We start from the raw sequence: 52,696 nt of genomic DNA on the forward strand, positions 1-52,696 counted from the left end.
TTCGGCTGTAGCGGAAAACCGGCACCCGGCGTAACGATCTGGCCCTGATCATCCAGTGTGAACTGACCGTTGCGGGTATAGGCCAATGAGCCATCCGGCATCAGGATTTCAAAAAAGCCCCGCCCCTGAATGGACATATCCAGCGCATTATCCGTGGTTAGCAGGTTCCCCTGTGAGAACTCTTTCTGGGTCGCCACCACTTTTGAACCGGCCCCCAACATCAGACCGGAAGGTAATTCCGTATCGGCCGAAGAGCGTCCACCTGGCTGGTTAATATTCTGGTACAGCAAATCTTCAAAGATTGCGCGCCCCTTCTTAAACCCCACCGTACTGGCGTTAGCCAGGTTGTTCGAAATGGTCGCGACGTCGGTCTGAGCCGCGTCCAAACCGGTTTTACTGATCCATAATGCTGGGTGCATAGTGTCTTCCCCCTCGCAGAGCTGGCCGCTTACGCCGCCAATTTATTAAATAATGCGCAGCAACATATTGCCGCGGGCATCCAGTTCATCGGCCTTTTTCATCATCTTGACCTGCAACTCATAGTGGCGCTGGGACTCGATCATGCCGACCAGTTCTTCTACCGGATTAACGTTACTGTTTTCCAGCATGCCGCGTTTTACCCGCACAAAGGCGTCGGCAGCCGCTGGATTATTATCTTTGGTACGGAACAGGCCGTCTGTGCCCCGCTCCATCTCACGCACATCCGGGTTCACCAGTTTGAGACGATCGACCTCTTCAAATACAAAGACGGGCGCACCCAACTGACGCACGCTGATCGTGCCGTCATCGGCGATATTGATATTATCCAGTGGAATGGGCAGCTGAATTGGCCCGCCATCACCCAGCACCATATTGCCGTCCTGATCGGTTAACACACCGTTGGCGTCCAAATGCAGATTGCCAGCGCGTGTGTAGGCTTCGTTGCCATTTTTATCCTGCACTGACAACCAACCGTCGCCCTGAATTGCAATATCTAAATCGCGGCTGGTTTGCATCATGGCACCCGACTGATAGTTATTGCTGGGCGATTCCGTCATGGCGAAAACCCGGGTCGGTAAACCTTCACCAAAAGCAGGCATTGCCCGAGCCTGCGCTAACTGGGCACGAAAGCCAGTGGTTTGCGCGTTGGCCAGGTTGTTGGCTCTGATGCCGGTGGCTAACAAATCTTGCTTGGCACCGGAACTGGCGATGTATAACAACTTATCCATGACAGCTATTTGACGTTATGATGATTAGCTAAATGAGTTGCAAAAACAGTGCCACCAAATTGAGAACAACGCCCAGAAAACAAAAAGGCGCACTAAGTGCGCCTTTTTTAACCAATTTTATCCTTATCGGATATTCAGTACCGTCTGATTGAGCTGGTTATTTACTTCCAATGCACGGGAATTTGCCTGGAAGTTACGCTGCGCGATAATCATGTCGATCAGCTCTGAGGTCAGGTTAACGTTGGCCTGTTCCAGTGCGGATGAGTTGATGTCACCATATGTCCCCGTGGTCGCTTCACCGGCCAGTGCTTCACCAGACAGAATACTCTCTTTCCAGCTGGTACCGCTTTGCTGATCCAGACCCTGCTCATTGGCAAAACGCGCCAGCGCAATACGAGAAATCGGCTCAGATGTACCGTTCGAGTACGTTGCACGCACTAACCCATCCGGGCCGATATCCACCCCGGTCAAACGTCCTACCGGCAAACCGTCCTGCTCCAGTGAGGTTACCTCAAACGAGGAGGCAAACTGGGTTGGCTCATCTGCCGTAGCCAACGCGGTATTTAAATTGAAATCGATAGTAATAGTTTGGGTTGGATCCGAGCCATTGCCCAGAATACCTGCGCCTAATGCATGAGTGACCAACTTGCTGTCCAGTTGCGCAGCACCATCCGGTGATTGAATACCAATAAAGTCACCGCCGCTGCTAAACAGCATACGTGCACCGGTCACCGCGTTGCCAGTATTCGTTCCGCCGAAGTTTCCAGAAGCGATAACATCCGCGTCAGTCACAGCAGTGTCACTACCATCGGTTGAGCGGGCCAGATTCACTAAGTTACCGTCGATGCCGGTAAACATGAGCCACTCATTTGACGTTGGATTATTGGCGTCTTTGATGAAATAAAATGTTTGAATATGGCTGTCACCCAATGAGTCATAAACCGTCACTGAGGTCGCATTGTTATAGGTCAGTGGATCACCTGGATCGAAATCCAGCGGATCTAATGCCTGGTCACCAGCGGGCAAGTTCATTTTAATATCAACTTCTGAGGTTGGCGTCGGTGAGCCAGACGAATCTGGGATACGCACTGGCACTGTGGTACTCAATGCCACAGACGACGACGTACCATCGTTGTTGACTGGGAAGCCCAACAGGTTGTCGCCATTGGAATTCACCACAAAGTTATCCGCATCTAACTTAAATTGTCCGGCACGGGTATAGGAATATTCACGACTGCTGACTTCCGGCACGGTAATAAAGAAACCGTTACCCGTGATGGCCAAATCCAGCGCGTTGTTAGTAAATTGCAGGCTACCCTGACTGAATTGTTGCGCCACTTCCTGAGTCAGTACACCGTCACCGACTTTGGTTTTACCTCCCGCCAGCAACGATGCGGCGTATACGTCACCGAATTCCGCACGGCTTTCTTTGAAACCAACGGTATTAACGTTGGCGATATTATTTGCCGTGGTATCTAGGTCTTTTTGCGCGGCGTTAACGCCACTTAATGCAATGTTAAAAGACATCGTTCACTCTCTCCCGTTTAACCGCCAATCTCGATGACATCACTCAGTTTCACACTGGAGTTGCCATACAGATTTAAAACTACGCCCTGACTGCTAGATGCCAGGCTGACACTGCTAACCTGATGATAAATCGCAGTAGGTATTTCAATACCCTCGCCGCCGGCGTTGCCGCTGGCACGGATGCGATAATTGCCGGGCGGCATTAAATTGCCGCTTTGGTCTTTACCATCCCAGTTAAATTCAATATTGCCTTGTTGCTGATCACCCAAATTGATGACCCGCACAACCTGGCCAATGCTATTCTCAATTGACACTTTCATGTCTTTGACGGGTTCACCACTAATAACCATGGCTGTCATCGTACCGTCCTGCTGAAGTGTGCCATCACTGCCTTGCAGTAAGACACGCTGGCCAATAAGACTTGACGCCTGTAATGCCTGATTAGAGGTCATATTGGTGGCAAACTCGTCGAACTTGCTGTTAAGTTGCGACAAACTATCGGCCATTGTGAACGACGTCATCTGCGCAATCATTTGATCGTTATCCACTGGCTTAGTGGGATCCTGATTTGACAACTGTTCGGTCAGCAGTGAGAAGAAGTCTTCCTGAGTCAGTTGGCCATTCTGATTGCCGGTTGGCACTTTTTCTTCCTGCCAATACAAATCGCTACTCAGGCCGCTGGTATTAATTGACGTCATGATTTACCCCTTATTGTCCCTGGCCCAGCGTCAGCACCCGACGCAAAATTCGTTTGGTGGTATCCGCCATCTGAATATTGGTTTCATAGGCTTTTGAGGCGGACATCATATCGGCCATTTGCTCTACCACATTGACGTTTGGCTTATAGATATAGCCATCCTTATCTGCCATGGGATGAGTCGGATTAAATTCCACCTGCAGCGGCTTGTCGCTCTCAACAATACCCAAGACTTTAACGCCCACGCCGTCGCTGCGGTCACGTTGCGCTTCATCCATTGCCGCGGCAAACACCGGCACGCGGGCCCGATAGGTCTGGTCGTAGCTACTACTGACGGTATTGGCGTTGGCAATATTGCTCGCCACAGTATTCAGGCGAACATTCTCAGCACTCATGCCCGTTGCAGCCAGATTCATTACATTAAATAAGCTCATTAGCCTTGACCTCCACTAAGGGCTTTTTTCATGCCTTTAATTTTTCCATCCAGAAACTGCACGCTAGCCTGATAGCGCATGCTTTCTTCCAGAAACTTATTCCGCTCCAATTGCACGTCCACAGTATTACCGTCGCCAGTATCCGGTTGATCCGGAATAACATATTGCTGTTGAGCGGAATGGAAACGTGACAGCGCGAAGTGATTTTCGTGGGTGCGCGACATACTGCCAGCCTCTTTGCCGACGGCGCTTTGCGATGGTGAGATACCACCGGTCGCCTCTTGCAATGCGCGCTTGAAATCAAAATCTTTGGCTTTGTACCCAGGGGTGTTGGCGTTGGTGATATTGCCGGTGATCACCTCCATACGCGCATCCCGCAATTGCATCGCGCTATGGTGAAACCCCATCAATTTATCCAGACTAATTGCCATCGACTGACACTCCAAGGAAACGAAAATCCGACTCTATGGAGATTCCTAGCAATAGCTATGCCAGCCAATGCAGATGACAGTACGCAAATTGTTCACTTGAACAATAAATTACTGTTTTTTGGTGAAATACAGGCCAGGAGAACAGCGATGCAGGGTGAATTGATCACTCAATCCGGACAAGGATTCCGACGCGCCAAGAAACAAGATGCCATCGGTAGGCAGGGAAGCGGCAATTTGTTGCAGTATTTTCGTTTTATTCGCGGCAGAGAAATAAATCAGCACGTTTCGACAAAACACGATGTCGAATCGCCCCATGCCGGCATAAGACTCCAGCAGGTTCAATGAACGAAATTGCACCATATTGCGCACGCTACTGATCACTCGCATGCCACCATTGGGCGTGGATTCAAAAAATTGACGTTTGCGTTCATCAGACAAACCGCGTCCCAAGGATAACTCGTCGTATTCGCCACGCTGACAATGGGCAAGCATTTTATTGGAAATATCCGTCGCGACGATTTCCACCCCCGCACGCAGCGCTCCCGGTCGTTTTTGTTTGTATTCATGCACACACATCGCAATGGAATACGGCTCCTGACCACTGGAACAAGCGGCAGACCAAATTCTGACCGGCCGGCTAAGGTTTTCAAACTTCGGCAATAACACGTCAGTTAAAAGCGTGAAGGGATACTGATCGCGAAACCAAAGAGTTTCGTTGGTGGTCATCGCATCAATGACTTGCGTCATTAACTGCCGGTCATGCCCCTGCACCACTGATTCAATCAGTTTGTTCAGGTCGTCATGGCCGACTTGTTTTAACAGCGGCATCAGGCGACTGCGCACCAGATACTGCTTGCTGTCACCCAATACAATCCCACAGCGGTTCTCGAGGAATTCACAGAACCGCGAATAGACAAAATTATCCAGCATAGTTGATGCTTAACTCTGATTCTTAATCATCAATTTTGAGGCCGAGCCACTTTTTCACCGCATTGGCCAGTTCGTCCGGATGGAACTTGGCAATAAAGTCATCTGCACCGACCTTTTTAACCATGGCCTGGTTAAACACACCACTTAACGAAGTGTGCAGCACGATATGCAGATTCTTCAGTTCCGGCGAATTTTTGATTTCAGCGGTAAGGGTGTAACCGTCCATCTCCGGCATTTCAATATCAGACACTAACAACCCGACTTTATCGGTAACGTCGCCGGTTTCGGCGGCAATCTCTTTAAGTCTTTGCAGAGCTTCGTAGCCATTTTTAGCTGCTTCTATCTCCAAACCAAGCGGTGTCAATGCCTTAATCACCTGATTGCGCGCCACCGAGGAGTCATCAGCAATAAAAATAATTTTGTCGCGGACGTCGGCAATATCTAACCCTTCGGTTACATCAGAACTGAGAGCAGTATTGATAGGAGAAATCTCGTCGAGGATTTTTTCCACATCAAGAATTTCAACCAGTTCTTTGTCCACTTCCGTGACGGCAGTCAGATAACTGGCACGCCCTGCCCCCTTGGGTGGTGGCATGATGGAATCCCAGTTAATGTTGATAATGCGTTCGACAGAACCCACCAAAAACCCCTGCACTGAGCGGTTGTACTCAGCAATGATAATAAAGCATTTGCTGATATCCTGAATCGGTCGGCCACCGGTCGCCATACTCAAGTCAATTACAGAAATAGTTTGGCCTCGAATATGCGCAACACCGCGCACTAGAGGATTTAATTTGGGAATGGCCGTAAGCGGCGGACATTGCAAAACTTCCCGCACCTTAAATACGTTAATTCCAAACCTCTGTCTGCCATTGAGGCGGAACAAAAGTAACTCCAGGCGGTTTTGTCCAACCAACTGCGTACGTTGGTTTACAGAATCCAGAACTCCTGCCATTGGGCACTCCACTTTACAAATAGGCACGAAACTTGCCGTTTACACCGATAGAAACATGCAACGACTGATTTTTGACGGTTAACCCTCTATCGGCAAGTTAACTTCAGTTATTAAGCGTAAAGCATAGTCAAAGACACTTAAAGTGAACATGAAAAAATTCAGAGACTTAAATCAAATTACTAAATTCATTTTTATCACCGGCGCACTGCTGTGTGGCCAGGTTGTCGCTGACGAAACGGACAACCTGCGGACACAGGTCAGTACTATTGCAGAAGACTATGTCCGAACACAGATTTCTGCACAGGCAGATAGTCAATTGTCAGTTCAGGCCATGCCTATAGATGAAAGGATTCAAATTCCGGCGTGTGACGGTGGCTATCAGGCCAGCGCCAGCAGTAATTCCCTGCAGCAAAGCAATGTGACGGTGAGAATCAACTGCGCCATGTCCGACTGGTATCTGTATCTGATGGTAAAAGTAGCGCAAACGATTCCTGTGGTAATTGCCTCCAATGCATTGTCGCCCAACGTACCGCTGACCAGTAGCGATGTGCAGCAAGTTGAGATGGATAAAAATACTTTAAGAAACTCTACCTTTGCCGATATAACAGAAGTGATTGGTGCGCGCACGAAACGTCGGATTCGCGCCGGCCAGCCAATAACACCTGAGTTATTGTGCTTCGTATGCAAAGGCGACATCGTTACAATACATGCAGACATCGGTGGCATTGAAATCAAAACCAGCGGCACCGCCATGCAGGACGGCAATATCGGTGAACAGATTCAGGTCAAAAACACCCGCTCAGAGCGCAATGTTTTTGCCACCGTCCAGAGCCCAAGCGATGTCAGAGTGAACTTATAAGATGCCTTGCTCCGTCGCTATTAGCATAACCTCAAAATTTTCCAAATTATTTTTAAATTTTGCTAAAGTATCGCTACCAGCGGCCGATACAAACGTTGAGGTCGTATAGGTAGTGAGAAAATGTCATGACTATGAATGTAAACAATAATCCCAACAAGCCGTTGGTGGACGGGCAAAAGCTCGCTCAACAACAGCAAACCACGCAGCAGCAGAATGCAAACAATGCGTCCACTGCGCAAACGCAGGTTGCACAAACCCTGCGTCAGGACTCTGTTTCACTGACATCATCTGCGCAGCAGTTGAGTCAGTTACAGAAAAAGGCCGGTGATACCCAAAGTATCAATCAGGAAAAGGTCGATAAATTGAAAAAGGCGATTCAAAACGGTGAATACCGGATTAATCCTGAGCGAATGGCGCAAAAAATTGCGGCATTGGAATCTGAGCTGTTCGGGATTAAATAAATGACTAACGCTGCGCTGTTGACTAAATTAACGCAACAAAAAACGGCGCTGGAAACGTTACGTGATGCTTTAGAATCTGAACTTAGCCTGATCAGTGCCCGCACACCCGATGCGCTGGTTCAGGTGGTAGAGCAGAAACAGTTGTTATTAGACAACATTGCCGCCAACGACAAAGACATTTCTCACCTCTATACCGACGACGCTGCACAACAATCCGATGTGCAGCAATTGATTGCTGATGTACGAAAACTAGTTGAAGAGTGTCAGTATCGCTCTGACATCAACAGTAAAGCGGTTGAGCAGGGACAACTTCGCCTGACTCACTTACGCAATCTGATTATTGAATCCCGTCATAAAGAATCGCTGACTTATGATCGCACCGGCAAAACGACGCCTGGCGGCAAAGGTCGCGGTTACGCGGTGTAACCGCAAAAGCACTTCATTTAATAATATTTAACTTGTTTAACCCGTTTAGGTCTGGCCGTGGTCAGGTAAATTTCGTAAACCTTCTGCATATCAAGCTCTAACTCAGTCGCGTAACTATCTTCCCCAACCGGATAAGTTTTCACCACTTTGGCACCACGGATCAGCCCTTGAACAGATGCACGTAAATTATCATTGGTCAGCACCAAATCAGATAGGCGTTGCTCGCCTTCTAATTTCTGCCCATACACCTGCTCAGTAAGTTCGCGGTATGCATCCAGTTTCGAGGCGCGCATCGCCTGCAACATTTTGCTGGTCTCACCTTTACCCTGCTGAGCAGACAGCGGCGCATAACCCGTGGCATATAACACCGGATAATTCGCCGGCTCAACATATTCCCACTCCACATGCTTATCCATTAACGAGGTGCAACCACTTAAGCCCATCACGAAACAGGCCGTAGCTAAAGATGTTCTTAACATCAGACTCTCCCACCAATAGGTGTCAAAATTCTATTTCTTGATTTGGGTCTGCAAATTCTGTACCCAACAGTACGAATCTTGGTTAATTTCGTGATTCAGGCACAAGTTTTGCTGCTGGTGAGGTTACGTTAAGCAAACCGACAGTTTTTTGGCATGAGAACAACTCAACTATGGCGCGCCGTGTGGATAGGGCTAACGATGCTCGCATCACCCGTTAATGCCGGCTGGATCGAAGCTCAGGGCAGTGCTGAAGTGAAACAGGGCAATCAGCAGTTAGCCAGACAACAGGCAACAGAGCAAGCCGTACGTCAGGCATTATTATTTGCCGGCGCATCGGTTAATAGTGTCCAGCGCGTCACCAATGGTTTACTGACCGATGATATGCTTGAAGTACGCGCCAGCGGCGACATTAACAGTATGGAAATCATCGCTGAAGATTACAGCGGCGATATTGTGACCGTATCGATTCGCGCGGATATATTTGCCAATACCGATGTGTGCCGTCCCGGCGATTATCAAAAAACCCTGGTCACCACCTGGGCGCCGATTAAGCACAAAGATCATGCCACCTACGGGGGCATTTTTGACATAGGCAAAGCACTGCCAGATTACCTGCGTCGTCAATTTGCCGCTGAAGCACGTCATTCAATGGTCAAACACATAGAGCCCATTGCTCTGACCGATGACTTACAAAACGCCGAACAGGCTGTATTACTGGCACAAAAAGCCGATAGCCAGTTTGTACTGTTTATCAGTATCGACGATTTAAGTGTGGAAACGCCGCGCCACAACAGTCTGGCCTTTTGGAAAGATGCGACACCCAGTCGCTATGTGAATATGAATACCCAGCTTTACAACGGCGCCACTGGCGAATTGTTGATGGAAAAACGCCTCGCCTCCAGCGATTTATGGGAATTTGACTGGCAGGAACAGTTGGACAGTTTTAGCCCGCGCTTATGGCAATCTCGCTGGGGCCAAATGTTACAACATCAATTGGCCAACCTGGCTATTCAGGTGGATGAGCAACTGGCCTGTATTCCAGCTTATGGGCGCGTCACTCAGGTCAGCGGCGATGCCATTAATATCGATCTGGGTAAGCAACAGGGCGTGCGGGTTGGCGACCGATTACAACTATTTCAGTTACAACAGTTCTATGATGCCAGCGGAGAGCTCAATTCCCGCTACGTGTTGCATCCTGTAGAAGTCGAAGTAAAACAGGTATTTACCAACAGCGCGCTGGTTATGTCGGCAGATGACGCGTTATTGGCGAATATTCAGGCAAATGACTTCGTGATGCGCCGATAAGCGCTGGTCAGGGACGCAGGCTTTTGTATAATCGCCCTTTCGTCCCTGTAGTTTAATGGATAAAACAAGGCCCTCCTAAGGCTTAGATCCAGGTTCGATTCCTGGTGGGGACGCCAGTCTGGTTTCGGGAGTCGTGTATGCGTTTTTCATCTGCCATGCTGTCTACCCTGCTGCTTTTCGCAGTATCTCTCCCCTGTGCATCTGCGCAACAGGCTTCGCCTACCGTCATCCGGGTACTGGACAATAACCACAGCCAGTCGGCCAGTATGGATTTCTTTATCGGATTGTTGGATCTCGCGCTGCAACAGAGTGAGGCACAATTCGGTCCCTACCAGCTTGAACATGTTGAAGTCCCCCACTCACAAACCCGTGCCATGTACTTGCTTAATCAGGGCAATATTCTGGATGTGATGCATAGCATGAGTACCGATGAGCGGGAGTTTGGCGTATTACCCGTGCGCATCCCGTTGATGATGGGGCTAATGGGACATCGCATGTTACTGGTAAAGGCCAGTCGCATAGCTGAATTTAGCCAGCCGGATATCGTGAAAAAGTTACCCTCCCTCATCGCGTGTCAGGGTACTGACTGGCCCGATTCTGCAATATTAGAGGCAAACGGTTTTATCGTAGCTAAGGTCAGCCACTATGATGCCATGCTGGCAATGCTGGAAAAAGAACGTTGCGATTATTTCCCGCGCGGGCTGAATGAAATTTACAGTGAGTTCAGTCATTACAATGGCATTTACGGAAAACTGGCCATAGCGCCGGACATCATGCTGTATTATCCCGCACCTATTTACTTCTTCGTGGCAGCAAATCAGCAAACACTCGCAAAACGAATAGAACTCGGCCTGGCAATGATGATTGAGCGCCATGCGCTGCAGGATTATATAGCCCAACACCCAACTACGAGATTTATCTATCCGTTATCTCAATGGCAGGACATGCAGGTTATCGAACTTAAAAACCCGTTACTCACCCACATTCCTCTGTCATCAGAGAAGTGGCTGCAACTGGGTCAGCGGATCAAGGTTACTGTCGAATAAGACAAGGACGCCGCGTCGGCTTTGGCGCTAAACATTGCAGTGACCATCAAAATGATGACGGCGGCAATTACCCCGTATAACCCAAACCCTTTGGCACTTTTGTTCATGACGCGTTCTCTTATTATTTTTATACGCTGTTGGTGAAATAAAATTACAAAAACAGTCTATTCTCCATACAAACAAAACGCAACCATATTAAATAATCGCGGAAATTAGGTTACTTTTTGCCTTTGCTGAAACTTAGCATCAAGATAGGTGTGCTTTGTCAGGATATCCGCCAAGACTGTTTTTGCCCGCCATAGATCACTGAAACGTAAATACAATGGTGCCAGGCCCAAACGCAATATATCCGGCGCGCGGAAATCTGCCACGACGCCGTCTGCAATCAACGCCTGACACAACGCATATGCCTGTGGATGGCGGTAGGCAAGCTGACTGCCACGCTGCTCCGGGGCCCGTGGTGAGATCAATTGCAGCGCTGAACAGGCAGGGTCTTCATCAACCCATTGCAAAAAGTGCTCACTCAACAACAGGGATTTGTCCCGAATATCAGCCATATGCAGCCCGGCAAATACATCGAGCGCAGCATCTAATACCGACATAGAAAGTACCGCAGGCGTGCCACATAACAAACTATTGATGCCAGCGGCTGGCGTATAATCAACGGCAAAGGCAAACGGATTAGCGTGCCCCATCCAACCGCTCAATGGTTGTTGAATATCAGATTGCAGACGTTTGGCGACGTAGGCAAAGGCAGGCGCGCCAGGGCCACCATTGAGATATTTATAACCGCACCCCACCGCGAAATCCACGTTCCACTCAGACAACGAAAGCGGCACGGCGCCCGCACTGTGGGCTAAATCCCACAAAGTCAGAGCACCAACCTGATGGCATGCTTCGCTGACCTGCTGAATATCCAGCATGTGCCCACTGCGAAAGTCCACCTGAGTAAGCATTACGACGGCCACATCGTTGTCCAGCGATGCCAGGATGTCCTCTCGCTCAACTAAGTGCAGCTCTATATGCTCGCCTAATAAAGCGCGCAGACCCTGGGCCATATACAAATCTGTGGGAAAGTTACCTTTCTCGGACACAATGCGCGTGCGGTTCGGGCGCAGTTTTAACGCGGCACTAAGCAACTTGAACAGGTTAACCGAGGTAGAATCACAACAAATCACTTCATCTGCGGCGGCGCCGATAATATCGGCCACTTTGGCGCCCACACGGGCAGGCAGCTCAATCCACTGATGTTTGTTCCAACTGGTGATCAGATCCTGACCCCACTGGGTATTGACCACATCCATCGCGCGCTGTTTCGCCCCCGAAGTCAGCGGCCCCAATGAATTACCGTCCAGGTAAATCAAACCCTGCGGTATTTCAAATTGTGCTATGCAGGAGGCTAAGGGGTCTTGCGCATCCAATCGTTGGGCTTCAGCCAGAGACATCAGTTTTCCTGTAAGTAACGCATTAACAACTCAAACGCGGCACTGCCGGGAGCAAGCCAATCAAAGTGCCCGCTGTCAGGCTCAATCAGCACCGGCATATCAATCAGCTGGCTTTGCTTAATCGGCACAATATTATCTTGCTGACCGTGCAGTAACACGCCTTGCATTGGCAATGATGTGGGGTTTATCTCGCTTAAACGCGCCGGTTGATCTAAACCGGCAATTAAGGTTTTTGCAGCCTGCTGACAACCATTTCCACCCTTTGCATAGGCCGCAATGTCGGTGATTGCCGCAAGGCCAATGACCCCTTTGACCTCATACTGCGTGGCCGCATACAAGGCCAACTGGCCGCCAGCCGAATGGCCGAGCAACCAGCTTTCACCAATCGGTAACAGCCCATGCTTTGCAATGGTCTGTAGTGCCGTATTGATATCATTAAACATGTCTGGCCAGCCGCCGGAAGTATCGCCGATGCGGCGATACTCTATCGACCAAACCTCATAACCCGCATTGGCTAACGCACTGGTTAGCGGACGGCTATGCTCGATATCGTAGGCCTCTAGCCAACAGCCACCATGGATAAAGACGATTTGCCCACGTGCTTGTCCCTGTGCCCGCCAACGCAAAAGATATTGATTTGTATCGTCACCGTAAAACAATTGTTGGTCAGGCTCGCTGGCCTCTAATTGCACAACGGCTGAATAAGCAATGGGATCTGCAACTGCAGACCCCAGCATTAACCAGCTAAATACCAACAACATTCCCTTTCGCATGATTATCATCCCTGTTTCACACTGTGAGCGACTCGCGATTAGCCAACAAAGACCCGAGCGTTGCGGAACATCCGCATCCACGGGCTGTCTTCCTGCCAATCATCCGGATGCCAGGAGTTTGCCACCGTGCGGAATACCCGCTCAGGGTGCGGCATCATAATGGTTACCCGACCGTCACGGCTGGTTAAGCCAGTGATCCCCTGCGGCGAACCATTGGGGTTGGCTGGATAATGTTCTGTAGGGTTGCCGTAGTTATCCACATAACGCAGGCTGACCGCCTGTTGCGTCAGTGCAGACTGCGCGCCTTGTGCATCTGCAAACTCAGCAAAACCTTCACCGTGCGACACCGCAATTGGCATACGGCTTCCAGCCATACCCTGCAACAATACCGACGGGCTATCCTGCACCGCGACCAAGGAGAAACGTGCCTCGAAGCGAGATGAGCGGTTTTGTACAAAGTGTGGCCACAAGTCAGCACCTGGGATCAGAGATTTCAGGTTTGACATCATCTGACAACCGTTACATACCCCCAGCGAGAAGGTGCTTTGTCGTTCAAAGAAAGCGGCAAACTGTTCACGCGCGCGGCTGTTAAACAGCACAGACTTGGCCCAGCCTTCACCAGCACCTAATACGTCGCCATAGGAGAATCCACCGCAGGCCACCAGCCCCTGGAATTGATCCAAAGTAATCCGTCCGGCCAGGATATCGCTCATATGCACGTCAACCGCGCTAAAGCCTGCACGGTCGAATGCTGCTGCCATTTCCACATGGGAATTTACTCCCTGCTCACGCAACACCGCCACTTTAGGCGCAATACCTTTGGCGATATAAGGCGCAGCCACGTCCTCGTTTAGATCAAACGATAGCGCGACATTTAAGCCCGGATCGCCATTGTCTTTCTTAGCTTCAAACTCCTGATGGGCACAATCTGGATTATCCCGCAGCGCCTGCATCTGATGGGTGGTTTCTGCCCATACGGTGCGGAAATAGGTGCGGCTATTAATCAACACCGGCTCACCATGGCGGGTGAAACGCAGCTGGTCTTCACCATTTACCTCACCAATCACATGGCTCATGTCTGCCAGTTGATATTTTTCCAACGTCGCCAACACATCGGCTACATCGGCTTCTTTCACCTGCACTACCGCACCGAGTTCTTCGTTAAATAATGCGGCGAAATTGTCGTCGCCCAGGTGGTCGATATCCACATCCACACCGCAGTGACCGGCAAATGCCATTTCCGCTACAGTGGTAAATAACCCGCCATCAGAACGATCGTGATAAGCCAGTAACTTACCCTGCTGCAATAGCGCCTGAATAGCATCAAAAAAGTTCTGCAACAACGCTGGGCTATCCAGATCCGGTACCTGATCGCCCAGTTGTTTATAAACCTGAGCTAAACAAGACGCGCCCAAACGGTTTTGTCCATTACCCAAGTCAATCAGGATGAGCTTGCTGGCGCCCTGATCTTTACGTAACTGCGGAGTTAGAGTTTTGCGCACATCTTCGACCCGGGCGAACGCGCTGATCACCAACGACAATGGCGCAGTAACCGATTTATCGTCCCATTTGGTCTTCATCGACATTGAGTCTTTGCCGACCGGAATGGTTAAATTCAGCGCAGGACATAATTCTTCTCCTACCGCTTTAACCGCCTCATATAAACCAGCATCTTCGCCCGGGTGACCTGCAGCAGCCATCCAGTTAGCTGACAACTTCACTCGTTTCAATTCGCCAATGTTAGCCGCGGCGATATTGGTAATCGACTCAGCCACGGCCATGCGCGCCGCGGCGGCATGATTGAGTAAGGCCACCGGGGTACGCTCCCCCATAGACATGGCTTCACCATGATAGGTATCAAACGCTGCAGCGGTGACCGCCACATCGGCAACCGGGATCTGCCATGGTCCAACCATCTGGTCGCGAGCGACCAAACCTGTCACGGTACGGTCACCAATGGTGATCAGGAAGGTTTTCTCGGCAATGGTCGGTAAACGCAACAGACGTTCTGCCGCCTGTTCCAGCGTAATGCCATCAAGCTTCAGTGGCTGTCCTTTGACAGTCAAACTGGTGACGTCGCGATGCATTTTCGGTGGCTTACCCAGCAATACATCCAGCGGTAAATCCACCGGTTTATTATCAAAGTGTTTATCGCTCAAGCTCAGGTGCGGTGCCTCTGTAGCCGTCCCAATGACCGCATAAGGTGCGCGCTCACGACGACATATCTCATCAAACACCGCCAGATTGTGTGGCTCCACAGCCAGCACATAACGTTCCTGCGACTCGTTACACCAGATTTCCAGTGGCGACATACCGGGTTCATCATTGGGCACGTTGCGCAATTCAAAATCGCCACCACGGCCGCCATCATTCACCAGTTCAGGGAATGCATTAGATAAACCACCAGCGCCCACATCGTGAATAAATTGAATCGGGTTCTTGTCGCCTAATTGCCAGCAACGATCGATGACTTCCTGACAACGACGTTCCATTTCCGGGTTATCCCGTTGCACCGAGGCAAAATCCAGATCTTCACTGGACTGACCGGACGCCATAGAGGATGCAGCGCCGCCCCCCAGACCAATATTCATCGCCGGACCACCTAATGCGATCAGTTTGGCTCCCGGCTGGAAGTCGCCTTTTTCAATATGTTCGCGACGAATATTACCCAGACCACCAGCCAACATAATCGGCTTGTGGTAACCGCGGATTTCTTCACCATTAAAGCTGGTGACTTTTTCCTCATAGGTGCGGAAATACCCCAATAGCGCAGGACGGCCAAATTCATTATTGAATGCCGCGCCACCTAATGGGCCATCCAGCATAATATCCAGCGCATTGACGATGCGATCCGGCTTGCCAAAATCGGTTTCCCATGGCTGTTCAAAGCCTGGAATTCGCAGGTTTGACACGGAGAACCCTACCAAGCCGGCTTTCGGTTTAGCTCCACGACCGGTCGCCCCCTCATCACGGATTTCGCCACCAGAACCGGTCGCGGCTCCCGCATAAGGTGCAATCGCAGTTGGGTGATTGTGCGTCTCCACTTTCATCAGAATATCGATGTTTTCGTGGTGATACTGATATTCACCGCTTTGTGCATCGGCAAAAAAGCGCCCGGCTTCACTTCCCGCCATCACCGCTGCGTTATCTTTGTAAGCGGAATACACATAGTCACTGCATGACTCGAAAGTATTCTTGATCATCTTAAACAGAGATTTGCTTTGAGCCTGACCATCGATGGTCCAGTCGGCGTTGAAGATTTTATGGCGGCAGTGTTCCGAGTTTGCCTGGGCGAACATGTAAAGTTCGATATCGTGAGGGTTGCGGTTGAGTTTTTGAAAGTTAGTAAGAAGGTAATCTATTTCGTCTTCGGCCAGTGCTAGTCCCAACTGAATGTTGGCTTGTTCCAGTGCTGGGCGACCATCCTGCAGAATATTGACCTCAGAGAGTTTGGCGGGGCTTTGATGCTGGAACAGTGTTGAGGCGCTATCCAAACTGTCCATCACCGACTCAGTCATTCTGTCATGTAACAGGGCCGATAACTGCCGGTACTGGCTCGGGGTCAACTCATCGCATTGCAGATAATATGCGCAACCACGTTCAACGCGTTTTATCTGAGTCAATCCACAGTTATGCGCGATGTCGGTAGCCTTGGAGGCCCATGGCGATATGGTGCCAACCCGTGGCGTGACCAGAATAAGCTTGCCATTGGGCTCATGGATTGCTTTGGCAGGTCCGTAGGTTAATAACTTCTTGAGTACCGCCAGTTGCTCGTCACTCAGGGGATCACTATTCACAAAATGCACATATTCCGCATACACAGCCTGCACAGGCAGCCCTGCTGAATGGAATTGCGACATGAGCTTACGCTCTCGAAAATCAGAAAGTGCCGGGGCACCACGAAGAATCAGCATAGCGGCGGTTCCGAATTATTATTTGGATAGAGGCGTATAGAGGACCGGCATTATAGTGGAAAATCAATCATTTGATAAGCTGGAAAGCACGGCAATATTTCGTCAGAATAAGACATCGTAGATTTTCTGACAGGTGACGCTTTGACCTCTTTGTTGCGCGGTTTATTGCAGCGCTTGGCCCTCATTTTCACCTGTGCGGTAGTGCTGGCCTGCCAGCCCCAAATCAAAAGCAATGCACTGCAACAGGTACTCCAGCAAGGGGTACTCAAAGTCGGTACCCGTTATGGTCCCACCACGTATTATCAGGGCCCCGAAGGCCCGCAAGGTTTCGAATATGAGCTGGCGGCCGGATTTGCCGACTATTTGGGCGTTAAGCTGGAAATGTTGCCTTACTACAATCTTGACGAACTTTATCCGCAACTGGATTCCCGCCATGTTGACCTGATTGCCACCGGATTAACCGTCAATGCCGATTTGCATCAACGCTTTAAGGTCGGTCCTGCCTATAACCAGGTCAGCCAGAAACTGGTATTTAAACAAGGCAGACCCTGGCCACGCACCGCAGATGAACTGGACGGCGAGATAAAAGTCGTGGCGGTCAGTAGCCATGCCAGTAGCTTACGTCAGTTGCAGCATAATTTTCCCGCGCTGCAATGGACAGAAACCAACGAGCAGGACGAAGAAGAATTGTTGCAGGCGGTATTAGATGAAGACCTATCCTTCACCATTGCCGATTCTCACACCCTGGCGGTTATGCGCCGGCGCAACCCTGAACTGGCAATCGCCTTTACCGTAGAAGAGGAACAACCGATTGCCTGGCTGCTAAGTAGCCATCAGGACGATTCGCTGTTAGCAGCTTTAATTGACTATTTTGGTCAGTTGCGTGCGGATGGTCGCCTCACAGCGTTGAACGATAAATATTTCGGCCATATCCAAAGTTTTGACTACGTGGATACCCGTCGCTTTATCGAGGCAGTGGAACAAACCTTACCTGAATACCGTGAGCTATTCAGGGCCGAAAGCAATAATCTGGATTGGCGCCTGCTAGCCGCCATGAGCTATCAGGAAAGTCACTGGAATCCCAAAGCACGCTCACATACCGGTGTCCGGGGAATGATGATGTTAACGTTGGATACCGCACGGGATTTGGGCGTTAAGTCCCGTTTAGATCCACGCCAAAGTATTCAGGGTGGCGCTCGTTACTTCCAGATGCAGCTCGATCGCATCCCCGAGCGAATCGCCCAACCAGACCGCACCTGGTTTGCATTGGCAGCCTATAACGCGGGCTGGGGCCATGTAGAGGATGCACGTATTCTGACCCAACGCCAGGGCGGCAACCCGGATCTGTGGGTCGATGTAAAGCAGCGCTTACCGCTATTGCGTCAGAAAAAATATTATAAAACGCTAAAATATGGCTACGCCCGTGGCGATGAAGCTGCCGCCTATGTGGCGAATATTCGCCGCTATTATGATACGCTGGTGTGGCTGGATGAAAATCAGGGCATCGCACCAGAGCAGGTGCCGAATCAGGCGTTAGAGCAGGACTAATCAAGCATGGCCAATCAAAAATTTCGTTTTTCCCGCCGTATGTTTAAAAACAACACACACAGACGATTGGCACTCAAGCGCGCGCATCGCAAAGTCAATTTGCGCCGTCAGGCTTTTCAAAATCGTGAAATTTACTTATCCATGGATGGCATGACTGATTCTGTCGAATCTAATGTGGTAGTGGATTGACGCAATTGCTTTTGTTCTTTTCGGCGGCGACGAAAAAACGCAGATAGTGCCGTACTGCATTGCTTCGCTAAAACACCACTTTCTACGTCGATTTGGTGATTCAATGCCGGATGTCGGCAAATATCCATCACACTGCCAGCAGCACCGGTTTTGGCATCCGCCGCACCATATACAACACGCGCTACCCGCGCATGAACCAACGCACCGGCGCACATCGCACAAGGTTCCAAGGTAACGTATAGGGTGCTGTCCACCAGACGATAATTGTTTACTTTACGCCCGGCAGCACGAATTGCCTGCATTTCAGCATGGGCAGACGGATCGTTGAGCATAATCGACTGATTAAACCCCTCACCTATTACTTCATTATTTTTGACTAACACTGCACCCACAGGAATTTCACCCTGTCGCTCTGCCTGCTGGGCTAAAGACAGTGCATGCTGCATCCAGAATTCGTCTGTATTTGTTGTCACGCCGTTACAATTATTTACCTTAACACTCTGCCAATTAGACAAAAAATTAGCGAATATCACCAATGTTGTTCGTAACCATTTCACTTCGCTTTTATAAGATATTGATTTTTAAGACAATAAAAAGTGGCGAGGGAATTGCCTGATAACAACAGCAAGAGAATTTTATCAACAGGGGAAACATTCATGAATTTGACGTCGATCGGTATTATCGCGATTCTGACCTGGGGCATGATTGAACTGGTGAAGCAGTTCAAGCGTGGCGACAGCAAACAAAATAGCAAGACTGTCAATGAATTACAGAGTCAGGTGCAGCAACTGCGTGAGCGGGTTGAAGTGCTGGAAAAGATCGTCACCGACAACAGTTATGATTTGAAAAAACAGTTCGATAACCTCAAAGACTAATCGGTACTTTGCAATACAGATGACATTCGCTAAAGTGGCGGCTGATTGCCGCTACTTGTGTTTTCTATGCGACTGATTTTTACCACCCGCCAATTTCAGCAATTACACCATCTGGATTTAGCACAGCGCCAACAGGTGATTCAACGTGCGACGATGCGCCTGACGCCACCTGAACGTTTTGCACTGAATATTCTAAAATTGTTGGTGTATGTGCCGGCATTTGCCTTACTGGTCAAGCTACCCGAGCAACCATTCAATGCCCTCTGGGCAGGCCTGATTTTGCTCTGCATTCCACTGGTCATTCGGCCAATGCAATGGGGAATGGCAGAAAAATACTTGCAACTTCCTAAACAGGATTAACCAACATGGAATACGTACTAGTTACCGGAGGAGCCGGTTATATTGGCAGCCATACCGTGCTGCAGCTTTTACAGGCGGATTATCCGGTTGTCGTATTGGATAATTTATCCAATGCCAGCGAAGAGTCGCTGCGCCGCGTGCAGGCTCTGAGTGGCAAAACGCTGGCATTTGTCAAAGGTGACATCCGCGATCGCGCCTGTTTGCAGAAAGTATTTAGCCAGTTTTCGGTCAGTGCGGTCATTCATTTTGCCGGATTAAAAGCGGTGGGTGAGTCGGTAGAAAAACCGTTGAGCTATTACGATAACAATGTCAGTGGTTCGGTGATTTTGTGTGAAGAAATGGCCAGAGCAAAAGTCAAAACGCTGGTATTCAGTTCTTCTGCAACTGTCTACGGCGACCCGATAGCGCTGCCGTTAAACGAGAATATGCCGCAGGGCGTGCCGACAAACCCCTACGGCATGTCGAAGTTGATGATCGAGAATATTTTAAAAGATGTGTACCGTTCGGATAACGATTGGAATATCGCCCTGCTGCGCTATTTTAACCCGGTCGGTGCGCATATATCCGGCCAGATTGGCGAAGATCCCAACGGCATTCCTAACAACCTGATGCCATTTATTACGCAAGTCGCAGTAGGAAAACGTGCTCAGCTATCTGTATTTGGCAATGATTATGACACGCCGGACGGCACTGGCGTGCGTGATTATATACACGTCGAGGATCTGGCTAACGGCCACTTAAAAGCATTAGAAAAACTTGCCACCGGTGCCGGCCTTGTGACCTATAACCTCGGCACAGGTAACGGTTATTCGGTATTGGACATGGTAAAGGCCTTTGAACTAGCCAGTGGTCAGGCGGTTCCTTACCAAATCTGTCCTCGTCGCTCTGGCGACGTGGCGTCCTGCTTCGCCGATGCCAGCCTCGCCGCGCAGGAACTTGGCTGGCGCGCCACGCGCGGCATTGAAGAAATGTGCGCCGATAGCTGGCGCTGGCAATCGCAAAATCCAAATGGTTACAACAAGTGAAAAAGCGCCTCAGGGCGCTTTTTTATTTTGCTGGAGTCTGGCGTTGAGCCAACAATCATTACGAATGAATAACCCAACCTGTTGAGTGGCCAGTAATGTCTCAGAAAATTGTAACGTCTGTTCACCTGTTACTTCGGCAGACAGCCTCTCCAGTGCGTGCTCATCGCCAAATGCGTAATCCACCCGACTCAGCAATAACAACTCAAGCCCCTGCTCGACCGTTTCGACAAAGACTATTTTTTTACCCGCTTGTTTAAACCAGGCTGGAATAAAGCGTTCCTTAGAGCTTCGCAATAATGCGACAGATTTACCGGATAAATCCGTCAATTCATTCCACCGGAACGGGCTATCCGTCATGTTACGAAATAACCCCATTTTGACCACTTCATTGCCTAACGGTACAAAACGCACATCTTTGCGCTGCCAGGGCGGATAAAAGGTTGCACACCATTGTTCATCACTGATGGCTCTCTGCGCGCGCGCAGGAGGATAAAATAATGGACGGATGTGCACATCGGACAAATTTTGCTGGCGCAGATAGGCCTGTAATGCCACAAAATTTGAACCCAGATCGCTGCGCGACTGCGTCACATAGGGAGGATATTCCACAGCCACCACGCTCAGGGTGCTGTCACTGGCATAACCAGCAAACGTTAACAACGCGGCTAACCATGTCACATACTTCATTTGCACATCACATAAAAAAGGCGCTACCGAATACACGGTAGCGCCTTTTTCAAACACAAGCCAGCTTGATGATTATTCCCACTCAATAGTGGCCGGTGGCTTACCGGAGATGTCATACACCACGCGGCTGATGCCATCGATTTCATTAATAATCCGGTTAGAAACTTTACCCAGGAAATCGTAAGGTAAATGCGCCCAGTGTGCGGTCATAAAATCAATGGTCTCTACCGCGCGCAGACTCACTACCCAGTCATATTTACGCGCATCGCCCATCACGCCCACAGAACGAACCGGCAGGAACACGGTAAAGGCCTGACTGACCTTGTGATACAACTCCGCGTTATGTAACTCTTCGATAAAAATCGCATCGGCACGGCGCAACAGATCGCAATATTCTTTTTTGACTTCACCCAATACGCGCACACCAAGACCCGGTCCCGGGAATGGATGGCGATATAACATGTCGTATGGCAAGCCTAACTCAAGACCCACTTTACGCACTTCATCTTTGAACAATTCACGCAATGGCTCCACCAGCCCCATCGCCATATCTTCTGGCAGGCCGCCGACATTATGGTGAGATTTAATCACATGGGCTTTACCAGTGGCTGACCCCGCTGACTCAATCACATCTGGATAAATAGTGCCCTGCGCCAGCCATTTTGCATTTTGCAGTTTCTTCGACTCTTCATCGAACACTTCTACAAACACACGGCCGATCACCTTACGCTTGGCTTCGGGATCTTCCACACCAGCCAGCTCAGATAAGAAACGCTGTTCAGCATCTACTTTAATAATATTCAAACCAAAATGATCGCCAAACATATCCATGACTTGTTTGGCTTCATTTAGCCGCAGTAAGCCGTTGTCGACGAATACACAGGTCAGATTGCTACCAATAGCACGGTGTAACAACATCGCGGTAACGGAAGAGTCAACTCCCCCCGACAGGCCAAGAATTACCTGGTCATCACCCACCTGCGTTTTAATTCGGGCCACGGCATCTTCGATGATTGACGCTGGCGTCCACAATTTTTGCAACTTACAGATGTCCAGTACGAAGTGACTCAGCATGCGCAGACCCTGACGGGTGTGGGTCACTTCCGGGTGGAATTGTACGCCATAGAATTGACGGGCTTCATCTACCATCGCCGCATGCGGGCAGCTAGGGGTAGATGCGATTGTGGTAAAGCCACTTGGGATGGTTTTAACCTTGTCGCCGTGGCTCATCCATACATCTAACATGGCGTTACCATTGGTGCCGACATGGTCTTCGATATTGGCAAACAATTGGCCGGCCTGCAGAATTTCCACCTGAGCATACCCAAATTCGCGCACATCAGAGCCCTGTACAGAGCCACCTAGTTGTTCTGACATGGTTTGCATGCCATAACAAATGCCCAAAACAGGTACGCCTGCATTAAAGACGTATTCAGGCGCGCGTGGCGAGCCGGCTTCTGTCACTGACTCTGGTCCACCAGAGAGAATAATGCCATTAGGATTAAATTCGCGGATTTGCGCTTCGGTGACATCCCACGCCCAAAGTTCGCAATACACGCCAATTTCACGTACACGACGCGCAATCAGCTGTGTGTATTGAGAGCCAAAATCGAGGATCAGAATGCGTTGATCATGAATATTAGTGGTCATCGGTTTTCCCAACAGAATAGGCAAAAAAGACGCAGGCGGGTTTCCCCGCCTGCTGAATTCAGAATATTAGCCAAGTCGATAGTTTGGCGCTTCTTTGGTAATGGTCACATCGTGTACGTGTGATTCTCCCATTCCCGCCGCCGTGACTTTGACAAATTGCGGCTTAGTGCGCAGCTCATCAATGGTCGGACATCCGGTCAGGCCCATGGCAGAGCGCAGCCCACCCATTTGCTGATGCACAATATTGGCGATCGGGCCTTTGTACGCCACGCGCCCTTCGATACCTTCCGGCACCAGTTTCTCGGCATCTTTGCTGTCCTGGAAGTAACGATCCGAAGAGCCATGGCTCTGGTTCATCGCACCTAACGAGCCCATACCGCGATATGACTTATAATAACGGCCCTGATAAAGCTCCACTTCACCCGGCGCTTCCTCAGTTCCGGCCAGCATACTGCCGACCATCACACAGCTTGCGCCCGCGACTAAGGCTTTGGCGATATCACCAGAGAAACGAATACCGCCATCGGCAATAACCGGAATATCGGTGCCCGCCAGGCCGCTAACTGCATCAGAAATAGCAGTAATCTGTGGTACGCCGCATCCGGTCACAATGCGTGTGGTACAGATAGAGCCAGGGCCAATGCCCACTTTGACCGCATCCACACCTGCGTCGGCCAGTGCTTTAGCGCCTTCGGCCGTGGCAACGTTACCCGCAATCAGCTGTACATCCGGATAGTTGGCACGTACCCATTTAACCCGGTCAATTACGCCTTGCGAGTGACCGTGCGAGGTATCAACCAACAGTACATCCACCCCCGCTTCAACCAACAACTGAATACGCTCTTCAGTTCCAGCGCCAACGCTTACTGCAGCGCCAACGCGTAAACGCCCTAATTCATCTTTACAGGCATTCGGTTTGCTTTCGGCTTTTTGGAAATCTTTTACGGTAATCAGGCCTTTAAGCTTGAAGTTGTCGTCCACCACCAGAATTTTTTCGATGCGATGAGCATGCATTAATTCCAGCACCTGCTCAGACGGAGCACCTTCTTTAACGGTAACCAGTTTTTCTTTGACAGTCATAACCTGACTGACTGGCATATCCAGTTTATTTTCGAAGCGCAAATCCCGGCCTGTAACAATGCCAACCAGGTTGTTATCGTCATCCACCACCGGGAAGCCAGAATAACCATGACGTTTGCTCAGTGCGTTAATTTCACCGACGGTCGCAGCTGGCGACACGGTCAATGGATCAGAAACCACGCCACTTTCGTATTTTTTTACCATACGAACGTGTTCGGCCTGTTGTTCCGCAGTCATGTTCTTGTGAATAAAGCCCAATCCGCCTTCCTGCGCCAACGCAATCGCTAAACGTGCTTCCGTAACGGTGTCCATTGCAGCGGAAACCATCGGAATATTCAGCTCGATTTTACGTGTCAGTCGGGTTTTGAGATTCGCAGTGTGGGGGAGTACGGTCGAGTGACCTGGCACAAGTAATACGTCATCAAACGTGAGTGCCTCTTTAGCGATTCGCAACATTCAACAGCCCTTTTCAGTGGTGGATTTGTTGCGGCGGCATTGTAGCCGCTTTGCCCTTGCTGGTAAACTTCAATTTACAAAAAACCTTTGAGAAATCGCGCACCTAATCATGATATCCCGCTCCTCCCCCGACAAGGCATTCACCGTTAGTAATCTTAACCGTCTGGCACGTAACATTCTTGAGGATGAATTAGGTAACGTCTGGGTAAAAGGAGATATCTCCAATATGCTGCGCGCCAGCTCAGGGCACTGGTACTTCACCCTGAAAGACAGCGGTGCACAGGTTAAGGCAGCCATGTTTCGTGGTAATAACCGTTTGATAAAACAACCGCCGAAAGACGGCGACGAGGTTATTGTGCGCGGAAGGATCAGTCTGTATGAGCCTCGCGGCGACTATCAGTTGATTGTCGAGCATATGCAAGGTGCCGGTGAAGGTCTGCTCAAACAAAAATTTGAACAACTCAAGGCGCAATTGCACAGTGAAGGTTTGTTCGACCCGAAACATAAACAAGCACTGCCAGACAATATCCACCGGGTTGGGGTGATTACCTCGCCGGATGGCGCAGCACTGCACGATATTCTCACCGTGCTGAAACGACGCTCCCCGACCACAGAAGTCGTGATTTACCCAACTCAGGTACAAGGTACACCGGCCACCATGCAAATTGCCGAAGCAATTTCCATGGCAAATCTGCGTAATGACGTCGACGTGCTGATCGTGGGCCGCGGTGGTGGCTCGTTGGAAGATCTGTGGTGTTTTAACGAAGAGCCGGTCGCCAGAGCGATATTCGCCTCCCATATACCTGTTATCAGTGCTGTGGGCCATGAAACCGATTTTTCCATTGCCGATATGGTTGCCGACCTGCGGGCACCAACGCCATCCGCCGCGGCGGAGTTGGTCAGTGCAGATAGACGCGAACACCTGCGGCAATTGACCGCGCTGCGACAACAACTGCTGGCTCGCTTACAAAGCCATTTACGCACTGCGCACCAACACATCGATTTGGCCCAGGCCCGTCTGGCCCGATTGCATCCTGAATACCGTCTGCAACAACAGGCGCAGCGAATCGACAACCTGCAAGTACGCTTAAATGGCAGCATTCACAGCGTGTTACAGACTGCAGAAAGCCGTCTACAGCGATCATACGCCAGATTACAACAGCAGTCTCCGGTGCATGCTGTTAAACAAGCCACGCAACAGCAACGCATGCTGCAAAAGGCCCTGAATGCTGCGATGTTGGCTCGTATCCAGCAGGCTGGCGTTCAACTTAGTGAACAAGCGCACCTGCTCAATACGTTGAGCCCGCTCAGTACGTTGGAGCGTGGTTTTAGCGTGCCGTTTCAGCCAGATGGCCAGCTGATCCGTTCCGTACATCAGGTGAAGGCCGGAGATAATATGATTAACCGCTTAGTTGATGGCGAGATTATTAGCCAGGTAATTGAAGTACAAACAAATTAACGGTTAATTTCTGGTCTGCTGCCCATGGTAATGCTAGCCTTTAAACACTTACGTTTGTTCGGATCACGCCTTTGCCGGTCATTTACCGTATGCACGGGAAAATCAAAAACCGCGTCATCATGTTCTTTGTCGTGTTTGAACTGTTGGCGTACCTGCTGATCCAAATTTTCTATAACCTGACCTATTCCGATCAGTTGCTGCAGCAAAAATCTGTCGAAATCAAACGCCTGTTTGCAGTCAGTGCGATGCAAATCACCCGTATTAGTCAGCAAATGGAAGACAAAGCCACTGCATTAGCGATAAGTGGTGAACAACTGTATCGTCAGCAACAGCGCAATCCGCAGACACTCGAGGCTTTGCAGCAAGAAGCCGGCATCATTTTGCTCAGCCAGTTTAGTGACTTTACCCTGGCGCTTGGTGGTGGAATTTGGTTTGAACCATTCCGGCTGTTACCCGAACAACGACTCTTTGGCCCCTATTTTTTCTGGCAAGATCAACAACCCATTGTGTCCTGGGAGCTTAATTCAGATGAATACAATTACCCCAGTCAGGATTGGTACACAGTCGCAAATGCCGAGGCGCTAGATCAACCAGACCAATCTTTACATCCGTTAGTTTGGTCTGACCCGTATTTTGATGAAGCGGGTACGTTCAGCATGATGATTACCGTCGATGCACTGATGCGCGACGAAAATGGCGACTACTTGGGTATGGCCACCGTAGACTGGGCACTCAGTAACCTCAATCAAGTACTTCAAAACCACCGCCCTACTCCTTTGACGCAAAGTTATTTAATTCATCGCGCCAGCGATACTGTGGTTAATCTGGTCAATGACGATAAGAGCTTTCAGCGAACCGACAGCTTCTACTGGGCCAGCCAACTGGCCGAATTACAGTCGATGCAACAGGCACGTCAATCCCTGTTAACTGCCCCGGATGGTGAGTCTTACTTGATGTTTCACCAGCGCGCCGGACATGAATTTGATTTGATCTCGCTCACCCCGCTGAGTGAGTTAAAAAAGGAAATCAACCGATTTGCCGTGTTAGTCGCCAGCCTCGGCGGCTTCATAGCACTCGCTTTCATGATCTTAATGTTTTGGTTGATTCGCTTTGTGTTTTCACCGTTTGACAAGGTACTTAAACTGATTAATCAGTCTATTCAGATGCCTGAGCATAATCAGGTTGATGTTAAGATTAACCCGATCAATTACAACGAAGACAATGAATTTACCCCCATCGTGCAGGCGCTTAACCGGGTTTACTTACAGATCGATAATTACCTGCAACAAATTACCCGCAATAACCAGCAACTTGAGCGCTCACGGGCTGATTATTTGCAATTAAATGAACAACTTGAAGAAAAAGTCACTATCCGGACCCGCGAACTAGAAGCCAAACATCAAGCGATGACTGAGTCATTGCAACGGCTCAAAGACGCTCAACAACAAATGGTCGAACAGGAAAAACATGCTTCGTTAGGCAAATTGGTGGCTGGTGTTGCACACGAAATTAACACGCCTCTGGGCGTGTCAGTTACAGCGATAACCACCCTGGAACACAAAGTTAAGAACATTATCGATAAATACAACGACGGCAGCCTGCGTAAAAAGGACTTTCAACAATTCTGTGATGAACTTGTGCAGGTCAGCGATATCGTCACCGCGAATCTGGAGCGCGCCGCATTACTGGTGCAAAGCTTTAAACAGGTGGCCGTGGATCAATCGTCCGAGCAATGCCGAAGTATTGAACTTGGGGATTATCTCGATCAGGTTATTCGCTCTCTGGCGCCGAAACTGAAACACAGTCCCCATCAGTTAATCTTTACCCCGCCCAGCGAACCTGTTCAACTTTATGTGGCACCGGGCGCCGTCGCACAGGTGATTACCAATATTGTCGATAATGCGCTGGCCCATGCATTTCAACAAACACCCCATGGCAAGATCACCTTGTCTATCAGCCAGCATGGCGATAAAGCAAAAATCATTATTGCCGACAATGGTGCGGGAATGGATAAGGACACCTTGCGCCAGCTATATGAGCCATTTTTCACCACAGCACGCAATACAGGCGGAAGTGGTCTGGGCATGCATTTGGTTTACAACCTGGTACACCAGCAGCTCAAAGGCACGATCAAATGTAAAAGCGCGGTGGGCAAAGGTACTGAGTACACCATTTTACTGCCATTGGATGTGCGTACTCAAAAAACTGATGCTTAATCTCGCAGGAAGTAATCCGGGCTCAACACAAAAAAGCCTGACGCGAGGTCAGGCTCTTTTATACGTAATGATTTTACACGTTGTAGGTTGAGGAGGCGGTATCGCCACCGCGACCTGTCCAATTGGTGTGGAAAAACTCACCACGGGGACGGTCCAAACGCTCATAGGTGTGGGCGCCAAAGTAGTCACGTTGTGCCTGTAACAGGTTGGCCGGTAACCGTGCATGGCGGTAGCCATCGAAATAACTCAGTGCCGCACTGAAAGTTGGCGTCGGGATACCGTTTTGCGCTGCGGTAGCCACAACGTTACGCCAGCCAGACTGAGCACTCATCAATTTTTCGACGAAATACTCATCCACCATCAGGTTGGACAATTCTGGATTACGGTCAAACGCTTCTTTAATGTGTTGCAGGAAAGTCGAACGGATAATACAGCCACCACGCCACATCAGCGCGATACCGCCGTAATTCAGATCCCAGCCAAATTCTTTGGCCGCTTCACGCATCAACACGTAGCCTTGCGCATAGGAAACGATTTTAGAAGCCAGCAGTGCTTTACGAATATCTTCCACAAATGCCGCTTTGTCGCCACTGAATGTTGGCTGTGGCCCACTCAGGACAGACGATGCTGCTACACGCTCATCTTTTTGTGCAGACAAACAACGAGCAAATACGGCTTCACCGATCAGGGTAAGCGGGACACCGTGTTCCAGTGCCGACACCGCGGTCCACTTGCCGGTACCTTTTTGACCCGCTGTATCGAGAATTTTCTCGACCAGTGGCTCACCGTCTTCTTTGTAACCGAGAATGTCACGGGTGATTTCAATCAGGTAACTGTCCAGTTCGCCCTCATTCCAGTCCGCGAACACCTTGTGCATCTCATCGGCTGACATGCACAGCAGTTCTTTCATGATTTGATAGGCTTCGCAAATTAATTGCATATCGCCGTATTCGATACCGTTATGTACCATTTTTACGAAATGGCCAGCGCCATCCTGCCCCACCCAGTCACAACAAGGTGTGCCATCTTCCACTTTGGCAGAAATAGCCTGAAAGATATCTTTAACTGCAGGCCAGGCCTTTGGTGACCCACCTGGCATAATGGATGGACCGGTTAATGCGCCTTCCTCGCCACCTGATACTCCGGTGCCGATATACAGCAAACCTTTTTGTTCCAGATAGTGAGTACGACGATTTGAATCAGGGAAGTGGGTGTTGCCGCCGTCGATAATGATATCGCCCGGCTCAAGGTGCGGGATCAATTGCTCAATGGTATCGTCCACCGGCTGACCCGCTTTGACCATCAGCATGATCTTGCGTGGCGTTTCCAGCGACGCGACCAGCTCTTCTATACTAAACGCGCCACGAATGCTTTTGCCTTGCGCTCGTCCTGCCAAAAACTTGCTTACTTTATCGGTTGAACGGTTATATGCCGTTACCGTAAACCCTTTACTGGCCATGTTCAGAATGAGGTTCTCCCCCATTACTGCCAGACCTACCACCGCAATGTCAGAACGCTCTTTCATCTTCGACCTTTTCACCCGTAGTCCAGAAAGTCGCATAATGTATTGTTTTAGGCGCCGATTCTCAAGCCAAATCGCGGTTTTCAGCGCAATTCGCTAAGCGTCTGTGCCCAATTTATGATGCGAGTTTGAACAATTTGTTAACCATTGAAGCCCAACTTTGTGCCTGCACAAAGGTTAGGGCAAATTTTGTATAAAAAAACCCGGCGAAGCCGGGTTGTTAATCGTTATTCCGTAAAGAAATCCTGTAACGGTTGTAACAGTGACTGTAATGCCACATCGTTTACCACAAAATAGCGCCCTTGCTGATACGCCTGCACATCACCACTGATTTCCAGCACCACATGTTGCTCTGTTGTAGCAAAACGCCACAATTGCTGTCGCCCATCAGCAGCTATCAGGCTAAGTTCTGTCACTTCAGCGCCTTCTGGCCAGCCAGCAGAAAATTCGCTGAATTGCAGATTACCCACACTATCAAACACAGTTTGCGCGATGGTGGGGTATTTCAATTGGGCATTGTCAGGTTGGCTTAGCAACACCGCCTGGTTCTCCTGCAGTGCAATTTGCCAGCCGCCTTCGCCTATGCGCACCACCTGGCTTAATGCAAAATCAGCGGCAAGCAGATGTTTGTCCAGCCACTCTTCGGCAGACGTAGGCAAAGAAATTTGTTGGTCAATCAGATAACTTTGTTTGGCTGTCGGCAGACGCGCATACATACCAATACCTGCGCTGGCGCGCTTACCTAACAAAGCCTGCCAATTGGCATCGTCGCTATACAGGCCAACCAGCGTTGCTTCACTGCCCTCGTCATTGATGTCCTGCACACCAAGCCGGTAATACTGATCCTGACGGGCCGTTTTGGCTTCTTCCAATCGCGCTTCTGACAACCCCAGCAGCAGATCGGCCAATTTATCCTGCGCGGCAGGATATTCCAGCGAGTCTGCCCACCATTGCTGGCCACGTTGACTAAAGTTAAGTGCGGGTTGCCCGGGGCGCGCCAGACTGATTCTATTTATTTCAGTACCATGCAGCATAAGCCCCGGCAACAGAGGGCCATCCACCTGTTCCTGTTGGATTTGCTGGCTGGTGTACAGGTAATAGCCGCCCAGCCCCAGCAGGATAACCGCCAATAATCGCAGTAAATGGTTTGTCATTTTGCCTTTCTCCCCGCTCTGCGACGCATCATGCGCGACAGCAACCACAGGATACTTACCAATAACACTGGAGCCACAGCGATATTCAGTACTTTCAGCCACATGCCGAGTATCTCAATATCTTTATCCAGTTGATGGCGCACTTCACGTAACTCTTTTCGGATCTCAATTTTCTTATCGAGAAACTGATCAACCGCAGCCTGTTGTTCCGGGCTCAGAATCAATGCGCCACCTTCGGCCTGTTGCGCCTGCAGTCCGGCTAACTGCTGCTCGGTTTGCGCCAGCTCATCCTGCAATCGTTGTTCCTGAGCGCGGAATGATTGCTCTGCTTTGACGGTCAATGCCTGCACCACTTCAAACGGACGCGCATAGGTGCCGCGCCCGCGTACACTGATCAACGCATTACTGCCGCCGAGGTTTTCCACCGCATTGGTAACAAAATCACCGTTATTCGCGAATGGAGTAAACACATTCTGGCCGAAAAAGTTTGCCTGACTGCCCCAGAAGCGATCGGTCAGGAGGTCAGTGTCTGCCACCACAATCAGGTTGATCGCCGCCCCTTTGCTTAACCATGGAGACTGCCATTCCACACCTTCCGGTATGCTGGTAAAAGCAGAATTCGCCTTGCCATGAATGCGTGCGGCCAGCGTATAGCGCTGTTGCTGATCGTCAAATGCGCGCGCAAGCTCGGCGACATCGCGCAACTGTCCATATCGCGGGGCATCAATCGTCGCGGCATGCACAGAGCTTTGCAGTAATGGCGTGAAGCTGCTCTCGGCTCCTTGCTGCTTATTCAGCACGCCAAATGACGCGCCGTTAATTACCTGCAGCCCTGCGGTCGTGATGTCATCCACATCCAGGCTATCACCGGTCAGGCCCACATAACCAAGATGTCGCTCAACCCCATTTTGCGTGCGGATCTCCAACCCGTTCTGGGCATCCAACAACACCGCATTGGGATCAAACGATACGCCCCAGGCAGCAAGCAGCGATGCCAATGGGTTTTCAGCGGCAGGCGGGGCAAACATCGCCATGGGATCCGACTCAGCCACAGGATCCAAAAACAACATGGCCTTACCACCAGCCAGAACATACTGGTCAATGGCGACCAGTAACGCCTCCGAGTAACCTTTCGGCGCCACCAACATCAGCACATCAGTCTCTTCCGGAATGGATTGAGCGTCGTTACCGAGGGTTTCAACCTCGTATAGCTGCTCCAACTGGGTAAATAACACCCAGGCAGGATCGAATCGACCGGACATAGGATTTTGTCCACCGTTTACCGGCAGGTCGGTAATCACGGTGACATGCACGGGCTTAGGATCACTGAGCTTATGCAGCAGTTTACTGATTTCGTATTCTAAAAAACGCTCCTGTTGCAGATCGAAAAACGCGACCACCGCCTGCTCGTCATAGGCGTTGCGTCCGGCCAGCCCCAGATAAATGGCATCACCGGCGGCACCAATGCTGGCTGCGGTCAGGCCAAACTCGTCCGCTTGATCTTCCGCTTCTGAAAACGGCTCAGGATCGACCTTGTGCAGAATAATCTTGCCATCGGCGGTACTGGCGTATTCTTCCAGCAAGCTATACACGCGATTGGCGTAATTGCGTAACTGGGTCATGCCTGTGGAGGCTTTATCCGAATAGAAAAAATACAGGTTAACCGGTTCATCGATATCCGCCACGATGGCCTTACTGCCGGCAGATAACGAGTAAATCTGCTGCTCGGTTAAATCCAGACGGGTATCTTTTAAAAAGGTGTTGTTGAGTAACACCAGCACTGCAAACGCCAGTGCCAGCAACACAAATGTCAGTGAGCGAGAGAGAATCGTTAACATCTTATTCGGCCTTCTTGTGCTCAATCACTAAACGCCCGGCGTATAACCACACCAGCGCCACCAAAACAAAATAGCCCACATCATTTAACGCAATCACGCCTTTGGCCATCGCATCAAAATGGCTGAGGAAGCTAAAACTAGCGAGGGTATCCAACACCAGAACCGGGAGCACATCGTTAAACGCATTGAGGATGAGCCCACTGCCACTTAGCACAAACAGAAAACACACCACCACGGCGAGGATAAAGGCAATCACCTGAGATTTAGATAGTGCCGACATACACATACCGATGGCCAGAAACGCGCCTGACATCAGCCAGCTACCTAGATACGCAGCCAGAATAATGCCGTTATCCGGATTACCCAGATAATTTACTGTTAGCCAAAGTGGGAAGGTCAGTGCCAATGCCAGTCCTAACACCAGCCAGGCCGCGAGAAACTTACCCAGCATAGCCTGCCACACTGAAATCGGCAGGGTCATCAACAATTCAATGCTGCCGCTCTTGCGCTCTTCAGACCAACTACGCATGGCCATCGCTGGCACCAAAAACAGATACAACCAGGGATGAAAATTAAAAAACGGTAATAAATCCGCCTGGCCACGCTCGTATAAGCTGCCAAAGCTAAAGGTAAATACCGCACTCAAACTTAAGAAGATGGCGATAAATACGTACGCTACCGGTGTCGCAAAAAAGCTGCTGAATTCACGGCGCAGAATAATCAGGGTATTGCCCATTTTAGTTTGCCTCCATGGTTAACTGGCGAAATACATCATCCAAACGCCCTTGCTCCGCATACAGGGTATCGATAGGCAAGCCATGATCCTGAATGTAGTGAGACACCAACGGCAAAATATCCTGTTCATTCGCTGGAAACAGTGTCACCCGCCCAGTGCGACGATCCACCTCAAAACTCTCTACGCATAACATGCTGGTCAAGCCACTAATATCTGTAAGATGTTCAAAATGCACGGTAACCGCTTTGTGGTAACGGGACTGGCGTTGCAATGCCTCCGGCGTGCCGTCGAAGTGTAATTGGCCATCGGCAATAATCATGGCGCGATTACAAACGGCAGTGACTTCTTCGAGGATATGAGTGGAGATAATCACAATTTTATCCTGCGACAGATTCTGGATCAGCTCGCGTACCTGATGTTTCTGATTAGGATCCAACCCGTCGGTTGGCTCATCGAGGATAAGGATGGCTGGGTCATGAATAATCGCCTGCGCCAGTCCAACCCGACGTTTAAACCCTTTAGATAAATGCTCAATCTGGCGATCGAGCATATCCTGTAACTCAACCTGCTCAACGACCTTGTCGATACGTGCCTGCTTATCTTTGCCAAGGCCGCGAATGTCGGCAATAAAATGCAAAAACTGTAACACCGTCATATCGTTGTATGCCGGTGCACCTTCCGGTAAGTAACCAATTTGCTGTTGAATGGCGACACGCTTGTCTGCGATGTTCAACCCGTTGATCTCAATCTGCCCACTGCTGGGGGTTAAAAAACCGGTGAGCATTTTCATGGTGGTAGATTTACCCGCACCGTTCGGCCCCAGAAACCCGACAATATCACCGGGCTGGACCTCAAACGACAACTGGTCAACGGCGGTAAATCCACCAAAGGATTTAGTTAACTGCTTTACTGAAATCATGTCTTCCTCTGAATATCAGTGTTGTTCCGGCTTGTCCGCTCGCACATCTATATGGCGGCGGTAGATGGGAATTCAAGCAATAAAGAGTGGCTATGCTACCAGTTAGTTCGCCAAATGCTGTGATTATTTAACGCTGTTTGTCAGGCACTGGTCGAGAGCCAAAAAAAACGCCCGAAAATCGGGCGTTGGGGAACGTGTTCCAAATGGGAAAAATTGTTAAGTCATGTCACAATCAACCGTTACTATGGTACGCAGATTCGTGCTGAGACTTAATCATTAATTACGGATAATTTGTTGCAAACTATTTCAAATATGACACCAATATCCCCGATCGCGCTGATATCTACCCCGTATAAAGAGAAGTTCGCCATTCCACGCCAACCCAATCTGGTCAGTGACGTATTAGGGGAACTGCATTTCTGTGCAGGATTCGATGATGCCAATATGTTGCGGGGCATCGAGCAATTCAGCCACCTGTGGTTAATTTTTTCGTTTCATGCCACCGCATCACAAGGCTGGAGCCCAACGGTGCGCCCGCCACGCTTAGGTGGCAATGAGAAAGTCGGCGTGTTTGCCACCCGTTCTACTTTCAGGCCCAATGGCCTCGGCTTATCGGTGGTGAAAAATGAAGGCATCGTCAAGCAGCAAGGAAAAACCGTGCTGCGCGTCAGTGGCATGGATTTGCTCGATGGCACACCAATCATAGATATCAAGCCTTACGTGCCTTACGCCGATAGCATTGCTGACGCCAGCGGCGGCTTTGCCCCCGATGCCCCCGAGCAATTGCCGGTGACCTTTAGCAGCGCAGCCACCACCCAAATAAACGGGGTACAAAAGACCTATCCACAATTGCAGCAAGTGATTGCAGCTGTACTTAGCCAGGATCCCCGCCCCGCCTACAAAAAAGGCCAGGTGGATGACAAGGTCTATGGTGTGGCTTTGTATGATTTTAATATTCGCTGGCGGGTCGGTGCTAATGGCATTGAGGTGCTTGAGATCGAAAAAGCCTGAATTCCTACGAAACAGTGAATAACAAGCAGTAGGCCGCTCAGTCGGCCATCATCTCTTGGTCTTATCTTGGGATGAAAGACTGATAACTACCAGTTCAGCACAGCAAAAACTCGGACTGTGCCGACCAAATACAAATTGAAACACGAAATCAGTTCAGACCGCAGCGTGATTTGTATACCCTATGCGCCATTAAAAACATTCAGAGCCGTAAAAACCTGTGAAAAAGACCACCCTCGCATTACTTGCCACAGCTGCATTAAGTTTTCATACCAGTGCCACCGTCGTCGAAATCCGCACTAACATGGGCACCATCACAGTTAACTTGTTTGATGAAGATACCCCGAAAAGTGTCGAAAATTTTCTCGAATATGTCACTTCCGGCGCCTATGCCAATAACGTAGTGCATCGTCTTGAACCCAGTTTTGTCATTCAGGCCGGCGGATTTAGCTACCACAATGCGTTGCCACTGGATGTGGTGGCCACAGGAACTCCGGTTATCAATGAACCGGAATTATCCAATGTCCGCGGTACGATCGCGATGGCAAAGCAAGGAGGCAATGCAAACAGTGCCACCTCTCAATGGTTCATAAACTTAAAAGACAATAGCGCCAATCTGGATGTGCAAAACGGTGGTTTTACCGTTTTTGGACAGGTCATCGGCGATGGCATGGATGTGGTTGATGCCATCAGTGCTCTGCCACGTTTTAATATGGGGGGCGCGGCGAGCTCCATTCCATTACGAAACTACACTGCAGAAGATGGAAGTAACGGCAAAGATCCGACAGATGAAAACTTTGTGTTGATTACCGATATCGTCGTCACTGATGCCTCAACGGTCACCAACCCTGATTTAAATCCAAAGCCTAATACGCTGATTAAAGCCACGTCGCCATCAAACGGCAGCTCATCTGGCGGCAGTATCAACCCCTTGGTTCTTTTCCTGCTGGCAGCAGGTGCTGCATGGGCACGACGCTGTAACTGGTTGGCTAAGCGCTAAATCCGGATATTGTGCAGGTAGCCAGGCTACATACTGACTGCAACCAACACAAAAAAACGCCGCATATGCGGCGTTTTTTAATCTGGCATGACCCAACTCTTAGTGCGTCAGCCCCTGGCTTTGCAGGTATTCTTCATAGGTACCTTTGAAGTCAATCACCTTGCCGTCTTTGATAATCAGCAGGCGGGTAGCCAATGATGAAACAAACTGGCGATCGTGACTCACAAAGAACAAGGTGCCGTCATATTCCTCTAGCGCCATGTTGAGTGACTCAATTGACTCCATATCCATGTGGTTGGTCGGCTCATCCATTAACAGGATGTTGGGTTTGGCCATCATGATTTTGCCAAACAACATACGTCCCTGCTCGCCACCAGAAATCACCTTAACGGATTTTTTGATATCGTCGGCACCAAACAGCATACGGCCCAAGAAGCTACGCACATACTGGTCATCTTCACCCGGACGGCGATATTGGCTCATCCAGTCAAACAGATTCATATCTTCTTCGAAATCGGCGGCATGATCCTGCGCATAATAACCAAACTGAGTGTTTTCAGACCATTTCACGCTACCGCTGCTTGGCTCCAAATCGCCCACTAAACAGCGCATCAGGGTGGTTTTACCGGCACCGTTTTCACCGAGAATTGCCACCTTTTCACCGACTTCAACGATCAGGTTAAGCTCTTTAAATAGCAAACCTTCATCGAAGCCTTTTGACAGGTTTTCAATCTCCACTGCGTTACGGAACAGTTTTTTATCCTGTTCGAAACGAATAAACGGGTTAGAACGGCTGGACGCTTTAACCTCATCCAGTTTGATCTTATCGATCTGGCGGGCACGAGAAGTCGCCTGCTTAGCTTTGGAGGCGTTGGCCGAGAAACGCGCCACGAATTGTTGCAGCTCAGCAATCTGGGCCTTTTTCTTGGCGTTATCGGACAACAGACGCTCGCGTGCCTGTGTGGCGGCCAGCATGTATTCGTCATAGTTACCCGGATAAACGCGCAATTCACCGTAATCCAAATCCGCCATGTGCGTGCACACCGAGTTTAAGAAGTGACGGTCGTGGGAAATAATAATCATGGTGCTGTTACGCTGGTTCAGGGTTTCTTCCAACCAGCGGATGGTATCGATATCCAGGTTGTTGGTCGGTTCGTCCAACAACAGAAAATCCGGATCAGAGAACAGCGCCTGCGCCAACAACACCCGCAGTTTCCAGCCCGGCGCGACTTCGCTCATCAGGCCGTAATGTTGCTCTACCGGAATACCCACGCCAATCAACAATTCACCGGCATTAGACTCGGCTTCATAGCCACCCAACTCGGCGAATTCCACTTCCAACTCCGCCACTTTCATGCCGTCGTCTTCGCTCATTTCTGGCAGGCTGTAGATGCGATCACGCTCCTGCTTTACCTTCCACAGCTCTTCGTGGCCCATGATAACGGTGTCAACCACGGTATACTTTTCAAACGCGAACTGATCCTGACGCAATTTACCCAGACGCTCGCCTTCACCGTAACTCACGTTACCGGCACTTGGCACTAACTCGCCGCCGAGGATCTTCATAAAGGTCGATTTACCACATCCATTGGCACCGATCAGACCGTAACGGTTACCGTTACCAAATTTGACCGAGATATTTTCGAACAGCGGCTTGGCGCCAAATTGCATGGTGATATTTGCGGTGGTAATCAAAACCTTTTCCTGTATTGCGTAAGGGGCAAAAAATTGGCGCGCATTTGAGCATAAATCGGGCATTTTTAACAGGACAAATCACACCCGCAGAAGCAAACAGCACGAAAAGTTGTTCAACAATCCAGCAATTAAACCAGGCTAGCCGCTAAATCGTTGCAAAGGAAAAGGAAATCAGTACACTAGCGCGTCTCGGTCGGTGTGTAGCGCAGCCTGGTAGCGCACTGTCATGGGGTGTCAGGGGTCGCTGGTTCGAATCCAGTCACACCGACCATCTTCCTTCTCCCCAATTTTATCCAGAAATTAATCCAAGAGCATTGATTCGACACGCAGCGACATTAGCGCGTAGCGGTTACGTCCGGTTCACCAAAACGTCCGGAACGTTTTGGAACATCGCAACGCGATGGCCCGCAGGGTGGCTGACAGGACCTCCGAAATAAATCCAGTATTCATCATTTGCGATATCAGACAGTGGTCACATCTATCTGCGTTGTTCAGTTACTAAAAATTACACGAGCATTAACAAGTGTTTACATGCCGATAATCTTATAAGAAAAATATTTCTGAGCGTTGCAGATTTTATATGCCCAGTTATTTGTCAGTAGTTGCATCATATGAATGCATAAAACACAAAAAATTAATACTATACAGCGGACAGTAATTAACGTACTATCACTTCGCTTTAGAAAAGTTCTGCCTTATCTGCTACTGCTTTTGATTTCCTTTTTCTTCTTTTAATTAAAGTCGATTTAGCATCTACATTTGCTCTACTGGTTAATGTTTTGCTGTTTTATCGCTAAATTGGTGGATTGACCACCAACACAATTTAATTAAAAAGAGAGTTCTATATGTCTAATTCTGTAAATGGCGTAGTAAAGTGGTTTAACGATGACAAAGGTTTTGGCTTTTTAACCCCTGATACCGGCGGCAAAGATGTTTTCGTACATTTTCGTTCGATCGCCGCTGAAGGTTTTAAGTCTTTAGTCGAAGGCCAGCAAGTTCAGTTTACTATTGAGCAAGGTCAAAAAGGTCCGCAGGCAGCGAACGTTTTACCTTTATAAGATAGTAAGTCATCTGAGGTCAGGTATTAGCCTGATCTCACATCCGCCCCCAAAATATCCTTCTTATAAAAAACCAAAATTTCATTAAAAATTTAAAATTACCCACCATCTCATCATTAATTTCTTTAAAAAATTTTAAACTTGAATTAATTTAGATGCGACAGAAAACTTAAAAATAAAAAATCTTCATTTCATAACAACAATCCTCTCTTTACTTTACCCTTACTCGGCACACATAAAAAAACCAGTAACAGCTTTTGCTCAAGTCCACCGCTAGATTGGCGTGTTGCGATAGCATAGGGTTAAATATTAGACTGGGAAACAACTGAAAATTACAATCTGGCCCTATATTTCCGTTTTTACTTTAGGTGACCCGCGTCCCCTGATAGAGTATGCCCCGCTGTCGTACCTGTTTGAGAATTTCATGCCACTGTTATTCGTTATTACCCTGCTTTGGGCGTTTTCTTTTAGTTTGATTGGTGTGTATTTGTCTGGGCAGGTAGATGCCTGGTTTTCTGTATTAAGTCGAATCCTGCTGGCGACGCTGGTGTTTTTGCCTTTTTTGAAGCCCCGTCTGCTGGTAAGTAAAGACATCGCCTTACTGATGGGTGCCGGTGCAATCCAGCTTGGGCTGATGTATAGCTTTTATTACCACAGTTTTCTGTTCCTCAGTGTGCCGGAGGTATTGCTGTTTACAGTGATGACGCCAATTTATGTCACGCTGGTTAATGACCTGCTGGATAAACAGTTTCATCCACGTTTCTTGCTCGCCGCCGCCGTGGCTACGTTGGGAGCGATAGCTATTCGTTATGATGGTATCAACGAGAATTTCGTAACCGGCTTGCTGCTGGTACAAGGCGCTAACCTGTGCTTTGCCACCGGTCAGGTATTGTATAAACGTCAGTTTTCACAGCGGAATATTCCTCAGCACAGTGTGTTTGGCTGGTTTTTTGTGGGTGCCAGCATGGTTGCGATCATTTGTTATGCGCTGTTTGGTAATCCTGAGAGATTGCCACAAACCACCACCCAATGGGGGGTACTGGTTTACCTGGGCGTGATTGCCTCAGGGCTGGGTTACTTTGGCTGGAATAAAGGCGCCACGCAGGTTGACGTCGGAACACTGGCGGTGATGAATAACCTGCTGATCCCGGCGGGGATTGTGGTGAATGTGCTGATATGGAACCGGGATGCCGATCTGCTGCGCTTAGCCCTCGGCGGTGGAATTATTTTACTGGCACTAGCATTCAACTCGCCAAATTTGGGTAAAACCAGAATTGCTGATAACCCATAACCTATTACCTATTGCGTACTTTCTCAATAATAAAACTGACCAGTACATAGAAAAAAATAATCCAGCAGCCTACGGACAATATCAAACAGGGATAAGCCAATTGAGGCACCTCAGAGTGAAACCCAGCGTATGAAAAAACCGCGGAAATCAATCCGAAAGACAGGGACATCAAGAATAAATCTGTGTTAAATACTGCCAAAGGGGCAGCCGTTTTAGCTGCATAGTGTTTGAATTTGAAGGTCATCCTTGCCCCCGATTCTTAGAAATTTCTTTCGTATACCAACTCGACAATTTTCTCACAGGGTTTGTCCGGCTGGTTAAAGGTTGTGTTGGCGATTGTGCGCCGCGCCGCCCTCAGAAATATGCGTGAGTTAGATTCCAAGACTCGAATATCGCTCGTCTTGCCATCTTTTTGCACTACAAATTTAATACGAAAATAATGACGAACTTGACCGTCATTGCTTAGCCCACCGGCTGGAGCCCCCGGCCAGATCAATTCTAAAGGTTTTTCGGGCTGAATTAATTCCGGACACGGCGTAAGCTCGTATTTTTCATTAATGACGGTACTAGCCAGCGCCAATATGAGCAAACCGACCAATTACTTATCCGCTTCGTCCTGATTTATCCTGCTGGCCACGGCGCCTGCCTGATCTTTATACTTGGCATCAACCCGCGCGTTGTATGGCTTCTCAGCCGGACCGGAGATTTTCTCAAAGCTCAACGCACCAATTTTCATGAGTGGGCGCAGCGCCAGTGGGAGCTTACCGCTATTGAAAAACTCCAGCACGATATTGCCATGCCAGCCCGGATCGATGCGGTGTGCGGTTACGTGCACCATTAAACCCAAACGCGCCAGCGATGAGCGCCCATCCAGCCAGCCGACAATATCCGCTGGCAGAGTGATTGACTCATGGGTAATCGCCAGTGCCAGTTCACCCGGGTGCAGGAAAAACGCCTGATCGTCTTTCAGCACGATTTCATCGCTCATTACCGAGTCCAGTGCCGCCTGTACTTCGGCTTTCGGGCCGCTTAAGTCGATATAAGGTGCCTGATGATCCTGAAACACGCGAAACTTGTTACCCAGACGAATATCCACGGTCACACCACTGATCATACTGTCAGAAAGGGGTGGCTCAATCTTGATAATGCCAGCGTCCAGATGTTCCTTGATATGGGTATCGCACAAGCGCATGATTTTTCTCTTTCTTCTAATGATTTAGGCGGTTTTCGCGGTAGCGGTTATTAAACCCCAGTTAATCCTGGTTGTGTACCGGAATTTTCGCTCCGGCCTGCACAGAACGTAAATACAAGGCTTTCGCCAGTGCACGGGCGGCTTGTCGATAGCTGGCACTCAACGGGCTATCCGGCTCGGCCACCAGCAACGGCGTACCATCATCGGCATGCTGACGGATCTGAATATCCAGCGGCAATTGCCCCAATAACGGTACACTACGCTGCTGCGCGAGCTTCTTACCGCCATCGGTGGCAAACAAGTAGTCTTTATGCCCACAGGCACGGCATTGGTAGTAACTCATGTTTTCAACCACGCCCAGCACAGGCACGTTCACCTGTTCAAACATGGCAATGCCCTTGGTGGCATCGGCCAACGCTAAATCTTGAGGGGTGGTGACAATCACCGCGCCGCTGACCGGTATTTGCTGAGCCAGCGTCAGCTGAATATCACCGGTGCCCGGTGGCATATCAATCAACAGATAATCCAGATCCGGCCATAACGTCTCGCGCAACATCTGCATCAGCGCTTTACTCGCCATCGGGCCGCGCCATACGGTGGCTTTGTCCGCCTCAACCAGATAGCCGATGGAATTGGCCACCAATCCATGAGCCTGATTCGGGTGCATATGTTTGTCATCCGGGCTGGTTGGATATTGGCCGGCATTACCCAGCATGATTGGAATAGACGGCCCATAAATGTCCGCATCCAGAATCCCGACCCGCGCCCCTTCCTGAAATAGTGCAAACGCAAGATTCACCGTGGTGGCCGACTTACCGACCCCACCTTTACCGGATGTCACCGCAATTATATTTTTCACTCCCGGCACAGGCGCGGTGTTAGCGGCTACTGCAGTCACCGCCTGGCTAATCTGTACGTTACCGCCAAGCGCCTGCTTAAGTTCCTCGTGGCGCGACTGACAGGCAAATGGCACGATCACGTTATTGCCTTGTGGCCAATTGGTTACCTGTTGCTCAGTAAGGCCAAAAAATGCGGCCAAATCTGGCAGAAATGTTGCTGCCGGGGCTTTTTTGCCAAAAAACATGCACTACCCTTGTGTAAAACTGAAATTTCGATGCAAAAAAAGGTGGATTTGGGTAACATCACCCACCTTTATTTTGACCTAATTTAGAACCGGAAAACACAGTACCGCTATGACTCCACGCAAAATTCTTGTCACCAGTGCCCTGCCCTATGCGAACGGCTCCATTCACCTTGGCCATTTGCTTGAGCATATTCAAACCGATATCTGGACAAGATTCCAACGAATGCGTGGCCATCAATGTTACAGCGTATGCGCCGACGATGCGCACGGTACCCCTGTAATGCTCAAAGCGCAGGAGCTTGGTATTACGCCGGAAGAAATGGTCAGCCGTACCCGCGCGGAACACCATCAGGATCTGCTGGATTTCCATATCGCTTACGACAATTACTACGTGACTCACTCGGATGAGAACCGTGAACTGTGTGAGCTGATTTATAACCGCTTGAATGAAAACGGCTATATCGCTCGTCGCACTATCAGCCAGTTGTTCGATCCGGAAAAGCAGATGTTCCTGCCGGATCGTTTCGTTAAAGGCACGTGTCCGAAGTGTGGTGCCGAAGATCAGAACGGCGACAGCTGTGACGTGTGCAGCGCCACATACGATCCAACCGAAATGAAAAACCCGCGATCGGTGATCTCCGGTGCGACACCAGTGTTGAAAGACTCCGAGCACCTGTTTTTCGATCTGCCGCAATTCAGCGATATGCTGCAGGACTGGATGAAAGCCGGCGCAATACAGGCGGAAATGGCCAACAAGCTGCAAGAATGGTTCGCCGATGGTCTGCAACAGTGGGACATCAGCCGTGACGCGCCTTACTTTGGTTTCGAGATTCCGGGCGCGCCGGGCAAATACTTCTATGTGTGGTTGGATGCACCGGTTGGCTACATGGCCAGCTTTAAAAATTACTGCGACCAACATAACCTCAACTTCGACGAGTACTGGGCAAAAGACTCCAGCGCCGAGCTGTACCACTTTATTGGTAAAGACATTACCTATTTCCACAGCCTGTTCTGGCCAGCCATGCTGGAAGGAGCCGGGTTCCGCAAACCTACCGGCGTCAATGTACACGGATTCGTAACGGTAAATGGCTCAAAAATGTCCAAGTCCAAGGGCACCTTCATTAAAGGCCGAACCTATCTGGATCATTTAAACCCGGAATACCTGCGCTATTACTTTGCCAGCAAACTGAATGACGGCATCACCGACATCGACCTGAACTTTGAAGACTTCGTTAATAAGGTCAATGCCGATCTGGTTGGCAAAGTGGTGAACATTGCCAGCCGTTGTGCCAGCTTTATCAACAAGCGTTTTGACAATACGCTGTCAGCCAATGTGCTGGAGCCACAACTGGTGGCGGAATTCCAGCAGGCCGCTGAGCAAATTGCGGACTATTACGAAAAACGCCAATACAATCGCGCCGTACGCGACATCATGGCGCTGGCGGACAAAGCCAATCAGTTTATTGATGCCAATGCCCCATGGGTAACTATCAAAGACGAGACAAAACAACAGTTTACCCACGATGTGTGCTCACTGGGGATCAACCTGTTCCGTATCTTGCTGGTTTACCTGAAACCGGTCCTGCCGGCATTGACCGCCGAAGCAGAAGCCTTCCTGAATGACACCCTGAGCTGGGACAGTGCACAGCAACTGTTAACCAACCATGAAGTAAGCAAATTTAAAGCGCTGATGCAGCGTGTAGAAACGAGCAAAGTTGACGCCATGATTGAAGATTCTAAAGAAAACCTGCAACCCACTGGCACTGTCGCTCCCGACTCAGAATTAAGCAAAGATCCTATCAGCGACACCATCGAGTTTGCGGACTTTGCCAAGATTGACCTGCGTGTGGCTTTGATCGCTAAAGCCGAACATGTGGAAGGCGCAGAAAAACTGTTGCGTCTGGAGCTGGATTTAGGCGGCGAAACCCGCCAGGTCTTTGCCGGTATTAAGTCCGCTTATCAGCCAGAAGACCTGCAGGGCAAACTGACGCTGATGGTTGCCAACCTGGCACCGCGTAAAATGCGCTTCGGTGTTTCCGAGGGTATGGTGCTGGCAGCAGGCCCGGGTGGCAAAGATTTATGGGTGATGGAGCCCCACGCCGGTGCCAAACCAGGCATGCGGGTTAAATAACCCATCCAAACCAATAATCAGCCGGGCCCTGCCCGGCTTTTTTATATCTTTTGCCGCCGAGATAAAACGTGGCTTACCGTGCGACACAACTTATTGAGAATAATTCTCATTTTAATTGCAATTGATAACAATTCTCATTAACATGCATCCCGATGATAACCACAACGGGAAAATAACCATTATGGCAGAGGCCAAATCACCTTCTTTGACATTGGGTGCACAAGCTATCGCAGCGGCACTTTCTTTATCCGCACCTTACGCGCTGGCGCAACAGGTTCCGGATAGCAGCGATTGTAAAGGTGACAATCGCGAGGAATGTAAAAAGCAGCAGGAAATTGAACTGATTGAGGTGCATGGCATTCAGCATTCGGTTTATCGCTTCGATAAGTCTGGCGACCTGCGCCGCGTCGCAGATATCGTCGATACTCCGCAGACGATTACCGTGCTGACCCAGGATCAAATTCAGGAATCCGGTAAAACCGACTTGCAGGATATTCTTGCGGCGCAGTCTGGCGTGACGCTGGGCACAGGTGAAAACGGCAACGCGTTCGGTGACCGTTATATTATCCGTGGACACGAAGCGCGCAGTGACGTGTTTGTTGATGGTCTGCGTGACCCGGGCATGACAACCCGCGAAAGCTTTGCAACCGAGCGGGTTGAAATCACCAAAGGCCCCAGCTCTACCTTTGCCGGTCGCGGCAGTTCAGGCGGCGCAGTGAACAGCATCACCAAAAAAGCGTCTACCTCCTATGATTTCGGCCGGATTGATGGCGCGATTGGCAGCGATGAGCACACTCGCTTATCCGTCGACTATAACAAGCCGCTGTCCGATACCGCCGCCGTGCGTATCAATGCACTGACTGCCAGTGAAGACAAACCCGGTCGCGAAGGCATTAGCCAAAAGCGTGATGGTTTGCAGCTATCCGGCGTGTATGAACCCAGCGATAGCCTGAATTTCGTTGGCGATGTTTACCTGCTTAACGCCAAAAACCGTCCTGATCTGGGTAGCTTCCAACAATCCGATACACGCAAGCCGTTAAAAGACATTCCGGTTTATGCCCAGGACGAAGACTTCCTCAATTCAGAAGTACAAACCTTTACTCTGCGCAGTGACTGGCAAATCAACGGTACCGTTCGCTTCTATAACGCGACGCGGGTTGGTAAAACTGAAAATGGTTATATCACCACGGGTGCGCGCGGCAGCACACGTGATGCCTCCGACCCCACCGCACCAGGTGCCAGCACCATTAGCTTATCAACCCACCAGGGCTGGCAGGATGTCAGTTACTGGACCACCCAGTTCAACCTGTTTGTAGATACCAATTGGGCCAATATGTCGCACAAATGGGTATTGGGTGTGGAATACACCGATGAGTCAGTCGATAACGGCGTGTATGACATCAGCTATGGGAACGCGGGTAACTGTTTTGTACCGGGGCGAAATGGCGTGTCTCAGGCCTATTGTGCAACCGATGCTGACGGCAATGCACTGGCCAATATCAATCAACTCATGGCGCGCAGCTACAGCAAAGGCGCCTATGACGCCAGATTTGATATCGAAACCATCTCAGTGTATCTGATGGACACCGTGGCCCTGACTGAGCAATGGAACCTGTTCTTTGGCCTGCGTCAGGATAGCTTTGACTATGCCAATGACACGGTAAGTCGTGGCACGGAAAACCTCTACGCCTATTCCGACAGTATCTACAACGGCCATTTAGGTGTGGTGTACGATATCAGCGAAGATGGCAATGTCTACCTGACCTACAGCACCGCGACCAACATCAATGGCGGCGAATCAGACTTAGGGGCCAACTGCGGTTACGGCGGGATTTGCGGCGATCCGGAACAGGCGCGAATGGCAGACCCGGAAACGGTAGAAAACATCGAATTGGGTACCAAATGGATGGTATTTGATGACAGCCTGATGTTCAGCGCGGCGATTTTCCAGATGACCAAAGGCGATGTAATGGAGTCGGTCGGTGACGCCTACTCCACCCTTGGCACACTCAACACGGGTAAAAACCGTGTTAAAGGTTATGAAATTGGCCTGGTCGGTGACATTACTGAACAACTGAGCGTACAAATGACCTGGGCAGATATGTCGTCAGAAGTGCTGGATTCAGTCAACGATGCCAACATTGGCTTAGCCCTGTCCAACTTTGCCGATAAGAGTTTCTACCTGCAACTGCGCTATCAACCCAGTGAGCAGTTTGCCTTTGGTGGGGATTTCTCTTATCAAAGCGAAATGTATGGTGGCCAGCCAGATACCGCCGCCACGTTTGATACCACGCTCAACGATTATCGCGTCGTGGTGCCGTCTTACTCGGTGGTCAATCTGTTTGCCAACTATTACCTTAGCGAACAACTGACACTGCGCCTTAATGTGGGTAACGTGATGGACAAAGAATACTGGACAGCCGCATATCGTTCAGGCTCATTTATGTACCTTGGCGATGGTCGCAGCACCCGCCTGACTGTCAATTACACCTTCTAACAGGACTGGCCCATATGGTGATTATTAAAAATTTGCTCAGCGCACAGGAAGTGCAAGCATATCGGGAGCGTCTGCGTGAACATGACTGGCAGGATGGCAAAGCCACCGCCATGGGCATGGCCGCTCAGGTCAAACGCAACCGCCAGGCCGATGCCAGTGACAGCAACATTCGTGAACTGGCTAATCACCTGTTGGGCCGCATGGGCGACACCCCCAAGTTAATCTCCGCTGCATTACCGCAGCGGATTTTTCCGCCGGTGTTTAATCAATATGGCGAATGTGAGGAATATGGCTATCACGTGGATGCGGCAATTATGCGCATCCCGGGCAGTCATGAGGTACTGCGCAGCGACATGTCCATGACCTTATTTTTATCCGAACCGGATGAGTATGAAGGTGGTGAGCTGGTCATTGCCACCGACTATGGTGAGGAACGGGTCAAGCTGGCCGCCGGTGATGCGGTGGTTTATCCGTCACGCAGTTTGCACAAGGTAACGGCTGTCACAAAAGGAACGCGGATTGCCGCGATTACCTGGATGCAAAGTATGGTCAGCGATGTGACGCTCAGAGACAATTTGTTTCAGCTGGATCAAGCCATTCAGGGCTTGATATCAGAGGGGAAATCCAGCCGCGAGCAACTGGATAAACTGCATTATGTTTACCACAACCTGATCCGACAGTTTGCTCAGGTGTAATCAACCCCACCTTGCTTACAAAAAAAGCCGCAATTTTTGCGGCTTTTTTATTTACCTGCGTCGGTGTAATCACCGCATAAACATCATCAATAAGTAGAATTCGGGGTGATATCCGGGTTGATATCACCACCGACTTCTTCCGGATCAATATCGTGTTCCAGCAACACATTTCGCACTGCCTCTATTTGATCCAATACAATCTGATAGCGCTCACCATATTCATAGCGCGTGACTTCAATTGGCTTAGGCATATAAGTAAAGGCAATCATCAGGGCCTGCAACTGATCGTCATTCATTTTGCTCATATCTGTCTCCGGCGTTATTTTTGTAGCCATGGCGAGTTTACAAACGTCGCCAGATACAGTTGCTCGACTTTGCTGCGCGCCCAGGGAGTGCGACGCAAAAACTTAAGCGATGACTTGACCGACGGGTCACTGCGAAAACAATTAATTTCAATTCTGGCCGCCAGACCATCCCAGCCATAATGCTGTTGTAAATCCGTGACGATTTTTTCCAGTTTCACACCGTGAAGCGGGTTATTTTGCTGTTGCATGCAGACTGTCCGGTTGGAAGCTTAATTAACCCATTGTACCTCAAACTTGGCCGCAAAAGCCCACATCAACAGGTTGGCAACGTCGCTTGCAGCCCCGTTGAAAATCAGAGGTTCATGGGGTGTCGGATTGAGTATTTGCCTGCCCTGCCGGCATGGAAACCACCTGAGCCAACTTGGGTTTCGCCCGCCATTTGGGCTTAATCAGGGTGAGCGTCGACTCACGCTTTTTCGCCACAATCACATATACACTGCCGAACAAGCTCAGGTAACGTTGCAAAAAGGTCTGCACCTTACTGTTGTTACTGTATGCCTTGCTAAACAGCAGTGAACTGAATACGCGCCGCTCGTCACAGACAATGTCAAAGCCCAGCAGACTCAACCAGTCTTTGATCCGCGCAGCAGTAAAAAAGCGTGCCTGACGCAACAGATAACTGCGTTTTAGCGGAATAAAGCGGGTCAGGTTGGCCAGACTCAGCGGGTTGTAGCCAATAATCACCACATGGCCATCGGGAATAATCACCCGGTCTACCTCACGCAAAATTTGATGGGGATCACGGGAGAAGTCTAACTCGTGGGCCAGTACCACCACATCCAGGCTGTTTTCCTGATAGGGCAATTCCTCCGCCGAGGATACCAGCCCGGCTTGCGCGTCCTGATGGGTTTTCTGACGGATTTTGTGGCGGATTGGGCACGCACTGAGATTCATCTCGCTACTGAGATCCCCCAGCTGTAACAGATGATAGCCAAAAAACTGCCGGCAAAATCCTTTCAGCACCGTTTCTGCTGCATCACGCACATTCTCTCCCAGTGGCAGTTCTTGCCAGTGCTGAGGGCGGCGCGGTTTTTCAGGCAGGTAGGCTGGTTTCACTGAGACTCTCTTCTATGCCACAATAGGCCCATGCAAACGAATCAATCCACATTATCGATTTATCCGCTGCCGGCATTTGATGATAACTATATCTGGTGTCTGAGCGATGTAAATAGTGCCGCTGACCAGTTTACGGCGGTTATCGTCGATCCGGGCGATGCCGAACCGGTTATCCGCGAACTAACCCAACGCCGGATTGAGTTGGTCGCCATTTTGATCACCCATCATCATGGCGATCACACCGGCGGAATCAGTGCGCTTAAATCACGCTGGCCCAAGGCCAAAGTCTATGCGCCGGATAACCAGCGGATTAACGGGGTTGATGAGGTCGTGACTGACGGGCAGATCCTGCAAATCGACGGAATGTCTCACAAGTTTGAGGTCATCGCGGTGCCAGGCCACACGCGGGATCATATTGCCTATTACACCAATGGCCATTTGTTCTGTGGCGATACCCTGTTTTCCTGTGGTTGTGGGCGCTTATTTGAAGGCAGCCCGGCACAAATGCACCGGTCGCTGCAACGCATTGCTGCCCTGCCCGCCGACACTCAGGTATACTGCGCCCATGAATATACCCTGGCAAATATTCGATTTGCACAGGCCGTGGAACCTTCTAACCCGGCGCTAGTCCAATTTGCCCAGTGGGCAAACACACAGCGTCAGCAGGGATTGCCCACGATACCGTCACGCCTCAGCACAGAGCTTGCGGTGAATCCTTTTTTACGTTGCGCACAACCCAACGTCCACCAGCAGGCCGAGCGCCATGCCGGTAAAGCATTAATCGATGACGAGGCCGTTTTTGCCGCCTTGCGTCACTGGAAAGACAACTTTTAAGCCGTACCCAGAATAATGATAAAAAACAATTTACCTACTGCCATTTCTGCTATCGCTCGCGTGTCTGCCCTGATCGCCTCAGTCAGCCTGATCAGCGCCTGTAACCTGACCCCGGAATGGTTACGTGCCGAAGAGCAGCAGCAACTGGAAGAACAGCAAATTGCCAGTGAACTGGCCAAACAATGTGAAGATCACGCTGAACATGCCCTGGAAGAGACTTGTCTGGTCAGTCAGGAAGGCATTATCCCGACCGAGCACCCGGTGGATGATATCGAGATCCCACTGAGTACCGATGCCGAAGTCGCCGAAATCACCGACCTTTGGGTGCGCGTGCGCAATCAGCTGAGCTTTGATGTACCAGACGACAAGCGGGTAACCGAGCAACGTAACTGGTACCTGAAACACCCGCACTATCTGTTGCGCGTAAGCAAACGTGCCGAGCCGTTTTTGTATCACATTATCGACGCCATCGAGCAACGCAACCTGCCGATGGAGCTGGCATTACTGCCTATCGTGGAAAGCGCATTTGACCCGTTCGCCTACTCCCATGGCCGCGCAGCCGGTATGTGGCAATTTATCCCCGGCACCGGCAAGCGCTTCGGCTTAAAGCAGGAATGGTGGTATGACGGCCGCCGTGATGTGATGGCCTCAACCCGCGCCGCGCTGGATTATCTGGAATACCTGCTGAAGATGTTCGATGGTAACTGGCTGCATGCACTGGCCGCTTACAACAGTGGTGAGGGCCGGGTATTAAACGCCATCAAATACAACAAGCGTAAAGGCCTGAATACCGATTTCTGGGCGCTTGATCTGCCAAAGGAAACCCGTGCCTACGTGCCTAAATTACTGGCGCTGAAAGACATCCTGGTCAATCACCGCGAAATGGACGAAAGCTGGTTTCCCATTGCCAATCAGCCATTGACCGAGCTGGTCGATGTTGGCTCGCAAATTGATTTAGCCAAAGCCGCCGATATGGCCGGCCTCACGGTGAAAGAACTACACGCACTGAACCCTGGGTTCAATCGCTGGGCGACCGATCCGGATGGCCCTCATCACCTGCTGTTACCCGTCGATCGTGTGGAAGCATTTAAAACTAAACTGGCGGCGTTAGGTGAGCGCGACCGCTTAAATTGGGTCAGGCACAAAATTCGCTCAGGCGACAGTTTGTTGAAGCTGGCCAAGGAATACCACACCACGGTGGATGTGATCCGCAAGGTTAACAATATTAATGGTAATACCATTGTCGCTGGTGACTTTGTATTGATCCCTGTGGCGTTGAAATCGCTGGAAAGTTACAGCCTGTCGGAAGAACAACGCCTGCTGGCTACACAGGATAAACGCCGCGCCCGTTATCAGCTGACCCATACGGTAGTGTCCGGTGATAATTTCTGGGATCTGAGCCGTAGTTATAAGGTAAACATGCGTTCACTGGCGAAATGGAATGGCATGGCCCCCACCGATCCGCTGCAACTGGGGCAAAAACTGGTGGTGTGGGTAGACAAAGTCTCCGACGAACAGCGCAAAGACGCCGTGATGCGCAGCCTGACTTACACCGTGCGTAACGGTGACTCACTGGCCAAGATTGCCGGTAAGTTTAAAGTCAGGGTGGCAGACCTGACCAAATGGAATCAGCTGGACAGCAAGAAATACCTGCAACCGGGTCAGAAACTGAAAGTGTATGTGGATGTGACACGTACCTAAACAAGCTGTACAACCACAAAAAACGCCGGTAATTGCCGGCGTTTTTTGTGGGTCAGGATTGGTGCACTGACTTTTAGTTAACGCTTACTCTGACAACCCGATATTCGCATGTAATAAGTTTCTCTTTGATATTGACCTCCCTGTCTTATTTTCACGCGCCTCCAGTGCGCGCGAGCCACTTTTCTTTGCTTGTCCATAAGAAAAGTGGCGAAAAGAAAGGACACCCTGCATCAGCCCAATTCCTGCTTTGCTGGTCATTCGCCGGTCGCTCAGAGGTAAAGGCTTCGCCCGTTCCCTACGCCCCTTCGCTTAATTTTCTGTCCATGAAAATTTACCGGCGTCTGACTGGCGCAAAACAGGGGGCTTCTGAAGGGACATAAAGAGCCCGCGCGGAGCGCGATTCTTTTGGCGGCGCAGCCGCCTGAAATGCGACTTAATTTGCCCGACATAAAACGGATTTCGTCGAATGGCCTGACAGGATGTCA

General features: G+C 50.0%; 48 protein-coding genes and 2 tRNA genes (1 of these 50 only partly in view). 22 read left to right on the plus strand and 28 right to left on the minus strand.

All coding sequences use genetic code 11. The annotated features are described in order from the left end of the window. The 8 genes from flgG to TK45_RS09155 all read right to left on the minus strand — a co-directional run. Positions 1-419: the 5' portion of a flagellar basal-body rod protein FlgG gene (gene flgG / locus TK45_RS09120; protein WP_131258339.1), read on the minus strand. It extends 370 nt beyond the left edge of the window; the window shows 419 of its 789 coding nt (coding positions 1-419); its start codon is at positions 417-419; its stop codon lies beyond the left edge, outside the window. A 45-nt stretch (positions 420-464) separates the two neighbouring features. Then, the gene (flgF, locus tag TK45_RS09125) at positions 465-1,208 is read right to left on the minus strand and encodes a flagellar basal-body rod protein FlgF (protein ID WP_131258340.1); all 744 of its coding nucleotides are present in this window, start codon (positions 1,206-1,208) and stop codon (positions 465-467) included. Between the two features lie 123 nt (positions 1,209-1,331). Beyond that, the gene (flgE, locus tag TK45_RS09130; RefSeq protein WP_131258341.1) at positions 1,332-2,735 is read right to left on the minus strand and encodes a flagellar hook protein FlgE; all 1,404 of its coding nucleotides are present in this window, start codon (positions 2,733-2,735) and stop codon (positions 1,332-1,334) included. Between the two features lie 17 nt (positions 2,736-2,752). Continuing rightward, positions 2,753-3,433, minus strand: a complete 681-nt coding sequence (locus TK45_RS09135; RefSeq protein WP_131258342.1) for a flagellar hook assembly protein FlgD — start codon at positions 3,431-3,433, stop codon at positions 2,753-2,755. A gap of 10 nt (positions 3,434-3,443) precedes the next feature. Further along, complete coding sequence (gene flgC / locus TK45_RS09140) at positions 3,444-3,866, minus strand: flagellar basal body rod protein FlgC (RefSeq protein ID WP_131258343.1); 423 nt, start codon at positions 3,864-3,866, stop codon at positions 3,444-3,446. After that, on the minus strand, positions 3,866-4,297 hold the full coding sequence (flgB, locus tag TK45_RS09145) for a flagellar basal body rod protein FlgB (RefSeq protein ID WP_131258344.1): 432 nt from the start codon (positions 4,295-4,297) through the stop codon (positions 3,866-3,868). Before flgB ends, flgC begins: the two co-directional genes overlap by 1 nt. A gap of 108 nt (positions 4,298-4,405) precedes the next feature. After that, positions 4,406-5,227: a protein-glutamate O-methyltransferase CheR gene (locus TK45_RS09150; RefSeq protein WP_131258345.1), complete on the minus strand. Its 822-nt coding sequence runs from the start codon at positions 5,225-5,227 to the stop codon at positions 4,406-4,408. A 22-nt stretch (positions 5,228-5,249) separates the two neighbouring features. Further along, the gene (locus TK45_RS09155) at positions 5,250-6,182 is read right to left on the minus strand and encodes a chemotaxis protein CheV (protein WP_131258346.1); all 933 of its coding nucleotides are present in this window, start codon (positions 6,180-6,182) and stop codon (positions 5,250-5,252) included. A 148-nt stretch (positions 6,183-6,330) separates the two neighbouring features. Between TK45_RS09155 and flgA the strand changes: the two genes are divergently transcribed. From flgA to flgN, 3 genes are all read left to right on the plus strand, one after another. Continuing rightward, positions 6,331-7,041, plus strand: coding sequence for a flagellar basal body P-ring formation chaperone FlgA (gene flgA / locus TK45_RS09160; RefSeq protein ID WP_131258347.1), 711 nt, complete (start codon positions 6,331-6,333; stop codon positions 7,039-7,041). Between the two features lie 125 nt (positions 7,042-7,166). After that, a complete protein-coding gene (gene flgM, locus TK45_RS09165; RefSeq protein WP_131258348.1) occupies positions 7,167-7,502 on the plus strand; it encodes a flagellar biosynthesis anti-sigma factor FlgM in 336 nt (111 codons plus the stop codon). Continuing rightward, positions 7,503-7,928, plus strand: coding sequence for a flagellar export chaperone FlgN (gene flgN, locus TK45_RS09170; protein WP_131258349.1), 426 nt, complete (start codon positions 7,503-7,505; stop codon positions 7,926-7,928). A 17-nt stretch (positions 7,929-7,945) separates the two neighbouring features. Here the strand turns inward: flgN and TK45_RS09175 are convergent, their stop codons facing one another. Then, positions 7,946-8,407: an LPP20 family lipoprotein gene (locus TK45_RS09175; RefSeq protein WP_131258350.1), complete on the minus strand. Its 462-nt coding sequence runs from the start codon at positions 8,405-8,407 to the stop codon at positions 7,946-7,948. 153 nt (positions 8,408-8,560) lie between these two features. On the opposite strand from TK45_RS09175, the gene TK45_RS09180 reads away from it, so the two are divergent. The 3 genes from TK45_RS09180 to TK45_RS09190 all read left to right on the plus strand — a co-directional run bounded on the left by TK45_RS09180 (position 8,561) and on the right by TK45_RS09190 (position 10,758). After that, positions 8,561-9,712 carry a flagella assembly protein FlgT gene (locus tag TK45_RS09180; protein ID WP_131258351.1) on the plus strand — a complete coding sequence of 384 codons (1,152 nt, stop codon included), beginning with the start codon at positions 8,561-8,563 and terminating at the stop codon, positions 9,710-9,712. A 41-nt stretch (positions 9,713-9,753) separates the two neighbouring features. Beyond that, positions 9,754-9,828 (plus strand) — tRNA-Arg (locus tag TK45_RS09185). 21 nt (positions 9,829-9,849) lie between these two features. Then, a complete protein-coding gene (locus TK45_RS09190) occupies positions 9,850-10,758 on the plus strand; it encodes a hypothetical protein (RefSeq protein WP_131258352.1) in 909 nt (302 codons plus the stop codon). A 212-nt stretch (positions 10,759-10,970) separates the two neighbouring features. On the opposite strand, the gene kynU is transcribed toward TK45_RS09190, so the two are convergent. The 3 genes from kynU to purL are packed head-to-tail and all read right to left on the minus strand — an operon-like array spanning position 10,971 to position 16,890. Further along, a complete protein-coding gene (gene kynU, locus TK45_RS09195) occupies positions 10,971-12,203 on the minus strand; it encodes a kynureninase (RefSeq protein ID WP_131258353.1) in 1,233 nt (410 codons plus the stop codon). Then, positions 12,203-12,976, minus strand: a complete 774-nt coding sequence (locus TK45_RS09200) for a S9 family peptidase (protein WP_165490748.1) — start codon at positions 12,974-12,976, stop codon at positions 12,203-12,205. Before TK45_RS09200 ends, kynU begins: the two co-directional genes overlap by 1 nt. A gap of 38 nt (positions 12,977-13,014) precedes the next feature. Beyond that, the gene (gene purL / locus TK45_RS09205) at positions 13,015-16,890 is read right to left on the minus strand and encodes a phosphoribosylformylglycinamidine synthase (RefSeq protein ID WP_131258355.1); all 3,876 of its coding nucleotides are present in this window, start codon (positions 16,888-16,890) and stop codon (positions 13,015-13,017) included. Between the two features lie 141 nt (positions 16,891-17,031). Here purL and mltF point away from each other — a divergent pair, with 141 nt between their 5' ends. Beyond that, positions 17,032-18,438 carry a membrane-bound lytic murein transglycosylase MltF gene (mltF, locus tag TK45_RS09210; RefSeq protein WP_254426578.1) on the plus strand — a complete coding sequence of 469 codons (1,407 nt, stop codon included), beginning with the start codon at positions 17,032-17,034 and terminating at the stop codon, positions 18,436-18,438. A 131-nt stretch (positions 18,439-18,569) separates the two neighbouring features. Here the strand turns inward: mltF and tadA are convergent, their stop codons facing one another. Next, positions 18,570-19,100, minus strand: a complete 531-nt coding sequence (gene tadA, locus TK45_RS09215; RefSeq protein ID WP_131258356.1) for a tRNA adenosine(34) deaminase TadA — start codon at positions 19,098-19,100, stop codon at positions 18,570-18,572. 183 nt (positions 19,101-19,283) lie between these two features. Here tadA and TK45_RS09220 point away from each other — a divergent pair, with 183 nt between their 5' ends. The 3 genes from TK45_RS09220 to galE all read left to right on the plus strand — a co-directional run bounded on the left by TK45_RS09220 (position 19,284) and on the right by galE (position 20,887). Beyond that, a complete protein-coding gene (locus tag TK45_RS09220; protein ID WP_131258357.1) occupies positions 19,284-19,502 on the plus strand; it encodes a hypothetical protein in 219 nt (72 codons plus the stop codon). A 66-nt stretch (positions 19,503-19,568) separates the two neighbouring features. Further along, positions 19,569-19,862, plus strand: a complete 294-nt coding sequence (locus TK45_RS09225; protein ID WP_131258358.1) for a DUF6170 family protein — start codon at positions 19,569-19,571, stop codon at positions 19,860-19,862. A 5-nt stretch (positions 19,863-19,867) separates the two neighbouring features. Continuing rightward, a complete protein-coding gene (gene galE / locus TK45_RS09230; RefSeq protein WP_131258359.1) occupies positions 19,868-20,887 on the plus strand; it encodes a UDP-glucose 4-epimerase GalE in 1,020 nt (339 codons plus the stop codon). A gap of 9 nt (positions 20,888-20,896) precedes the next feature. On the opposite strand, the gene TK45_RS09235 is transcribed toward galE, so the two are convergent. The 3 genes from TK45_RS09235 to guaB all read right to left on the minus strand — a co-directional run bounded on the left by TK45_RS09235 (position 20,897) and on the right by guaB (position 24,760). Further along, on the minus strand, positions 20,897-21,574 hold the full coding sequence (locus TK45_RS09235; protein ID WP_131258360.1) for a transporter substrate-binding domain-containing protein: 678 nt from the start codon (positions 21,572-21,574) through the stop codon (positions 20,897-20,899). A 72-nt stretch (positions 21,575-21,646) separates the two neighbouring features. Then, positions 21,647-23,224 carry a glutamine-hydrolyzing GMP synthase gene (guaA, locus tag TK45_RS09240; RefSeq protein WP_131258361.1) on the minus strand — a complete coding sequence of 526 codons (1,578 nt, stop codon included), beginning with the start codon at positions 23,222-23,224 and terminating at the stop codon, positions 21,647-21,649. 66 nt (positions 23,225-23,290) lie between these two features. Then, positions 23,291-24,760, minus strand: coding sequence for an IMP dehydrogenase (gene guaB / locus TK45_RS09245; protein WP_131258362.1), 1,470 nt, complete (start codon positions 24,758-24,760; stop codon positions 23,291-23,293). Positions 24,761-24,869: 109 nt separating this feature from the next. Between guaB and xseA the strand changes: the two genes are divergently transcribed. Together xseA and TK45_RS09255 are read left to right on the plus strand one after the other, a co-directional pair. Beyond that, positions 24,870-26,219, plus strand: coding sequence for an exodeoxyribonuclease VII large subunit (gene xseA / locus TK45_RS09250; protein ID WP_131258363.1), 1,350 nt, complete (start codon positions 24,870-24,872; stop codon positions 26,217-26,219). Positions 26,220-26,308: 89 nt separating this feature from the next. Beyond that, positions 26,309-28,435: an ATP-binding protein gene (locus TK45_RS09255; RefSeq protein WP_131258364.1), complete on the plus strand. Its 2,127-nt coding sequence runs from the start codon at positions 26,309-26,311 to the stop codon at positions 28,433-28,435. A gap of 73 nt (positions 28,436-28,508) precedes the next feature. On the opposite strand, the gene gnd is transcribed toward TK45_RS09255, so the two are convergent. The 5 genes from gnd to TK45_RS09280 form a co-directional block, all read right to left on the minus strand. Next, the gene (gene gnd / locus TK45_RS09260; RefSeq protein WP_131258365.1) at positions 28,509-29,960 is read right to left on the minus strand and encodes a decarboxylating NADP(+)-dependent phosphogluconate dehydrogenase; all 1,452 of its coding nucleotides are present in this window, start codon (positions 29,958-29,960) and stop codon (positions 28,509-28,511) included. Positions 29,961-30,184: 224 nt separating this feature from the next. Next, the gene (locus TK45_RS09265) at positions 30,185-31,111 is read right to left on the minus strand and encodes a DUF4340 domain-containing protein (protein ID WP_131258366.1); all 927 of its coding nucleotides are present in this window, start codon (positions 31,109-31,111) and stop codon (positions 30,185-30,187) included. After that, complete coding sequence (locus tag TK45_RS09270) at positions 31,108-32,949, minus strand: Gldg family protein (RefSeq protein WP_131258367.1); 1,842 nt, start codon at positions 32,947-32,949, stop codon at positions 31,108-31,110. Before TK45_RS09270 ends, TK45_RS09265 begins: the two co-directional genes overlap by 4 nt. 1 nt (position 32,950) lies before the next feature. Next, positions 32,951-33,685 (minus strand): ABC transporter permease, encoded by a 735-nt coding sequence (locus tag TK45_RS09275; protein WP_131258368.1) that lies wholly within the window; start codon positions 33,683-33,685, stop codon positions 32,951-32,953. A gap of 1 nt (position 33,686) precedes the next feature. Further along, entirely contained in the window at positions 33,687-34,604 is a 918-nt protein-coding gene (locus tag TK45_RS09280; protein WP_131258369.1) for an ABC transporter ATP-binding protein, read from the minus strand. A 294-nt stretch (positions 34,605-34,898) separates the two neighbouring features. Here TK45_RS09280 and tsaA point away from each other — a divergent pair, with 294 nt between their 5' ends. Both tsaA and TK45_RS09290 read left to right on the plus strand, forming a co-directional pair. Then, the gene (gene tsaA / locus TK45_RS09285) at positions 34,899-35,615 is read left to right on the plus strand and encodes a tRNA (N6-threonylcarbamoyladenosine(37)-N6)-methyltransferase TrmO (RefSeq protein WP_371414268.1); all 717 of its coding nucleotides are present in this window, start codon (positions 34,899-34,901) and stop codon (positions 35,613-35,615) included. A gap of 217 nt (positions 35,616-35,832) precedes the next feature. Continuing rightward, positions 35,833-36,612: a peptidylprolyl isomerase gene (locus TK45_RS09290; RefSeq protein ID WP_254426579.1), complete on the plus strand. Its 780-nt coding sequence runs from the start codon at positions 35,833-35,835 to the stop codon at positions 36,610-36,612. 99 nt (positions 36,613-36,711) lie between these two features. Here the strand turns inward: TK45_RS09290 and TK45_RS09295 are convergent, their stop codons facing one another. Next, positions 36,712-38,307 carry an ABC-F family ATPase gene (locus TK45_RS09295; RefSeq protein ID WP_131258371.1) on the minus strand — a complete coding sequence of 532 codons (1,596 nt, stop codon included), beginning with the start codon at positions 38,305-38,307 and terminating at the stop codon, positions 36,712-36,714. Positions 38,308-38,501: 194 nt separating this feature from the next. Between TK45_RS09295 and TK45_RS09300 the strand changes: the two genes are divergently transcribed. From TK45_RS09300 to TK45_RS09310, 3 genes are all read left to right on the plus strand, one after another. After that, a tRNA-Pro gene (locus TK45_RS09300) sits at positions 38,502-38,578 on the plus strand. Positions 38,579-39,152: 574 nt separating this feature from the next. After that, on the plus strand, positions 39,153-39,365 hold the full coding sequence (locus TK45_RS09305) for a cold-shock protein (protein WP_131258372.1): 213 nt from the start codon (positions 39,153-39,155) through the stop codon (positions 39,363-39,365). A gap of 424 nt (positions 39,366-39,789) precedes the next feature. Continuing rightward, entirely contained in the window at positions 39,790-40,656 is an 867-nt protein-coding gene (locus TK45_RS09310; RefSeq protein WP_131258373.1) for a carboxylate/amino acid/amine transporter, read from the plus strand. A gap of 259 nt (positions 40,657-40,915) precedes the next feature. On the opposite strand, the gene TK45_RS09315 is transcribed toward TK45_RS09310, so the two are convergent. The 3 genes from TK45_RS09315 to apbC form a co-directional block, all read right to left on the minus strand. Then, positions 40,916-41,254: an energy transducer TonB gene (locus TK45_RS09315; protein ID WP_131258374.1), complete on the minus strand. Its 339-nt coding sequence runs from the start codon at positions 41,252-41,254 to the stop codon at positions 40,916-40,918. Next, positions 41,255-41,848, minus strand: coding sequence for a dCTP deaminase (gene dcd, locus TK45_RS09320; RefSeq protein ID WP_131258375.1), 594 nt, complete (start codon positions 41,846-41,848; stop codon positions 41,255-41,257). A 61-nt stretch (positions 41,849-41,909) separates the two neighbouring features. Further along, complete coding sequence (apbC, locus tag TK45_RS09325) at positions 41,910-42,932, minus strand: iron-sulfur cluster carrier protein ApbC (protein WP_131258376.1); 1,023 nt, start codon at positions 42,930-42,932, stop codon at positions 41,910-41,912. A 109-nt stretch (positions 42,933-43,041) separates the two neighbouring features. On the opposite strand from apbC, the gene metG reads away from it, so the two are divergent. The 3 genes from metG (at position 43,042) to TK45_RS09340 (ending at position 48,255) form a co-directional block, all read left to right on the plus strand. Beyond that, entirely contained in the window at positions 43,042-45,063 is a 2,022-nt protein-coding gene (metG, locus tag TK45_RS09330; RefSeq protein WP_131258377.1) for a methionine--tRNA ligase, read from the plus strand. A gap of 181 nt (positions 45,064-45,244) precedes the next feature. After that, entirely contained in the window at positions 45,245-47,560 is a 2,316-nt protein-coding gene (locus TK45_RS09335) for a TonB-dependent siderophore receptor (protein ID WP_131258378.1), read from the plus strand. 14 nt (positions 47,561-47,574) lie between these two features. Then, the gene (locus TK45_RS09340; RefSeq protein WP_131258379.1) at positions 47,575-48,255 is read left to right on the plus strand and encodes a Fe2+-dependent dioxygenase; all 681 of its coding nucleotides are present in this window, start codon (positions 47,575-47,577) and stop codon (positions 48,253-48,255) included. 86 nt (positions 48,256-48,341) lie between these two features. Here the strand turns inward: TK45_RS09340 and TK45_RS09345 are convergent, their stop codons facing one another. The 3 genes from TK45_RS09345 to TK45_RS09355 form a co-directional block, all read right to left on the minus strand. Continuing rightward, positions 48,342-48,560, minus strand: a complete 219-nt coding sequence (locus TK45_RS09345) for a penicillin-binding protein (protein ID WP_131258380.1) — start codon at positions 48,558-48,560, stop codon at positions 48,342-48,344. Positions 48,561-48,574: 14 nt separating this feature from the next. Continuing rightward, the gene (locus TK45_RS09350; RefSeq protein WP_131258381.1) at positions 48,575-48,808 is read right to left on the minus strand and encodes a VF530 family DNA-binding protein; all 234 of its coding nucleotides are present in this window, start codon (positions 48,806-48,808) and stop codon (positions 48,575-48,577) included. Between the two features lie 112 nt (positions 48,809-48,920). Beyond that, complete coding sequence (locus tag TK45_RS09355; RefSeq protein ID WP_131258382.1) at positions 48,921-49,676, minus strand: class I SAM-dependent methyltransferase; 756 nt, start codon at positions 49,674-49,676, stop codon at positions 48,921-48,923. Between the two features lie 30 nt (positions 49,677-49,706). Here TK45_RS09355 and gloB point away from each other — a divergent pair, with 30 nt between their 5' ends. Together gloB and TK45_RS09365 are read left to right on the plus strand one after the other, a co-directional pair. Continuing rightward, positions 49,707-50,510 (plus strand): hydroxyacylglutathione hydrolase, encoded by an 804-nt coding sequence (gene gloB / locus TK45_RS09360; protein WP_131258383.1) that lies wholly within the window; start codon positions 49,707-49,709, stop codon positions 50,508-50,510. Between the two features lie 15 nt (positions 50,511-50,525). Beyond that, complete coding sequence (locus tag TK45_RS09365; protein WP_131258384.1) at positions 50,526-52,211, plus strand: LysM peptidoglycan-binding domain-containing protein; 1,686 nt, start codon at positions 50,526-50,528, stop codon at positions 52,209-52,211. Positions 52,212-52,696: the final 485 nt, after the last annotated feature.

Source organism: Bowmanella sp. JS7-9 (genome assembly GCF_004329715.1).
GTDB classification, from domain to species: domain Bacteria; phylum Pseudomonadota; class Gammaproteobacteria; order Enterobacterales; family Alteromonadaceae; genus Pseudobowmanella; species Pseudobowmanella zhangzhouensis.

Coding starts and splice junctions, on each gene's coding strand:
- TK45_RS09235 (WP_131258360.1), bottom strand. CDS start 21,574: ATGAAGTATGTGACATGGTTAGCCGCGTTGTTAACGTTTGCTGGTTAT.
- flgE (WP_131258341.1), bottom strand. CDS start 2,735: ATGTCTTTTAACATTGCATTAAGTGGCGTTAACGCCGCGCAAAAAGAC.
- xseA (WP_131258363.1), top strand. CDS start 24,870: ATGATATCCCGCTCCTCCCCCGACAAGGCATTCACCGTTAGTAATCTT.
- guaB (WP_131258362.1), bottom strand. CDS start 24,760: ATGTTGCGAATCGCTAAAGAGGCACTCACGTTTGATGACGTATTACTT.
- purL (WP_131258355.1), bottom strand. CDS start 16,890: ATGCTGATTCTTCGTGGTGCCCCGGCACTTTCTGATTTTCGAGAGCGT.
- apbC (WP_131258376.1), bottom strand. CDS start 42,932: ATGTTTTTTGGCAAAAAAGCCCCGGCAGCAACATTTCTGCCAGATTTG.
- dcd (WP_131258375.1), bottom strand. CDS start 41,848: ATGCGCTTGTGCGATACCCATATCAAGGAACATCTGGACGCTGGCATT.
- TK45_RS09225 (WP_131258358.1), top strand. CDS start 19,569: ATGCGACTGATTTTTACCACCCGCCAATTTCAGCAATTACACCATCTG.
- TK45_RS09200 (WP_165490748.1), bottom strand. CDS start 12,976: ATGCGAAAGGGAATGTTGTTGGTATTTAGCTGGTTAATGCTGGGGTCT.
- gnd (WP_131258365.1), bottom strand. CDS start 29,960: ATGAAAGAGCGTTCTGACATTGCGGTGGTAGGTCTGGCAGTAATGGGG.
- TK45_RS09175 (WP_131258350.1), bottom strand. CDS start 8,407: ATGTTAAGAACATCTTTAGCTACGGCCTGTTTCGTGATGGGCTTAAGT.
- TK45_RS09345 (WP_131258380.1), bottom strand. CDS start 48,560: ATGAGCAAAATGAATGACGATCAGTTGCAGGCCCTGATGATTGCCTTT.
- gloB (WP_131258383.1), top strand. CDS start 49,707: ATGCAAACGAATCAATCCACATTATCGATTTATCCGCTGCCGGCATTT.
- flgN (WP_131258349.1), top strand. CDS start 7,503: ATGACTAACGCTGCGCTGTTGACTAAATTAACGCAACAAAAAACGGCG.
- flgF (WP_131258340.1), bottom strand. CDS start 1,208: ATGGATAAGTTGTTATACATCGCCAGTTCCGGTGCCAAGCAAGATTTG.
- TK45_RS09310 (WP_131258373.1), top strand. CDS start 39,790: ATGCCACTGTTATTCGTTATTACCCTGCTTTGGGCGTTTTCTTTTAGT.
- TK45_RS09190 (WP_131258352.1), top strand. CDS start 9,850: ATGCGTTTTTCATCTGCCATGCTGTCTACCCTGCTGCTTTTCGCAGTA.
- TK45_RS09275 (WP_131258368.1), bottom strand. CDS start 33,685: ATGGGCAATACCCTGATTATTCTGCGCCGTGAATTCAGCAGCTTTTTT.
- TK45_RS09365 (WP_131258384.1), top strand. CDS start 50,526: ATGATAAAAAACAATTTACCTACTGCCATTTCTGCTATCGCTCGCGTG.
- TK45_RS09220 (WP_131258357.1), top strand. CDS start 19,284: ATGAATTTGACGTCGATCGGTATTATCGCGATTCTGACCTGGGGCATG.
- TK45_RS09305 (WP_131258372.1), top strand. CDS start 39,153: ATGTCTAATTCTGTAAATGGCGTAGTAAAGTGGTTTAACGATGACAAA.
- flgC (WP_131258343.1), bottom strand. CDS start 3,866: ATGAGCTTATTTAATGTAATGAATCTGGCTGCAACGGGCATGAGTGCT.
- flgA (WP_131258347.1), top strand. CDS start 6,331: ATGAAAAAATTCAGAGACTTAAATCAAATTACTAAATTCATTTTTATC.
- TK45_RS09135 (WP_131258342.1), bottom strand. CDS start 3,433: ATGACGTCAATTAATACCAGCGGCCTGAGTAGCGATTTGTATTGGCAG.
- TK45_RS09350 (WP_131258381.1), bottom strand. CDS start 48,808: ATGCAACAGCAAAATAACCCGCTTCACGGTGTGAAACTGGAAAAAATC.
- TK45_RS09180 (WP_131258351.1), top strand. CDS start 8,561: ATGAGAACAACTCAACTATGGCGCGCCGTGTGGATAGGGCTAACGATG.
- TK45_RS09265 (WP_131258366.1), bottom strand. CDS start 31,111: ATGACAAACCATTTACTGCGATTATTGGCGGTTATCCTGCTGGGGCTG.
- TK45_RS09155 (WP_131258346.1), bottom strand. CDS start 6,182: ATGGCAGGAGTTCTGGATTCTGTAAACCAACGTACGCAGTTGGTTGGA.
- TK45_RS09150 (WP_131258345.1), bottom strand. CDS start 5,227: ATGCTGGATAATTTTGTCTATTCGCGGTTCTGTGAATTCCTCGAGAAC.
- flgM (WP_131258348.1), top strand. CDS start 7,167: ATGACTATGAATGTAAACAATAATCCCAACAAGCCGTTGGTGGACGGG.
- kynU (WP_131258353.1), bottom strand. CDS start 12,203: ATGTCTCTGGCTGAAGCCCAACGATTGGATGCGCAAGACCCCTTAGCC.
- TK45_RS09335 (WP_131258378.1), top strand. CDS start 45,245: ATGGCAGAGGCCAAATCACCTTCTTTGACATTGGGTGCACAAGCTATC.
- TK45_RS09255 (WP_131258364.1), top strand. CDS start 26,309: ATGCACGGGAAAATCAAAAACCGCGTCATCATGTTCTTTGTCGTGTTT.
- guaA (WP_131258361.1), bottom strand. CDS start 23,224: ATGACCACTAATATTCATGATCAACGCATTCTGATCCTCGATTTTGGC.
- galE (WP_131258359.1), top strand. CDS start 19,868: ATGGAATACGTACTAGTTACCGGAGGAGCCGGTTATATTGGCAGCCAT.
- TK45_RS09340 (WP_131258379.1), top strand. CDS start 47,575: ATGGTGATTATTAAAAATTTGCTCAGCGCACAGGAAGTGCAAGCATAT.
- TK45_RS09270 (WP_131258367.1), bottom strand. CDS start 32,949: ATGTTAACGATTCTCTCTCGCTCACTGACATTTGTGTTGCTGGCACTG.
- metG (WP_131258377.1), top strand. CDS start 43,042: ATGACTCCACGCAAAATTCTTGTCACCAGTGCCCTGCCCTATGCGAAC.
- TK45_RS09280 (WP_131258369.1), bottom strand. CDS start 34,604: ATGATTTCAGTAAAGCAGTTAACTAAATCCTTTGGTGGATTTACCGCC.
- flgB (WP_131258344.1), bottom strand. CDS start 4,297: ATGGCAATTAGTCTGGATAAATTGATGGGGTTTCACCATAGCGCGATG.